The sequence below is a fragment of the Pseudocoprococcus catus genome, assembly GCF_019734885.1.
Taxonomy (GTDB): Bacteria; Bacillota; Clostridia; order Lachnospirales; family Lachnospiraceae; genus Coprococcus_A; species Coprococcus_A catus.
This window is the reverse complement of record NZ_JAAXCM010000023.1, coordinates 128586-186256: the sequence shown is the minus strand read 5'-3', so window position 1 is coordinate 186256 and position 57671 is coordinate 128586. Positions and strand designations below refer to the sequence as shown.

At 37.8% G+C, this 57671-nt stretch carries 56 protein-coding genes; 54 read left to right on the top strand and 2 right to left on the bottom strand.

Features of this window, described 5'->3' with window-relative positions; genetic code table 11:
- The first annotated feature begins 14 nt into the window (after nucleotides 1–14).
- Entirely contained in the window at nucleotides 15–545 is a 531-nt protein-coding gene (locus HED67_RS06345; RefSeq protein WP_021739074.1) for a hypothetical protein, read from the top strand.
- 268 nt (nucleotides 546–813) lie between these two features.
- Here the strand turns inward: HED67_RS06345 and HED67_RS06340 are convergent, their stop codons facing one another.
- Nucleotides 814–1260 (bottom strand): hypothetical protein, encoded by a 447-nt coding sequence (locus HED67_RS06340; RefSeq protein ID WP_021739075.1) that lies wholly within the window; start codon nucleotides 1258–1260, stop codon nucleotides 814–816.
- A 371-nt stretch (nucleotides 1261–1631) separates the two neighbouring features.
- Between HED67_RS06340 and HED67_RS06335 the strand changes: the two genes are divergently transcribed.
- The 48 genes from HED67_RS06335 to tnpA all read left to right on the top strand — a co-directional run bounded on the left by HED67_RS06335 (nucleotide 1632) and on the right by tnpA (nucleotide 52875).
- A complete protein-coding gene (locus tag HED67_RS06335; RefSeq protein ID WP_021739076.1) occupies nucleotides 1632–2033 on the top strand; it encodes a hypothetical protein in 402 nt (133 codons plus the stop codon).
- A gap of 51 nt (nucleotides 2034–2084) precedes the next feature.
- Complete coding sequence (locus HED67_RS06330; RefSeq protein WP_049946821.1) at nucleotides 2085–4022, top strand: hypothetical protein; 1938 nt, start codon at nucleotides 2085–2087, stop codon at nucleotides 4020–4022.
- Nucleotides 4023–4033: 11 nt separating this feature from the next.
- Nucleotides 4034–6166: a transglycosylase SLT domain-containing protein gene (locus HED67_RS06325; RefSeq protein ID WP_021739078.1), complete on the top strand. Its 2133-nt coding sequence runs from the start codon at nucleotides 4034–4036 to the stop codon at nucleotides 6164–6166.
- 7 nt (nucleotides 6167–6173) lie between these two features.
- Nucleotides 6174–6920: a hypothetical protein gene (locus tag HED67_RS06320; protein ID WP_044963395.1), complete on the top strand. Its 747-nt coding sequence runs from the start codon at nucleotides 6174–6176 to the stop codon at nucleotides 6918–6920.
- Between the two features lie 10 nt (nucleotides 6921–6930).
- Nucleotides 6931–7419 carry a hypothetical protein gene (locus HED67_RS06315; protein WP_021739080.1) on the top strand — a complete coding sequence of 163 codons (489 nt, stop codon included), beginning with the start codon at nucleotides 6931–6933 and terminating at the stop codon, nucleotides 7417–7419.
- A complete protein-coding gene (locus tag HED67_RS06310) occupies nucleotides 7394–10060 on the top strand; it encodes a TraG/VirB4 family ATPase (protein ID WP_021739081.1) in 2667 nt (888 codons plus the stop codon). The genes HED67_RS06315 and HED67_RS06310 overlap by 26 nt, the downstream gene beginning before the upstream one ends.
- Before the next feature lie 108 nt (nucleotides 10061–10168).
- Complete coding sequence (locus tag HED67_RS06305; protein ID WP_081695236.1) at nucleotides 10169–10717, top strand: DUF5697 family protein; 549 nt, start codon at nucleotides 10169–10171, stop codon at nucleotides 10715–10717.
- Between the two features lie 34 nt (nucleotides 10718–10751).
- Entirely contained in the window at nucleotides 10752–11420 is a 669-nt protein-coding gene (locus tag HED67_RS06300) for a DUF6100 family protein (RefSeq protein WP_021739083.1), read from the top strand.
- Between the two features lie 121 nt (nucleotides 11421–11541).
- Nucleotides 11542–12639, top strand: a complete 1098-nt coding sequence (locus tag HED67_RS06295) for a hypothetical protein (protein ID WP_021739084.1) — start codon at nucleotides 11542–11544, stop codon at nucleotides 12637–12639.
- Nucleotides 12640–12684: 45 nt separating this feature from the next.
- Nucleotides 12685–13662, top strand: coding sequence for a DUF6017 domain-containing protein (locus HED67_RS06290; RefSeq protein WP_021739085.1), 978 nt, complete (start codon nucleotides 12685–12687; stop codon nucleotides 13660–13662).
- Nucleotides 13663–13762: 100 nt separating this feature from the next.
- A complete protein-coding gene (locus HED67_RS06285; RefSeq protein ID WP_318248172.1) occupies nucleotides 13763–15589 on the top strand; it encodes a VirD4-like conjugal transfer protein, CD1115 family in 1827 nt (608 codons plus the stop codon).
- 6 nt (nucleotides 15590–15595) lie between these two features.
- A complete protein-coding gene (locus tag HED67_RS06280; RefSeq protein ID WP_021739087.1) occupies nucleotides 15596–15892 on the top strand; it encodes a hypothetical protein in 297 nt (98 codons plus the stop codon).
- A 162-nt stretch (nucleotides 15893–16054) separates the two neighbouring features.
- Nucleotides 16055–17020, top strand: coding sequence for a S1 RNA-binding domain-containing protein (locus HED67_RS06275; RefSeq protein WP_081695237.1), 966 nt, complete (start codon nucleotides 16055–16057; stop codon nucleotides 17018–17020).
- Nucleotides 17021–17110: 90 nt separating this feature from the next.
- Nucleotides 17111–17629 carry a zinc-finger-containing protein gene (locus HED67_RS06270; RefSeq protein ID WP_021739089.1) on the top strand — a complete coding sequence of 173 codons (519 nt, stop codon included), beginning with the start codon at nucleotides 17111–17113 and terminating at the stop codon, nucleotides 17627–17629.
- Complete coding sequence (locus HED67_RS06265; protein ID WP_044963403.1) at nucleotides 17580–18236, top strand: hypothetical protein; 657 nt, start codon at nucleotides 17580–17582, stop codon at nucleotides 18234–18236. The genes HED67_RS06270 and HED67_RS06265 overlap by 50 nt, the downstream gene beginning before the upstream one ends.
- 33 nt (nucleotides 18237–18269) lie before the next feature.
- A complete protein-coding gene (locus tag HED67_RS06260) occupies nucleotides 18270–18785 on the top strand; it encodes a hypothetical protein (protein WP_147337239.1) in 516 nt (171 codons plus the stop codon).
- A 76-nt stretch (nucleotides 18786–18861) separates the two neighbouring features.
- The gene (locus tag HED67_RS06255) at nucleotides 18862–19101 is read left to right on the top strand and encodes a cold shock domain-containing protein (RefSeq protein ID WP_199797990.1); all 240 of its coding nucleotides are present in this window, start codon (nucleotides 18862–18864) and stop codon (nucleotides 19099–19101) included.
- Nucleotides 19102–19537: 436 nt separating this feature from the next.
- Nucleotides 19538–20056: a hypothetical protein gene (locus HED67_RS06250; protein WP_147597880.1), complete on the top strand. Its 519-nt coding sequence runs from the start codon at nucleotides 19538–19540 to the stop codon at nucleotides 20054–20056.
- On the top strand, nucleotides 20016–21278 hold the full coding sequence (locus HED67_RS06245; RefSeq protein ID WP_021739094.1) for a hypothetical protein: 1263 nt from the start codon (nucleotides 20016–20018) through the stop codon (nucleotides 21276–21278). Before HED67_RS06250 ends, HED67_RS06245 begins: the two co-directional genes overlap by 41 nt.
- A 55-nt stretch (nucleotides 21279–21333) precedes the next feature.
- Nucleotides 21334–21879, top strand: coding sequence for a hypothetical protein (locus HED67_RS06240; protein ID WP_044963409.1), 546 nt, complete (start codon nucleotides 21334–21336; stop codon nucleotides 21877–21879).
- 27 nt (nucleotides 21880–21906) lie between these two features.
- Nucleotides 21907–22887: a hypothetical protein gene (locus tag HED67_RS06235; RefSeq protein WP_021739096.1), complete on the top strand. Its 981-nt coding sequence runs from the start codon at nucleotides 21907–21909 to the stop codon at nucleotides 22885–22887.
- Between the two features lie 23 nt (nucleotides 22888–22910).
- Complete coding sequence (locus HED67_RS06230; protein ID WP_021739097.1) at nucleotides 22911–24314, top strand: ERF family protein; 1404 nt, start codon at nucleotides 22911–22913, stop codon at nucleotides 24312–24314.
- Between the two features lie 83 nt (nucleotides 24315–24397).
- On the top strand, nucleotides 24398–25720 hold the full coding sequence (locus HED67_RS06225; protein WP_081695242.1) for a hypothetical protein: 1323 nt from the start codon (nucleotides 24398–24400) through the stop codon (nucleotides 25718–25720).
- Nucleotides 25721–25926: 206 nt separating this feature from the next.
- On the top strand, nucleotides 25927–31236 hold the full coding sequence (locus HED67_RS06220) for a SpaA isopeptide-forming pilin-related protein (protein ID WP_021739100.1): 5310 nt from the start codon (nucleotides 25927–25929) through the stop codon (nucleotides 31234–31236).
- A gap of 201 nt (nucleotides 31237–31437) precedes the next feature.
- Nucleotides 31438–32196: an SPL family radical SAM protein gene (locus HED67_RS06215; protein WP_242831195.1), complete on the top strand. Its 759-nt coding sequence runs from the start codon at nucleotides 31438–31440 to the stop codon at nucleotides 32194–32196.
- Between the two features lie 70 nt (nucleotides 32197–32266).
- Nucleotides 32267–32980: a class B sortase gene (locus tag HED67_RS06210; protein ID WP_049946823.1), complete on the top strand. Its 714-nt coding sequence runs from the start codon at nucleotides 32267–32269 to the stop codon at nucleotides 32978–32980.
- A 52-nt stretch (nucleotides 32981–33032) separates the two neighbouring features.
- Nucleotides 33033–33212: a hypothetical protein gene (locus HED67_RS06205; RefSeq protein ID WP_021739102.1), complete on the top strand. Its 180-nt coding sequence runs from the start codon at nucleotides 33033–33035 to the stop codon at nucleotides 33210–33212.
- A gap of 236 nt (nucleotides 33213–33448) precedes the next feature.
- Nucleotides 33449–35845, top strand: a complete 2397-nt coding sequence (locus HED67_RS06200; RefSeq protein WP_021739103.1) for a hypothetical protein — start codon at nucleotides 33449–33451, stop codon at nucleotides 35843–35845.
- 55 nt (nucleotides 35846–35900) lie between these two features.
- Nucleotides 35901–36203, top strand: coding sequence for a WXG100 family type VII secretion target (locus HED67_RS06195; RefSeq protein ID WP_004612715.1), 303 nt, complete (start codon nucleotides 35901–35903; stop codon nucleotides 36201–36203).
- A gap of 58 nt (nucleotides 36204–36261) precedes the next feature.
- A complete protein-coding gene (locus HED67_RS06190; protein WP_021739104.1) occupies nucleotides 36262–36717 on the top strand; it encodes a type VII secretion EssA family protein in 456 nt (151 codons plus the stop codon).
- A complete protein-coding gene (locus HED67_RS06185; RefSeq protein ID WP_021739105.1) occupies nucleotides 36686–36922 on the top strand; it encodes a hypothetical protein in 237 nt (78 codons plus the stop codon). Before HED67_RS06190 ends, HED67_RS06185 begins: the two co-directional genes overlap by 32 nt.
- Nucleotides 36923–36950: 28 nt before the next feature.
- Nucleotides 36951–37235, top strand: a complete 285-nt coding sequence (locus tag HED67_RS06180) for a TIGR04197 family type VII secretion effector (RefSeq protein WP_021739106.1) — start codon at nucleotides 36951–36953, stop codon at nucleotides 37233–37235.
- A 1-nt stretch (nucleotide 37236) separates the two neighbouring features.
- Nucleotides 37237–37536, top strand: a complete 300-nt coding sequence (locus HED67_RS06175; RefSeq protein ID WP_044963412.1) for a hypothetical protein — start codon at nucleotides 37237–37239, stop codon at nucleotides 37534–37536.
- Between the two features lie 4 nt (nucleotides 37537–37540).
- Nucleotides 37541–38962: a hypothetical protein gene (locus HED67_RS06170; RefSeq protein WP_021739107.1), complete on the top strand. Its 1422-nt coding sequence runs from the start codon at nucleotides 37541–37543 to the stop codon at nucleotides 38960–38962.
- Nucleotides 38963–38976: 14 nt separating this feature from the next.
- Nucleotides 38977–39519, top strand: coding sequence for a hypothetical protein (locus HED67_RS06165; protein ID WP_022250354.1), 543 nt, complete (start codon nucleotides 38977–38979; stop codon nucleotides 39517–39519).
- Nucleotides 39520–39545: 26 nt separating this feature from the next.
- A complete protein-coding gene (locus HED67_RS06160) occupies nucleotides 39546–39842 on the top strand; it encodes a DUF4176 domain-containing protein (RefSeq protein WP_021739109.1) in 297 nt (98 codons plus the stop codon).
- A gap of 29 nt (nucleotides 39843–39871) precedes the next feature.
- The gene (locus HED67_RS06155) at nucleotides 39872–41023 is read left to right on the top strand and encodes a type VII secretion protein EssB/YukC (RefSeq protein WP_021739110.1); all 1152 of its coding nucleotides are present in this window, start codon (nucleotides 39872–39874) and stop codon (nucleotides 41021–41023) included.
- Nucleotides 41020–45186 carry a type VII secretion protein EssC gene (gene essC, locus HED67_RS06150; protein WP_021739111.1) on the top strand — a complete coding sequence of 1389 codons (4167 nt, stop codon included), beginning with the start codon at nucleotides 41020–41022 and terminating at the stop codon, nucleotides 45184–45186. Before HED67_RS06155 ends, essC begins: the two co-directional genes overlap by 4 nt.
- 10 nt (nucleotides 45187–45196) lie before the next feature.
- Complete coding sequence (locus HED67_RS06145) at nucleotides 45197–45631, top strand: DUF5082 domain-containing protein (RefSeq protein ID WP_044963414.1); 435 nt, start codon at nucleotides 45197–45199, stop codon at nucleotides 45629–45631.
- 54 nt (nucleotides 45632–45685) lie between these two features.
- The gene (locus HED67_RS06140; protein ID WP_226972154.1) at nucleotides 45686–46522 is read left to right on the top strand and encodes a DUF5037 domain-containing protein; all 837 of its coding nucleotides are present in this window, start codon (nucleotides 45686–45688) and stop codon (nucleotides 46520–46522) included.
- A 16-nt stretch (nucleotides 46523–46538) separates the two neighbouring features.
- Complete coding sequence (locus tag HED67_RS06135; RefSeq protein ID WP_021739114.1) at nucleotides 46539–47948, top strand: Mbeg1-like protein; 1410 nt, start codon at nucleotides 46539–46541, stop codon at nucleotides 47946–47948.
- A gap of 15 nt (nucleotides 47949–47963) precedes the next feature.
- A complete protein-coding gene (locus HED67_RS06130) occupies nucleotides 47964–48524 on the top strand; it encodes a T7SS effector LXG polymorphic toxin (protein WP_022250348.1) in 561 nt (186 codons plus the stop codon).
- Between the two features lie 46 nt (nucleotides 48525–48570).
- The gene (locus HED67_RS06125; RefSeq protein ID WP_022250347.1) at nucleotides 48571–48867 is read left to right on the top strand and encodes a DUF4176 domain-containing protein; all 297 of its coding nucleotides are present in this window, start codon (nucleotides 48571–48573) and stop codon (nucleotides 48865–48867) included.
- Between the two features lie 33 nt (nucleotides 48868–48900).
- Nucleotides 48901–49326, top strand: a complete 426-nt coding sequence (locus tag HED67_RS06120) for a DUF5082 domain-containing protein (protein WP_021739116.1) — start codon at nucleotides 48901–48903, stop codon at nucleotides 49324–49326.
- Between the two features lie 16 nt (nucleotides 49327–49342).
- Complete coding sequence (locus HED67_RS06115) at nucleotides 49343–49597, top strand: hypothetical protein (RefSeq protein WP_004612655.1); 255 nt, start codon at nucleotides 49343–49345, stop codon at nucleotides 49595–49597.
- A gap of 59 nt (nucleotides 49598–49656) precedes the next feature.
- Nucleotides 49657–51489 (top strand): DNA/RNA non-specific endonuclease, encoded by a 1833-nt coding sequence (locus HED67_RS06110; RefSeq protein ID WP_021739117.1) that lies wholly within the window; start codon nucleotides 49657–49659, stop codon nucleotides 51487–51489.
- 13 nt (nucleotides 51490–51502) lie between these two features.
- Nucleotides 51503–51955: a hypothetical protein gene (locus tag HED67_RS06105; RefSeq protein WP_044963416.1), complete on the top strand. Its 453-nt coding sequence runs from the start codon at nucleotides 51503–51505 to the stop codon at nucleotides 51953–51955.
- A 506-nt stretch (nucleotides 51956–52461) separates the two neighbouring features.
- Nucleotides 52462–52875 carry an IS66 family insertion sequence element accessory protein TnpA gene (tnpA, locus tag HED67_RS06100; protein ID WP_173867549.1) on the top strand — a complete coding sequence of 138 codons (414 nt, stop codon included), beginning with the start codon at nucleotides 52462–52464 and terminating at the stop codon, nucleotides 52873–52875.
- Between the two features lie 126 nt (nucleotides 52876–53001).
- Here the strand turns inward: tnpA and HED67_RS06095 are convergent, their stop codons facing one another.
- Nucleotides 53002–53490, bottom strand: coding sequence for a tyrosine-type recombinase/integrase (locus HED67_RS06095; protein ID WP_226972159.1), 489 nt, complete (start codon nucleotides 53488–53490; stop codon nucleotides 53002–53004).
- On the opposite strand from HED67_RS06095, the gene HED67_RS06090 reads away from it, so the two are divergent.
- The 5 genes from HED67_RS06090 to HED67_RS06070 form a co-directional block, all read left to right on the top strand.
- Nucleotides 53481–54326: a tyrosine-type recombinase/integrase gene (locus tag HED67_RS06090; protein ID WP_049946824.1), complete on the top strand. Its 846-nt coding sequence runs from the start codon at nucleotides 53481–53483 to the stop codon at nucleotides 54324–54326. The genes HED67_RS06095 and HED67_RS06090 overlap by 10 nt on opposite strands.
- Nucleotides 54259–54420, top strand: a complete 162-nt coding sequence (locus tag HED67_RS17520; protein ID WP_226972153.1) for a transposase domain-containing protein — start codon at nucleotides 54259–54261, stop codon at nucleotides 54418–54420. The genes HED67_RS06090 and HED67_RS17520 overlap by 68 nt, the downstream gene beginning before the upstream one ends.
- A gap of 397 nt (nucleotides 54421–54817) precedes the next feature.
- Entirely contained in the window at nucleotides 54818–55495 is a 678-nt protein-coding gene (locus tag HED67_RS06080) for a response regulator transcription factor (protein ID WP_021739122.1), read from the top strand.
- Nucleotides 55479–56882 carry a sensor histidine kinase gene (locus HED67_RS06075; RefSeq protein WP_021739123.1) on the top strand — a complete coding sequence of 468 codons (1404 nt, stop codon included), beginning with the start codon at nucleotides 55479–55481 and terminating at the stop codon, nucleotides 56880–56882. The genes HED67_RS06080 and HED67_RS06075 overlap by 17 nt, the downstream gene beginning before the upstream one ends.
- A gap of 200 nt (nucleotides 56883–57082) precedes the next feature.
- Nucleotides 57083–57671: radical SAM protein (locus tag HED67_RS06070; RefSeq protein ID WP_221717782.1), on the top strand; the 589-nt coding region annotated here is incomplete at its 3' end.

The following is a 57671-nucleotide window of genomic DNA, read 5'->3' as shown; positions in this document are numbered from 1 at the left end:
AAGAGGTGAATAGAATGAGTTGGATATGTTTTCATATAGAAAATGAAAGATTATTAAAAGCTGCAGTTTCAGAAGAAATAAGAGTAGAGTGTGATAAACTTTTCAGACAAAGGGGATACGAAGAAAGAGGAAGATGGATACCGGAGAAAGAAGTAATTTTGTCTTATATTGTAGAAGAGGTATATTATGCTGCAGTCAGGACAACGGACCGATTTGGTAAAAGTTTTGTATACGCAGCAGTTTTGCCACTTTGCATTCAGAAAGGAATGTATTACAATCTGTTATGCAATGAGCAATATGAAGGGGAACTACCGCAGGAATGTCAGTGCCCAATGGAAATTTTATTACTGCTAAGTTCTACGGATTCTGTTCTCGCTCAAAAATGGAGAAATAACTGTTGGAATTATCATAAGAAAGAACATTATCAGGAATATAAAGCGAATGTAAGGAAACAATCATCAGGATATAGAAAAAAAGAAAATTATAAAAGGGATTTTAGGAGAAAGATAACAACGCAGTCATGGTATAAAGCGGCAAATGTATAAGTACCTTATAGAAATAGAAGACTAATCAATTTATTAAAAAAGGGGTACACAGAGTCGGAGCAATGAGGAAATGCTCTCGAATTTCTGGTACTCCTTTTTTTGTGTGTTACATTTTGAACTGGAAATGTAATTACCATAATTATACTATTTCATAGTTCAAAATTAGAGTTCACAAATACACTGGATTTTATATTTATTAAATAGTTGATACAATCTAAATGAACCACTCTTTTTCTATGTAAAATTATTGAGATCCTATAAAATTTGTTTATTGTAAGCCAGGTTCATTGCCAGGTTCATCACCACTTATATCTGCACTTGGACACCAGACAAGTGTATATTTATCATCATGACCGGTTGTGTTGCAATTTGTGCATCTCCAATAGGTTGTTGTTTTTACCTGGCAATATCCAGGGTGTGTTTTTCCGTGGATGCGTGTAGTGTCTGGTGTTCCATTGTTGACGATATTGGTGTGATGGCCAGATGAACATCCTCCTGCTTTTAAGTCAGATGAGCTTGGCTGATATTCAAATGTTACTAATCCAGCCTGTGTAATTGTGCCGTCTGGATTTTTCTCATTAATAATTTTTTGATTTGTAATCACTTCGTTGCATTCATTCTCTTTGGCAGTGTCGGTGTCACTAGCATAAACTGAAAAAGGAATTACACCTAAAGCTGTGACTGTTAATAATAATGTGAGTATTTTTTTCTTCATTATGATACCTCCTAAATAGTTTATTTTAGATTTCAGTATTAAAATATCATAGGTTTGTAAAAACTAGATTCTTTATTCTATTAAAATATTGTTAAATGGATTTTTTGGAATAGATTTTTCAAAAATGTCATTACGATACTTACTGTGTATATGTTTTTATAAGTGATACAAAAATAAGACTGGTTTCCTATAACATTGCGACCTCTCTGAAATTGACATCGGATTCTTAAAGTTTTACAATGATAACGTAAAGTTTTGTGCATGTGAGTATCTACATGGAGGGCCGCAAAACTGAATAATCAGGGAAAAAAGCAATCAGAAATGGTTGCTTTTTTTGTTGCCCTGAAATAAAGAGGAAGGGAGGATGATGTTTGTTTCATAAAAAATTACAAGTGCATATCGTAGAGAAATTGAGGAAACCACAGTTTAAAATGAAGACTGCCTGGATTCCTCAATTTATGTTTATGGGATTTTTCATGATTACCATGCTGGCGTGGTTTACACAGCCAGTATATGCTGCGGACATCTTTTCTATGGCAAAAGACGCTATGCAGAAAGTGTATAACGATGTAGTAGGAATTGCTACTGTTGCAGCAGTTGTGTGTTCAGCAGTGTGTTTGTTTTTGATGAATTTTTCAAAAAGCGGAAAAACAGTGGATGAGTCAAGAACGTGGCTGAAACGCATTGTCATTTGTTGGGCAGTGTTAATGGTACTTGGAGCGATTGTAAACTACATGGAAGTTCTCGTTCCACAGCAGAACTTTACTGGTTAAAAAACATAATATACCGGAGCCCTCCCGGGAAAAGGAGGTTGATGAAGTTAGTTGGGCTGGTTATTAGAATTATTGATTGAAGGAATCCGGGAAATTTGTTCACAGTTTTTAGTAGACATGATGGACCTCATTACCGGAATGTTCACAGATTTACTATCCTGCAATTTGAGTTTGTTTGAAGACTTATTTACAGTAGTAAAAGATTTGTATAAAAATGCTATTCTTCCTATGGGGATTGCAATCCTATTGCTGATTTTAATCTGGCAGTTATTCAAAACCATGTTTGGAAGAGGCGGTGTTGCAGCGGAAGATCCGGTGGAGTTGGTCTGCAGGAGCTTTTTATGTTTATTTATGTTGCTCTTTGCCAGACCAGTAGCAAATTATATTTTGGAAGTGGCTGGTACTCCTTATCAGTGGGTAGCAGGAACAGAAATTGAAGTAAAAAGTTTTTCTGATTTTGTATCTTCTCTGGATCAGGCATCGGCAAGTCTTGGAATTGATGGATTGAGCATTTCCATACTATTACTGATTATGCAGTTTGTCGTTGCATGGAATTACTTTAAAATGCTGTTTATCATTGCAGAACGGTATGTTCTGTTGGGTGTTTTTTCCTATACTGCACCTTTGGCATTTTCGACAGGTGGCTCTAAGGCAACGAATAATGTATTAGCATCCTGGAGCAAGATGTTTGGTGGACAAGTTGTTTTAATCATTATGAATGCGTGGTGTATGAAAATGTTTTTAAGCGGGTATGGAAATTTGACCGCAAGCCACTATGGTTTTACAAAGTTTTTTATTGCAACCTTATGTTTGATTGGATTTTCAAAAGTGTGCTTTAAAATGGATTCTTATATGGCTTCACTTGGAATTAATCTTGGAAGAATGTCGAATGGAATGGGCGCTTTTGGGTTAATGATGGCAGCCAGCAGATTATTCTCATTCGGACATAGCAGTCATAGTACAACTGAGAGTATGGAAAATGGAGAACATACAGGAAATAGTGAAGCAATGGGAACTTCTTCCGGAATGGGAGATGGTGCAGGTCCAATACCAATGAGTACTGGAAATCCTATGGATATGGAAGAAATGGGAGAAGATTACGTATCAGGAAATCCGTTGGAAGAGGGGTATGCGGACAATGCAGATGATGGTAAAACAGCAGACACAGTTTCAGATCAGGAAAATATTCTGGACGAAATGGGAATTACTTCACAGCAAGAAGAAATGAAAAATCCAGAAGCTAGTACAGAAAATTATGGACTTGGAGAAGGCGGTGAATTGGTAAAAGGAGAAGAAATTGAACCTACACAGGAACAAGGAAATCTTTCTGACCTGAAGGAAAATTCGGTATCAGAAGTTCCTGCTATGGAAGCAGAAAATACTGGAAGCAGTTATGCAGAAGGTATGTTGGATACAGATAGTATTCCAGTAGAATCTGAAAATGGACAAGAGGTACTGACAGAAGCAGATGGAGCTTTAGATTATCCAAGGGAAGAGGAAACAGCTACATCCGTTGGTATGGATCTGGATGGTGGAACCATTGGTGAAAGTGAAATGGATTTGGAAGGGGTCACAAGCGGCAGTGCTGGAAGGGAATATTCTGCACAGGAAGTTTCAGGCGGAATGGAGACTTCCGGATCTGGTATTTTAAACGAAATTGGAGAAAGTGGTGTTTCGACTTCTAAAGGAGAGTCCGTAATTCCAAAGTTTTCAGAGGAAACAAGGGAACATCCAACAGGTGATTGTCTCTCCAGTCAAAATGAGTTTGGACAAGGGGCAGAAAGAAGAATTTCAGATGTTCCGACAACAGGGGAAATGGAAACTAGCGATGTTTTAGGACGAGAGATGCTGATACAAGGACAGAATTTAAGAGAAAGTGTTCTCCCAAACGAGGCAGAAAGAAGTTTGAAACTAGAAGATGGGATTCCAGAAATTCCAAAATCCAGACGTGAATTGCGACAGGGATATGATGAGCGTAAAGACTGGTAGGGAGGTGTAAAATGGCAGAAGAAAGGCATGATACATCACCTCTTGACAATACAGCCAATGCTGCTATCCAGACAGCAAAAACAGCAAAGCAGGCAAAACAGGTTGCAGATGGCATAAAAAATGCAAAAAATGCAGCAAAAGGTGCTCAGGCAGCTTACTCTACGGCAACAGCGGCAGGAGGCAGTGTGGCTGGAAGTACCATTGGAACAGCAATTGCAGGACCTCTTGGAACGGTTGTTGGATTTTTAGTGACAAATAAGACGTTCCAAAAAGTAGTTGCAGCAATTATGGCGGCAATTTTACTGTTCCTATTCATCATTGTGAATTTCATTGGTATTCTGTTTTCCTATCTTGGATTTATGGATGCTAATTCTTTTGCAAATGAAGCGCAGTCAAAAGAACTTGCAGCAATAAGAAGCAGGATTGAACAGGTGCTGGAAGTAGAAGCATACCAAACAGAGCTGCTATCTATTATTTCTCAGGAACATGATATGAAGCTGCAGGAAATACAGGCAGATTATCAGGCAAATTATAGAGAACATAAACTGACAATCGTAGATGAATATGAGACAAGATTAAAAGATAACCTATCTTATTATGTGGGGATTTTACTGATGCAAAAGTGGGACAGCACCACGCGAAAATCTTTTCTCGGATATTCTGGTGGTCTGGACATGAACTTGGATACAGATTTGAGCAGTCCATATGATGCCTTTTTTGAGGAAGCGGCAAATACCTATAATGTACCGGTAGCACTTTTGATTGCAATGGGGAAAGTAGAGTCAAACTTTGATCCTAATGTAGTATCTGGTGCAGGTGCAATTGGCATTATGCAGTTAATGCCTGGAACTGCTGCTTCACTGGGAGTAACAGATCCGTATGATCCTAGACAGAATATCATGGGGGGAGCCAAATACGTTGCAGAGCTTATGGAAATGTTTCAGGGATATGAAAATGCTTTGGAATTGGTTATTGCTGGATATAATGCAGGTCCGCAGGCAGTCATCAATGCCGGATATCAAATTCCACCGTATACAGAAACCCAGAACCATGTAAAAAAGGTAATGGGATATATTCAAATACTGGAACAGCCCAGTGGAACGGGAAGTTCCTCTGATACCGAATGGAGTCCAGAGGAATTGGAAAAGTCATACCAACTGTTAAAAAATGCGGTGACAGAATATGTGCCGCAATTCTTTTCATGGTCTGTAAGCAATACGGGAGAGCAGTCATCTGTAAAAACAGTCTATTATGTGATAACAGAAGCTGGAAAGACAGAGATTACAAAAGAAACTTATCTGACTTTAAAGGAAAGTGGACAGAATGTGCAGATGGAAGAGCAAGAAGTAGGTGAAAAAACGGTGGAATATACATTGGCTTTACTATTGAGTTCACAGTTATCTCAAAACGGAAACAAGTATGAGTATAAGTATGTACTGGATCAGGGGACATTTGAGTTGGTTTTACGGGTTCTTCAGATTATGCAGGATGGAGTTGATGCGCTAAAGGAAGCAATATTTTCCCTATTTTCATGGACGGATTTTGTGACAGGAGGTGGGGTTGATGATTCATTGATTGGAAATATTGATGTTACCGGAGATAAAATCCGATATGATACGGTTGAAAACTGTGTGAAAGAAGTCACTTATTTTAATCAGACAGAAGAACCGTGGGCAAGCCTTCCTTATGGAACAAGCAATGTTGGTGCTGCCGGGTGCGGACCAACTTCTCTGGCGATTGTAATTTCCACTTTTACTGGCCAGAATGTAACACCGGAAATCACGAAAACTTTTGCAGAGCAAAATGGAGAATATGTACCCAATGTAGGCACCAGTCATTCTTTTGTGAAAAATGCGGCAACTCACTGGGGATTGACTTGTGAACGGGTAGGAAAAGACCGTATGGATTATGTGGTGGAATCCTTAAAAGAAGGAAAACTGGTTGTTGAAATCTGTGAAGCTTATACGATTACCGGAGGAAGTAGTGGACACTTTATTGTATTTACCGGAGTGACCACAGATGGACATATCACGATTGCTGATTGTGCAAGCAGAGAAAGAACTGGAAAACTTTATAGCGTAGAAACCATAAAAAGTTATGGAAGGGATTTGTCGGAAGGAGCTTTTTGGATTATTGGAAAGTAGGAACAAAATGAGTAAAAGAATTGTTTTTGTGCTTATATGTACAATTTTTTGGATGATGTTTTCTGTTCCGGTCATGGCGGTATCTATAGTGGAACTTCCCGTTATCACCAAATGGGAAAATGGAAACGGTTATGATGAAAAAGGAAATCGTCTGGAAGATACATGGGCGTATGATTCTGTCCATGAAGCCGGAAGATATGTCCTGTTTGGGAAGAATGGAGAAGTGTTAAAAAAATCAGAGGATTGGAAAAAGAAAGAGCAAATAAGTGAAAACTTTACAGTGACAAACCAAAATACGGGAATCTTGGCAATACGTGCGGAAGTATATGAGGAATTTTCAGGAACCGTGAAGGGGAGTGTAAAGGAGAAAAGCGGAATAGAATATTTGTTTGAACTGTGTGAAGCCAATCAGTATAGTACAAACTTAGAACTGGCACCTGGAGATTATCACTTATCTGTAGATGCAGTGGAGAAGGAGCGTCTGTATAGAGTACTATATGACGAAGCGAAATTTAGTATGCAAGAAGCAGAAGTAAAAATTGAAAACCTTCAGGTAACAGGGGAATGTATTGGAATGGCAACAGACACAGAAGATATGCGATCATCTGCAAATGCGCCACAGACAGAAAAAATGGAAACCGATGGGGTTTCAGAAGAGCTGTTAAAGACTATAGGAAAACTTATTATTCCTGTAGTGATTATTTCCCTTGGGGGATATCTGTTTGTGCGGAAGAAAAAGCAACCATATACATAGGAGGCAGAAAATGTCAGAACGAGAAAAAGTAGATACATATACCATACCGCCTAATTTTGCGGAATCAGGAAAATGGTTTTCCGGAAGAGTAAGTGCGGGGAATGTAGTTGAAGCGGCAGTGATGTCGCTTATTTTATTAAAAATTTTGCTGCAAGTACCGGTGGATGGCAGAACCAAAATTTATCTGGGAATTATATTTATTCTTCCAGTTGTCATTTTTGCTGTGATAGGTGTGCAGGGAGAACGATTGACAGCCTATTTGTTTCATATTTTATGTTTTTTAAAAAATAGAAGAGTTCTTACAACACCAAGCGGGAGATATCAGTTGGAGAGAAAACGGCGGATAGAAAGAAGAGAGCATAAACGCCGTAAGAAAGGAGGAGATAATCATCAGTCAGGAAATAAAGGAACTGGAAGAACGGTTAAAAGAGGCAAAAAAGGAAGAAAAACGTCAGCAAAAAGAAAAGAAAATTTTGGAGTCGGAACAAAAGAAAGCTGAAAGGCGGCAGTTATTGGAAGAGGAAAGGATACGAAAACAGCAGAAGAAAGAAGAACATCAACTGCAAAAGCAGCTTAATCAAGCAGAGTATCCGAGAAAACCAGTAAGAGAAAATACGCAGTCAGAGATACGGAGAAAGAAAAAATCAGAAGAGTTAGAAGAAAAACAGGATTTTCTTCCAGTTACATGGGCATCCTCTTATCTTCCGATTGAGAAAATAAAAGATGGGATTATTTATACAGCAGATCACCGGTATGTGAAAATTGTAGAAGTCTTGCCGATTAACTTTCTGCTCCGTTCTCCAAGCGAACAGAGAAACGTTGTATTTTCTTTTTTGAGTTATTTAAAGATTGCACCAGTCAAGCTGCAGTTTAAAGTTATTTCCAAAAAGGCCGATATTTCGGAATATTTGGAAAAAATACAGCAGGAGATTGAGGCAGAAGAAGACGAACAGTGCAGGGTTCTTCAAGAAGATTATGCACGTCTCATCCGTTCTATAGGTACCAAAGAAGCGATTACAAGACGATTCTTTCTGATTTTTGAGTTTCAGTCTTATGATGGGAACCGTAAACCAAAAGAAAAAGAAGTGTACCAGTATATGCGGACAACAGTGCAGACTGCAAAAAAATATCTGGCGATATGTGGCAATGTAGTATTAGAACACGAAAACGAGTCCCGCTTTTGTGTAGAATTGTTTTATCAGTTGCTGAATAGAAGGACAAGTGTAACCGTTCCTTTTTCAGAACGGATAAAATTGGTTACCCAGTGGTATCAGGAGGAGAATGGAAAAGAGAGTCTTCACCATATTCCGGTAACCGAATTATTTGCCCCAAAGACATTGAATTTTAAGCACAGGAACTGTGTGGTATTTGATGGGGTATATCATACCTATTTGTATATTCCTTCTGGAAAATACCGGATGCGAGTTCCGGCAGGCTGGATTTCTCTGATTATCAATGCGGGCGAAGGAATTGATGTTGATGTGTTTTTCTTTAAGCAGGATAAAGGAAAAAGTGTGGAGCGTATTGGACGAAGGATACGTCTGAATCGCTCAAGATTAAAAGAAACTTATGACACCAATAGCGATTTTGATGATCTGTCAGAGTCTATACGTGCCGGTTTTTACCTAAAAAAAGGGCTAAGTGGAAATGAAGAACTATATTATATGTCTATGCTGATTACCATTACCGGTTATACAGAAAAGGAAGTGGAGTGGCGTGCGAGGGAAATGGCAAAACTGTTAAATTCACAGGATATCGGAACTGCAAAATGTACATTCTCTGAAGAAAAGGCATTTTTATCGTCCCTTCCACTTTTGAATCTGGACAAAAACTTATACCAGAAATCAAAACGAAATGTTCTGACTTCCGGTGTTGCAGCGTGTTATCCTTTTGTAAGTTATGAAATGTCAGATCGGGACGGGATATTAATGGGAGTGAATAAAGCCAACAATTCCCTTGTAATCGTTGATATTTTTAACAGTGAAATTTACAAAAATGCGAATATTGCGATTCTGGGAACCAGTGGTGCCGGAAAAACATTTTGCCTGCAGCTTATGGCTTTGAGAATGCGAAGGAAAAATATTCAGGTATTTATTATTGCACCGGAAAAAGGACATGAACTAGCAAGGGCATGTAAAAATATAGGTGGGGCATATTTGAAGATTGCCCCAGGTTCCCAATATGGAATCAATATCATGGAGATACGGCCAAGTGATCAAAGTGCAAGGGTAATTTTAGACGGACAGGCTTCAGAGCGTTCAGAACTTGCTATGAAGATTCAGAGCCTGCATATTTTCTTTACTATTTTAATTCCGGATATTACCCATGAAGAGCGTCAGCTCTTGGATGAGGCGTTTATCATTACATATCAGAAGAAAGGGATTACTCATGATAATGCAAGCTTGTGGAATCAGGAACAACCAGGGAAGTATAAAGAAATGCCAATTTTGGGAGATCTTTATCAGGTGCTTTTGGAAAAAGAAGAAACCAGACGTATGGCAAATATTTTAAACCGGCTGGTAAATGGTTCTTCTTCGAACTTTAATCATCAGACAAATATAGATTCTGATAACAAATATATGATACTGGATATTTCAGAAATGCAGAGCGACTTGGGACTTGCTACCTTTACGGCCTTGGATTTTGTATGGTCAAAAGCAAAAGAAGACCGTACAAAAGAAAAGGCTATTTTTATTGATGAATGTTGGGCACTTTTATCAACAAACGAATTGACGGCAAATTATATTCTTGAAATTTTTAAGACGATACGTGGGTATGGAGGCGCTGCGGTATGTGCCAGTCAGGATTTGGAAGACTTTTTCTCTTTAAAAGGCGGAAAGTATGGAAAAGGTGTCTTAAATAACACAAAGACAAAGATTATTCTGAATCTGGAGCATAAGGAGGCAGAAGTCGTAAAAAAGGAATTGGATTTGTCTGAAGCAGAGATGCTTGCTATTACCCGATTTGAGAGAGGAAATGCACTGATTTCCACTAATAATAACAACTTGTTAGTAGAATTTAAGGCAAGCCGGTTAGAAAAAGATTTGATTACAACAGACCGGAAAGACTTAAAGGAACTTAAGGAACGGTTGGAGAAGTACGGGGAAACAGCCTATGAGAAAGGGGGAATGTCCAAATGATTGTAGAGGTATCGTAACCATAAAATGCGTATAGATTACGCAATCAGAAATTCAGGTTGATAGAATACGTAATTTATACGCAATCCTAAAATGGAAAGGAGAAAAATTTTGGAACATGTAACAAATCAAAAACAGGTAGAACGTCAGATACTGGAACTTGTTAAAACTTATAATGTCTTATATAAAAGGCAGATTTATGCTTTTTTTGCAGTAGATGGAAAAGAGAAATTTGTAGGAAAAGCACTGCACACGTTATTGAAAGAACATTTGATTTATATAAACGAAGTCACAAAAACGGTATCCCAACATGAAGATGCCTATCAGTTGCGGGAAAAAGGCACATTAAAAGCATTCTGGGTTCTTCTTTCTTTGATGGAACAGAAAAAAATCGAACGACATTTCTTGGCAGAAAAGGAAGAGTATCCAATTCGTATTGTATTTGTGGGGAATGCGGAAATTTACGATATTCTTTATATATCGGAAGCTGAGATCCAACTGGTAAATCAGTTGTTTTCCAGACAGAAACTGGACGGGTGTGGACATGTTGTTATTGTGGAAAATCCGGAGGAAATCCCACAGATAGAAATCCCAAATGTGATAGGTTTTTGTACGGTGCAGGAAGAAGAAGGAGGGGTGGAATATTATAGGAGGGAATAGCGAAAAAGAAGGAATACAAAGACTAAAAGAACAATTGGACGAGGGACAGAAAACGGCAGGATATGTGGAATCCATGCTTGCAGAAGCACGCAATCTATTACAGGCGTATGCCAGGAAGTGCGTCAATATTCATTTTGAGAACTTGAATGATATGGTGCTGGAAGCCGCAAAGAGCTCTGAAATCCTGACAGAAAAGATGCGCAATCTTGTTCTCCAGATGACACTTGATAAGAGAAAATATGAGCAATACCAATCGGATCTGGTATTGATACATGGGATTGAGATTGCGTATGAAGAGAATATTCTAAGTATTTCCCTTCCAGCACTGATACCGCACCGGAAAACAGAGTATACAAATTACATTTATAAACCGTTGTATACAGCTTTTCAACACTGGTGTATCGAACGGGCAGAACAGAATAAAGAGATACCGGAATACAGAGCATGTACCGTCTGCTTTTCTCATATTTATGATTGTAAACGCCCGATATATAGGGTACGAGATCATGACAATATTGAAGAGAAGCATGTGTTAGATGTGATATCTAATTTCTTCCTGACATCGGATAGTGGATGCTATACAAATGTGTATCACGAAACACGGTTGGAAGATGTGGAACGCACAATGATTTATCTGTTGACACCGGAAAAATTTCCGTTGTGGCTTTACGAAAAACAGCAAAATTTGGTATCGAAAAATTGACAGAGAACACATACTGAAATTTCGATAAGATAATATGACGGGTTTTTCCGTAAATTAAAGCAAAAGGAAGTGGAAAAGGCAGGTGGGAAATACCCAGGTATGAGAAGGATAGGGTACAGAGATGGATAAATGGGAGACATTGGAAAGAAAGGAAAAAAAGGGCGATATACTCCTGAAAATGATTGCGATTTCAGGAGAGATGCCGGCGAATTTGCCGGAGAAAATTGTGGGTTCTAAATCCTATACAGCCAGTCTGATTACCGACTTAAAGAAAAAAGGATATCTTCTTTTACGGTATAGAGAAGGACTGCGTGGATATGTTCTGGGAAAGAAAGGGAAAAATTATCTTTTGCAGGATTATCGTCAAGAGGTTGGAAGTTATCTTATAGGGGCAAGCGAGACAAACCATGTGAAATCAGAACTGGAAAAGCGGTTACGCCTGCACCGCATGAGTCAGATATGGGGGTACTTTTTTATGCATGGGAACCTGATTTTTGCAACAGAGAAGCCTAAGATTTTTACACAGGATTGTTACGGGAAAACATCTTTGGGGACCTATTATGGGAGTCAGGAATTAAAGCAGGGGACGGATCAGGTTAAGGGTTCCAGAGCCTGTGGCCTCTACATGAAAAATGAGGAAGTTTTTGTGGTTTACAACAGTATGGGGAATCTGATGAAATGGTCAAAGAAAATGGAAACAGCTATGCGGTGTTGGGTAGAACGCAATTTGCTGAAGACAGGAATTACATGGCAAGGAAAAGCCATTTTGTTCGGAGACTCCATGAAATTATTGAGAAAGATACTCCTTAGCAGTGGTGGTGTGAAACAGGAGCTGTTCCAGACGGATGATGTGTATGAACAATATTATTTTGTGCCGCAAGACAAGGAGGGGGCTTATCTTCAAATAGAGCTACTTACAGATAAGGAGAGAAGTCATGCCTTTTCCACTTTTTTAGAGACCATACTAGACGAAGTGGAAAGAAACGAGTTCCCGATTTATGCGGGGCTGAAAAAGGGAATTCCTGTTTATTTTGTATATGAACTGGAACTGAGAAAACTTCAAATGGTCAAACAGGATATGGAAAGACGCGGAAGGGGTATGGCGGTATGCTTTGATTATCAACAGGAACTGCTAAAAGATTATTATGGAGAGGGGGTGGAGATAATGGTACTGGATTGTGAAAAGGTAAAGCAGTATCTGTTGGCTATGGAGGTGTAGGCAGGTATGGTTTCTATGGAAGCACTATAGGAGGTGACGGAGACCATGCAGGATCAATTTCGGACTGGAAGTGTGACTGTGGATAGAATGAGCCGCCTACATATTTCAGGAAATATCATACCGGTTACCTGGTATAAAACCATTCGAAAATCAACAGGAAAGCCCAACTTAAATGCAATCATCATTTTGGCGGATATTGTATATTGGTACCGTCCGACAGAAGTGCGTGATGAAATGACAGGAGAACTTGTAGGATTGAAAAAGAAATTCCATGCAGATCTTTTGCAGCGAAGTTATCAGCAGATTGCAGACCAGTTTGGGATTACGAAAAGAGATGCAACAAATGCGGTAGTAGAACTGGAAAAAATGAAAGTGATCAGACGTGTTTTTCGGACACTTCATGTAAATGGGCAGCAAGTGCCAAATGTATTGTTTCTAGATTTGAACGTGGACATATTGGAAGCCCTTACCTATCCGGATCACGAGCAGGGGTGTCACTTAAATGGGGGATACCCCTCCCTGAAAAAGGAGACAGGTATCACGGATACCGGGGGAATGGAGTCTCCATTTTGGGAGAGAGAGGTATCCTATATCGGTGAGACAAATACAGAGAATACAAACAGAAAATTCAGTACAGAGAGTTCCTCTTTGTTTCAAATCGAAAAGGAAGTCAGGGAACAGATTTCTTATGGGGCTTTAAAACATGATAATCCCTATAATATGCAGATAGATGAATTGGTAGGTATCCTGGTAGATGTGAAAACCTGTTCTGCAAAAACGATTCGGGTAAATCGGGAAGACAAGCCAGCTGAGATTGTAAAAGCACAATTTCAAAAAATCGGAATGGAGCATATACAGTTTGTTTTAAACTGTATGGAGAAAAACACAACAAAAGTTACGAATATGCGGGCTATGTTGATCACTGCTCTCTATAATTCTGTAAATACGATTTCCAGTTACTATAGCAGTCTCTATAACTACCACAGATCATACGGTGTATTAGAAAAAGGAGAGGAGGAATAGAACGAAAGAGAAAAAAGAACAGAGAGACAGATGCAAGAAAATCGGTTTTGGTGTTCTGCTTGCCACATTAACTGTCTATTTTGGAGGTTTTTTAGAAAGGTTGTCTCATTCAGTTGTAGTACTAAACCCGTTTGTATGCATTTGGAGAGGCTTTACAACAGCAACAGGACTTCAAAGTTCCGTAGTAGCATTTTTATGTATGCTGCTTTTGGGTATGCTCATTATCTGGAGAGGAAAGGAAAAGGATATTTCAGAAACAGATGAACGGAACTTTGATTATTCGGTAAAGGGAACCTATGGTACAGCCGGATATATGAAGCCGGAGGAACAAAAAGAAATTTTAAACGCAGACCAGAACTTACAAGACGTTCTGGGGATTATTTTTGGAAAGGATTTAGAAAATGGAGAATACGTAAGCCTTCCGATAGATTCCAGACTGAATAGGAATCTAGCAGTTTGTGGCAGCCAGGGAAGTATGAAATCAAGAGCATTTGCAAGAAATATGGCATTGCAGTGCGTGCGTCGTGGAGAGTCCATGTATCTTACCGATCCAAAATCAGAGTTGTATGAAGATTTAGCAGGATATTTGCGGGAAGAGGGCTATATTGTAAAACAGTTAAATCTGATAGACCTTGTAAACAGTGATGCCTGGGACTGTCTTGCGGAAATTGATGATGGAAGCCTGATAGATGTGTTTGTTGACGTCGTGATCCGGAACACAACTGATAAATTTGACCATTTTTATGATAACGTAGAAATGGATTTGCTGAAAGCGCTGTGCCTGTATGTATATGAAGAATATCCAGTGGGGAAAAAAACATTTCCAGAAGCATATAAACTGCTGCTGAATAAATCGGTAGAAATGCTAGATGCTATTTTTGAACGTCTGCCGACAACACACCCGGCAAGAGGACCATATCAGCTTTTTTCAAAGGCAGAAAAGGTAAAAGGAAATGCGGTATTGGGACTTGGAACCCGTTTGCAGATTATGCAGAATAAACTGGTACAGCAGATAACCAGTCATGGGGATTTTGACCTGACACTTCCGGGAAAACAAAAGTGTGCTTATTTTTGCATTACATCAGATCAGGATTCTACATATGATGTTTTGGCAACACTGTTTACCTCATTTCTTAGCATCAAATTGGTGAGACTGGCAGATCGAATGGAAGATCGGAAACTTCCGGTTCCCATGTGCTTTATCTTAGATGAATTTCCGAACATCGGAGTGATTCCGGATTTTAAAAAGAAATTGGCAACCGCACGAAGCAGGGGAATCGGCATGAGTATTATCTTTCAGAATATCCCACAGATGATGAACCGATATCCGGAAGGACAATGGGAAGAAATACTTGGCGGTTGTGATATGTCTTTATTTTTAGGGTGCAATGATATGACAACTGCTACTTATTACAGTTCCCGTTCTGGAGAGATTACGGTTTCCGTTGCATCTATGCGGAAAAGCTATTATACTATACGCATGACAGATTATGTGCCGGAATACGCAGAGACTTCTTCCGTAGGAAAAAGAATGCTGCTGCTTCCTGATGAAGTATTACGTTTTCCCATTGATCAGATGCTTTTGATTATCCGTGGACAGAAAGTGCTAAAACTTCGGAAAATGGATTATACGGAACATCCAGATGCAAAACATCTGAAGTTGGAAAAAACAAATGAACATATTCCGAAATGGTATCGGGAAATGGAAGCAGAAAAAAATCAGTTTCAGATATTGGAGCAGGAGAGGGAAGCGGTTGAGCGTTTTGAAAGAAAACAGGCAGAAGAAAGCAGGGAAGAACAGGAATCGGAACCTCTGACATTACAAGGGGAACCGCCGAAAAAGTCTGTAAGGAAAAATGAAAAGCAGACAACTGTATACAAAGTAGAAGATTTGTTTCAGAAAAGTACAGATGGAGGTGGAGATTAAGGCTGTATGAATATGGAGAAAAATGCACTGGTAAAATATACTTTTTTAAAATTGCTCTTAAGAGAATTTGGGATCTACATCAGGGAAACAGAAGTAGAAAAGGCTGACTTGGCAAAACAGTGTGTGGAGATTTATGATACACCGGAAGAATTCTATGAAAAGACAAACTGGGATAAAGACAATCCAGAGCAGAGCAGTTTCCAGTATTTGGAGGAGAATCAAATCTGCCGGAGAATCCAGGGAAAAATCTGGTATTTTTCCCGTATCCGGTGGGAAGAAGGTTTAAAAAAGTTGGAAAATTGAAAAGCGATTGCAAAAATAAGAAATTGCGATAACATTGCAACACAATCGGAATTGACAGGCAAAACGGAATGTTTTATGATGATAGTGTAAATAATCAGGCACAGAAAGCAGCCAGAGGGCTGTTTTTTTGTGCCTTTTTTGATGAAGAAAAGGAGGCTGTATATGGCAGAAACGAAAACAACAATCACAGAAGAAGTAAAAAATGAAATTCCAAGAGCAGTAACACAAAATTCAATCCTGACGATTGAAGTCGATGCTTCGATTGAAAGTACACAGGAAAAAGAAGAGGCAAAATGGCATCAGTTGTTAAATGCCCAGCGAACCCGGAAAATCCTGACTGGTCCGTTAAGTGGTATTGAGAAACTGGAAAGCGGCTGGACAGTAGCAGTCACTTATTTTAATGGTTACCGGATTTTAATCCCTATGTCTGAAATGATGATTAACTTAAAAGGAGACGGAAGGGAAAATGCGGATACATTGAACCGCCAGGTAAGGATTGCTAATAATATGCTTGGGGCAGATATTGATTTTATTATCAAAGATTTAGATGAGGCTTCCAGAAGCGTAGTGGCATCCCGAAAAGATGCGATGCTGCGGAAACGACAGATTTTCTATTTTACAGAAAATGAAGAGGAGCAGCCAATGGTTTATCCTGGAAGGATTGTGGAGGCCAGAGTCATTGCTGTAGCACCAAAGGCAGTCCGTCTGGAAGTGTTTGGTGTAGAGTGCTCTGTGCGTGCAAGAGACATGGCATGGGAATGGATGCCAGATGCAACAGAAAAATTTCAGGTGGGAGATTTAGTGCTGGTCTGCGTTAACAAAATAGAAATGCCGGATGCGGAGAGTATGACAGTAGCCGTAGATGCGAAGGGAGCAACGGAAAATACCAATAAGGACAACTTAAAGAAATGCCACCGCCAGGGAAAATATTCCGGTATCGTGGTTGATGTTTATAAGGGAACGTACTTTATCCGTTTAGATCTTGGAGTAAATGCTATTGCCCATGAGTGCAACATGGCTTCCCTTCCAGGAAAACGAGATAAAATTGGCTTTGTTGTAACACGAATCAATGAAACTTCTGAGGTGGCAGAGGGAATCATTACAAGGCTGATTAAAAAATATTCTTAAAAATAAAAAAAATTTGGAAAACCTATTGAACCGTGAAAGCCAAATTTTTTATAATGCATGATATAGACTAAAGCAGAAAGGGGAAATTCGATGAAGAAAAAGAAAAATAGAAAGCAACTTCCAGAGGTAATCTGCCCATATTGTGGGAAAAAGGCAGTTTTAAGACCAGCTTCCTATCTATATGGAGAAAAGAGAATTTTCACCCCGGAAACAATGTTTTATGTGTGTAGTGGTTATCCGGACTGCAATGCTTATGTTTCAGCGAACCAGAAAAACCACAGACCGCTTGGAATTATGGCGGATGGGGAACTTCGAAACCTTCGGATACAGACACATCGTGCATTAAGAGAAATTTGGACACAGGGATATATGACAAAAAACAGTACATATCATTGGCTGAGTGGAAAACTGGCACTTCCGGAAAAGGAGACACATGTTGCCATGTTTAGTACTTATCGTTGTAGGGAAACCATACGCTTAGCCAATGAATTGTTAGAAGAGAGAAAAGAGATGGAAAAAAAGAAACAAAAAGGAAAGCCGAAAGGAGAAACAAAATCGCATGATAATGAAAGCCACGGAACACGATATGTATCGGCTTCTGGATTATAAAGAGAAATGTCTGATAAGGGCGGGAAGCTGTTTTGGAATTTCCGGACTTCTGGGATTTTTCCTGCTTTTTAACCATTGCTTTTGGGAGAGTATCTGTGTATTCCTGATTTTAGCAAGTTGGGGATTCTATTTGGTAAAAGAAGCATTGAAAGCAAATGGAAGGATTATGCAGACGAAAGGCTGTTATATGAAATTAGAAGAGGATTGTCTGGTAATTCGTCAGCCATACAAAAATGAGCATTATGAAGTCTGCCGGATTTTTTACAGAGAAATGGAAAAAATCGTAGAGGGAAGCCGCAGGGGGATCCCGGAATTTTATATTGTAATCCGTAAAATGAAAGAGACAGAACAGACGAGTTTTATCCTGCTTGATAAGAAGGAAAGGGAAACACTTGTTTTTCAGGTGCGCTCTTTTGGGTATGACAAAGAAGCGTTCCGGAAATTCTATCTAAAGCTGCGGTGGCTGGTTCCTGGAAAAGTACGGATTATTGGAACAAAAAAACAGACTGTATGGAAACAGAAAGCAAAGAAACATTGGGTCGGGCCGGCATTTGCCGGCTTTCTTTTTTATCTTATACCAAAAGCAGTTCTGTGTCTGCTTTTGTAGTTCCAAAGGTAAGAAAGAGAAATGGAGATGGACATGAAAAAAAGGTGGAGGAAGCAGTGGGAAAGCATGACACAATATATGATCAAAAATTTAGATGGAACAGAAGAAATCCCATTTTTATTTAAAGATAAAATGCTGAAAGCAGGGCTTTTGTCTTTTTTTATTGCTGTAATCGGTACATATATGGGGGTGCAATTTGAGGAAGCGAGTTTTTTGATACTTACCTGGATATTGGCAGTGTTTTCGTTTTATCAGATTTTCAAGTTTCTGAAGATTGGGAAAACAGGAGAATATGAGATTATGGAAGCACAGGTTCTTGCAGTCAAGGGAAAACATTATCCGGGCAGAATGTATCAGATAGTTGTACAGGATAAAGACGGAAGCCGGATCCGCATTCGGATACAAAAAGAAAAAAACCTCATGGTTGGAAAAACATACCGGTTCTATTTTGGAAAAGTGGAACGGGTGGAGGGAAAAGCTGCAAAAATAGGGGAACTTATGTATGAGGTTTTTTACGGGGCAGAAGAAATCCCACAGGAAGAACGGTGAAAAAAGTGTGGTTCGAACCCACACTCTTCCTTTCGTGCCGACATGCACGAAATAATAATAAATAGGAGAGATGACTATGGCAGGAAAAGAAATGAAAGGAACTGTAAAATGGTTTAGTGCAAAGAGAGGATATGGCTTTCTTGTGGATGCAGATGGCATTGATTACTTTGTACATTACAGTGAGATCCAGTCGGAAGGATTTAAAACCTTGAGGAACAATATGGAAGTATCCTTTATGGTTGAAGAAGATGAAAAGGGACGAAGCATTGCAAAGTGTGTTGTTCCAATCTCAGAAGAAACATCGGAAGAAGAATAAACGACTGGAAGGGGGCAGATAAAAATGCTTCTGTCCCCGGTTAAAAAAATTCTGGTAAATATGTGTGGAATTGTGAAAAAACCGTATTTGCTACTAAATACATGGATAGAAAGATTGACATGTACTATATATTGTGTTAATCTTTAAGTGACTTTATTTTATATGGAAACAGCATATTGCTTTCCATAAGTCAAATTTAGTTCCGGCTATGTTTCCGGAAGAGAACTTTTAACAACCGTTTTAAACGCATAGATAGACAGACACAAAAAGACAATGGCTCTTTTTTGTGTCTTTTTTTGTGCGTGAAAGGAGGAAAACATGCAAAAAAACGGAAAGGAAGGAGAAAAGAATGTGCCAAAGGAAATATGTACAGAAGCTAAGCGAACAGCGAAAAACCAGAAAACTGTTTGAAACGCTCACTTTTTTAGAAAAGCAGATGGAAGATGAGTCTGCCGTTCGGGATGCTGACACGGTACTTGCAGATATTTTAGAGGGTGCCGATTTTGAAATTACCGGAATTGTAACTGACCTTTTAAAAACTTATCAGGGCAGTAAAGACCGTGAGTCAGTGGAAACCTGTTTCGAAGTATTAACAGGGGTAACGATACAAGCGTATCTAAAAAAGTGTATCATCACGATTCTCAGTCAGAAAAAAGGAGAGGTTTCAAATCGAAAAAAGTGCATGCTCTATCAGGGATTGCATTTTTTACCTGTGGGGAAAAGGGTGGAGCAAAAAGGAGAAATTTATCTTTTCCCTAGGAAGATTTCGAACCATGAGAAAGAAATAGACCAATTGCAAGAAGTCAAGGAACAAACAGGCCTTGATATATTTCTTTGTCTGGAAGATTACCGGCTGTACTTCCTACAGGAAAGGAAAGTTTTTGTATATCTGCCAAATGGAAGGAGGCGAACCTATGCAGACAAGTATTCTATGGGAAGGGAGTCTGCCAAGTAAGGAAGAGATGGAGAAAATGAAACAGGAAGGTTATCTGTTTCGTGCTGTAGAAGGTGGATGGAAGATTTGTTTAAAGCTGCATAATACACCTACGGGAACATGGTATGCAGATAACTTCTCAAAATCATTTTTAAAAGAAGTGGAATTGCATCAATATCTGGAAGAGGTTGAAAAACGGGCAACATGGTTTGAGGTTCCAAGTAAAGAATTACGAGTATACGAAGCAGGACAGATACTGGAAAAGCCTGAGAGTAAAGAAGAGCGTATCTGTATGGAAGTATTACGAGATACAAAGAACCATTCCCGTCTTTTATTGAAAACCAATCAGACAGAAGCATACCAACTGGGGAGTTCTGCAATCCCAACTTTAGAAAGCAGGGCCAGAATCAGCGGTGCGGCATTGTCCAGTGTAGAGCCTGCGGTACTTGCGGAAATCCTGAATCAGTGTTTGAAAGTCGCAAAAGGGAAAGCATTGCTCCGTGTTTCAGAAGGAAAGGTTCGGGCAGTGCATTCAGCAGAAAAAAACGGGTATCAGGTATATCCCTTACCGGAGGTTTTTATGCTTGCCAGTGTTTACATACGTGGAGAGTATAAAAAGAGTACCTTTTTAGAAGGGTATGCGGACCAGACTATGGTATCGGCAATCTGGCAGATTGAAGATCATCGGCTGGAAGAAGTGTATGGGGAAATCATGGAAAAGTATGGAAAGCAGGTAAAAGAGAAACTTACAGCTACCATACGCATCACATCTTCCGATGTGGCAGCATCAGGTGCCAATATTTTTTACAGCCTGATGGAGGGACAACGAAAGATTGCATTAGGAACGGATATGCGGATGCGGCACAATAATTCTGTGGAATTTCAACAGTTTACGGAAAATCTGCTTTCAACTTTTGAATGCTATAAAAATGCATTGAAAGGGACGGTGGAAAAACTGTGTGCTATTTCCATTGAGTATCCAGTCAATACCATGATTGGAATTATGACAAAACAAGGGTTTGGGAAAAAGAATGTTGCAGAGATCGTAGACCGCTTTAAAGCAACCTTTGGTGATGCACCCTGCACCGCATACGAAGTGTATTGTGGGATTGGGGAAATTCTTTTCCTGGCACAGAGCAAGGGAATATCCGGCAGAACTATGGTGGAGCTGGAAGAAAAAGTTGCCAAATGCACGAGTATGAAGTGGAGAGAATATGACATTCCCGGGGATCTTGTTTATTAGGGGAAGATCAGAAAAATTAAATTTGGGTTACCGTATATATAGGAGAGAAAAGAATATGGATTATAAAAAAGGAAAGAAAGAACTGGGAATTTATTACGCAAATATGCTGGTTTCCATTGCAGAAGAGATCTCTGCAAAGAACACAGGAAAAGGAAAGACGGGAATACAAGGAATCTTTTCCGCTTTACAAAAGCGTGGGACAGTCCGCAGAAATATGACATATCTGGTCACACACTGGGTTTACAGATTGTCACTGTTTACACCATGGGAAGAGGAAGAACTTTGGGCAGTAGATATGGCAAGAGAAGCGTTCTCCTGTCCTGTGATACTTCCAACATGCAGCAGAAAGAATATTTTCAGAATCCGGAAGATAGAAGGAGAACCAGAAAAACGGCTGGAAGCAATTTTAAGACAGCTAACAGATTCCGACAAAGATCAGTTTATGAAAGCATTTTGGCTGGAACTTGTAACTATGAAGAAAGAGAAACAGCAGGTACTTACAGAATTTTTATTGGAATGGCTGTGGGTAGCATGTGGGAAAGAACAGGCAATGGAAAGAATACGGTATTGGGCATCTTCATACTGTCTTCCATTTGCATAAAAATGAAAAGAAAAGGAGAAAAAGAATATGAGAAATGTACCAGAATGGACGAAAGGAAATGCATTTGCAAAACGTTTTTTTAAGTGGCTTAGGAGAAAGAACAAGCCAGCCCTTTTGACATGGGAGAATGTGTTTACCAAGACTTTCAACAGAGAATTTACCTTTGTGTATATGGGAACAAACCTTGAAAACAGAGCCAGTCATTTATATCAGGGGATGGAATTTGTCGGGATTTTCAACCAAAAGACGTTTGAATTTACAGATGTATCCTACGCCTTGCGTGCTTTGTTAAATATTCCGGAAGGAAAAAATTTCCGGTTCCAGCGTGGATGTATGCGCTGCCTGGAACAGAAGGTTCAGGAATATGCCCAAAAGAAACTGGAGAAAGGAAAAAAGGATATTGTGATCACCGCAGTTGAAAGAGCAGCAGTCGCATGGAAATATCGGGAATTGATTGAAAAGACAGCAGGAGATGTGATTTTTGAAAAAAATTCTGTAACAGACCGATTACTCCCACAACAGGACTTTGCTTTCGATGGAGAAACGTATGTATTTGACAATTGGCTGTACTTTTGCTATTTAAGAAACCGAAAAGCTGTCATCCGCAGGTTTGGAAGATACTGGGCAAAAGAACTGCAGAACAGGGAAGTCATGCGTCAGATTTTTGAAACAGAAGTAAACAACAAAGCAAAGTTTTTGATGAAGAAACAACCGGAGAGGATTGAAAAAATCAGAGCCCTTAGAAAATCGTTGGAGCAGGTGCATCATACCGTAATTGTAGTTGTAAGAGGGAGACAAGGTGTTTTTGAATATTTCCACATCGATGCAGAGGTATTAAAAAACACAACCGGAAAGTACCCACTCAGTCAGGTATCTGGACAAGAAAAGAAACGTCTGAAAGAAAAGTACGGGGCAAATAAGGTATGGGACGTAGAGGAAATCTATCAGGTAGGAGCAAGGGATATCTGGTATTACAATGTCATGGCAGAACAGAAACAGGCTGCTTAATTGAAAGAACAGGAGGACATAGGATGGAAAACAAAGAAACAATGAATTTACAGCAAAAACTAATTGCAATTTCAAACGAAATGCCAAAGCTGTTAAAGAAGCATTATTCAGACGAAGTGGATTATGATTTTGTAAAGATTGATGATATCTTTGAACTTCTAAATCCGGCGTTTACGAAGCACCATATCTGTTTGCAGGAATTAGAAGAGACAGATGCCGCTTACAGTAAAGTAGATGGCAGCTGGATTTATACAGCAAAACTTACATTTTTTATTGTCAATGCGGACTGTTTGGAGGAAAAAGAGCGAGTAAGTATTCAGCTGGTGGGAGACCATCTGGACTCTCCTGCAAAGGCGAAAGGAGCAGCATGGACGTATGGGTTTAAATACTTCTTCCTGTATAAATTCCGTATGAAACAGGAAACGGAAGATCCGGATATGAAGGGGACACCAAATGGACCTGATAAATCAAAGGAAAGGGTGGAATATAAAAAATCCGAAGTGCCGGTAAAGCCACAGAAACCGGAAAAAAAGGCTTCTGATGTAATTGCAGACAGTCCTTTAGCGCAACCGCCGCAGGAAGATAAGAAAAGAAACAAAGATACTATAATACAGGCAGATTTTTTCCCAGATCCTGCAGCTTTTTTAGAAGAAAGTGAAGAGGCAGAAACAGCGGAAGATATGAAAGTGCAAGAAACAAAGAGGTTGGAAAAACAATCTTCAGAAGCAGCAGAAGTAGTGCATCATCAGGAAACAGCAGAACAGGAAGTACTGTTAGAGGAAACTCAGCCAGATTCATTGACAAACGAGGGAAAAGACATTTTAGATTCTTCTTCCATAGAAGATTTAAAAGACGAAAAACCGGAGAGGGAACCAAACGAAAACAATCTGGAAGAAAAATCAAAAGAGGGGAAGAAAGGGCCGAAGGAGTCGGGCTTGCAATCTCATAAGAAAAAGGAAGAGGACGGTTTTGGACAGATGAACCTTTTGGATTTTTCAGCACAACAGACAAAGGAAGCAGAAGTTCAAGAGACAGAAAGCAGTGAAACAAAAGCAGCAGATACAGCTCAGGAGATTGCGGAAGAAAAGGAAATGAAAGAGAAATCTTCCGTTTCTGCTCCATCAGAAGATTTTGAAGAGGCGAAAGAAGAAGTTCCCTTTGAAGAAATAGATGAAGAAGACTTTTTCTTGCAGTTACAAAGAGATATGGAAAGTGAAGCGGAGAAGAAACCTCTGACAGTAGAAGCGGCAAAAAAGGTAATCTGTCCGTATGCGTTGTTTGAAGGAAAGTCATTTGGTGAAATGCTTGGGACAGAAGCGGGATATCGGCAGTTACAATGGTTTGCAAACGAATACAGAGGTTCTGATTTTAAAATGAAAGAAGCAGCTCAGCTTTTACTGGAAGATTGTGAACAGAAAGCTGCTTAAAAGATTAACTATTAGGAAGAGGTGTGCTGGCCATGCCTTTTCCGACTTTTGTAAGGGGATATTTCCAGAAAGGTAAAAAGGATATGAAAAAAAGAAAGCGTACAGATTCTTATCCAGTTGCCCCATTCACTATTTTTGATGTCGCAAACATGCTGGATATGGAATTTTTGGAAAACTGCAAAAATGGATATCAGGTAAAGGATGTCCAGAATGCAGCCAATGTTGTCTGTCCATTTTGTGGAGATGCAAGAGGGAAGGCAAGCATCTGTGTCTGTGCAGAAGGGAAAATCATTAATGTTTTCCATTGCTTTGATTGTGGAACTGGTCATAATATGCTGACACTTTATGCAGAACTTTGTCATCTGACGGGAAAGGACCGGTATAAAAAGGCATATCGGGAAATTTATAGAAGAAAGCAGGAGGAACCCGGCAGAAAGAAAAAGACAAGGGAAGCAATGCAGGAAGAAAGCCAGGGGATAAAAAAACAGGCAAGGAAACAGAAGGAACGCATGGCAGAACCTGTGGATGCAGAACAACGGCATCATGTTTATAAAAAAATGCTCTCTTATCTGAAACTGAAGGAATATCACCGCAAAGATTTGGAAAGAAGAGGTGTGAATGCAGAGATTATCCGGCGTATGGAAGAAAAAGGATATAAAAGTACCAGTAAGGAGGAATCTCAACAGATTGCCAGGAGACTGATAAAGCAGGGATTACGCTTGGAAGGCGTTCCCGGATTTTATATCAATCGGGAAGGAGACTGGGATCTGAATTTCTATGAAGGAAACAGCGGGTATCTTTGTCCTGTTTATACAGTAGACGGATATCTGGCAGGATTCCAGATACGATTGGACAACCCAAAGGGAAAAAATAAATATGTATGGCTTTCCAGTGCAAATCAAAAGAAAGGGTGTGGGATCAGCAGTATTGTAGGGATATCGGGAAAAGCAGAAGGAAATGAGATTTATGTGACCGAAGGAATTTTAAAAGCAGAGATTGCCCATCAGGTATCAGGAAAAACGTTCCTTGGGAATCCGGGAATTGGAAATTGGAGAGATTTGTATGAGGTTTTACAAGCATTAAAAAAGCGTGGTCTCTCCCATGTGGAAGAAGTCTATGACATGGATAAGCAGTTACGGCTTATATGTGACAAAAAGTATAGTGAAATCTGTGAGGAATGTGAAGAGAGAAAGAAAGAGGGCGATCCTTACTTTGAATGCCCGAAAAAAAGAGTAAAACGGGATACCATACGAAAAGGCTGTAATCATACATACCGTATCTGTGAGGAGCTTTCCTTATCCTGTAATCGGAACCAGTGGGATTTAGATCAGGACGGACTGTGGGCAGAACATGAAAAAGGGATTGATGACTGGCTGACAAAGGAAATCAGGAAAAACACAAGATAATTCATTTTTAAAATGTGCAAAAGAGGAATTGCGAAAGCAGTTCCTTTTTTGCATGGTTTAAAGTGCCATGGGAAAGGAGAACAATGTATGATTCGGGACAGACCTTAAGAAGAAATGGGAAACAGGGCAGTTTCCGGTGTGCAGCATATTCCCGAAAATGGAACTGCCCGTCTAAAAAACAATAAAGTGAAAGGAGAGAGCGTTTATTGAAAACAACATGGAAAAAACGATGTACAGCAGGATTTTTAGCTGTTTTATTAGGGTGTTCCTCTCTGCTTGCAGGTGGGAGCAGTGCTTTTGCAGCACCATTAGAACAGACAGATGTAAAAGAAGAAACACAGGCAGAAGACATTACGATTGAGCAGGGAGAAACTTTTGATCCGGCATTCGATTTCATCGGTATTACTGTAAAAGACGGAGAAAAGGTTTCTCTTGTTTTGTCAGCAGATAAAGAAGGAAAGCTGTTTGATGCAGACAGACCTGGAAGGTATGACTGTATTTACCAGGTCCAAAAACCTTCCGGAGATACTTATGAGATTACACGGAAAATCATTGTGAAAGAAGCGGGAAAGGAAGGAGAGAGTCCGCAAAAAGAGAAGAAACAGAAGAAAGAGATAAAAAGTGGGGAGGAAGACGCAGAGCCTGATGGTGCCAACATTGATACCAGTGCATTAAAGGAAGAAGAGGGTGTCTTGTTTTCCGTTGTCCCCTCTTCTATGGAACAGGCAAGGGAAAAAGCTTCTTTGGTGCAAGGGGAGAGGATTGTATACCCAAGTGATTTAGGTTCTTACAGTACCTGCTATTTTTACGTCAACGAACGGATTGCATACTGTCTGGAATCAAATCTGCAGTCACCGCCTTCGTCTGATTACGTGGCAGAAATTTATGAGAGCAACTTAAACTTACAGAAAGTTTTGTATTATGGATATGGAGGGCCGGGTGATTTAACCGGAGAATATCTAAAGAATTATAGCAATGATATCAAATATGTCCTGACACATTTAGCAGCAAGTTACTGTTATGGCGGAGAGGAAGTGGCATTTGTGGGCTGCACGCAGGACGGACTGAAACGCTATGGTGTCATGGAATACATCAATTATCTTTGCGGGCAGGAAGCACCGCCAAGTGCTGCCATCAGCCTTTCTTCCACAAACGAAACCGCTTTTTTGGAAGGAGATGTGCAGAAAACAAAAAATATCACATTAAATGGAGACCATAGAAATTATATTACCCTTTCTTTACCGGAAGGTGTGACTTACCATGATACTGCCGGAAAGGAGCAGAAAGGCGGTTCCATTAAGATTTATGGTGGTACAACTTTTTACTTTACCGCAGAAAAAACCGTACATGGTACCTGGAATAGCGGAGATTTAGGCGGACAGGTAGGGGCTCAGTGGAAAACTCTAGTGGTTTCTACCGGTTCCGGCAATCAGGATGTTGGTTATGGGGATTTTTATGAGGAACCAAGTACTAAGGTTTCATTTTCGATTCAATGGATGGATATTTCCTGGATTGAGGTCATCAAAGAAGATGCAAAAAGCAGTGTAAAACTTGCAGGGGCTGTTTTTTGGATTTATCGGGATCAGGCATGTACAGATTTGATTCTGGAGATGCCGCCAACAGATGAAAAAGGGGCAACTAAAGCGGAGCTGACAAAGACGCAGGATACAGTGTACATCAAGGAAATCACTGCACCGAAAGGGTATAAACTGAATACAACTGCTTACAATGTCAATCTGGAAGTAGCAAAAACACAAACACTGACTGTAAAAAATGAGGAACAAAAAGGGAAGATTATCATCCGAAAGCAGGGGGAAAAGCTGACAGGAGTATCTGGAGAGGCTGGAAATCTGCAATTTACCTATACCAATGCTGCATTTGCAGGGGCAAAGTATAAAATTTATGCAGCAGAAGACATCTACAGCCAGGATAAACAGACAAAAATCTATCAGGCAGGAGATTTGGCAGGAGAACTGGAGACAAAAGAAGATGGAAGTTGTTCTTCGGATATGCTTCATCTCGGAACCTATAAGGTGGTAGAACAGCAGGCTCCGGATTCCCTGACAATAGGGAAGACAGAGGAAGAACGTACCCATATGGTAACCCTTTCTTATGCAGGGCAGACAGTAGAAGTGGTTGAGGAAGAAACACAATATGAAAATGCCAGACCAAAGGTATCTGTGGAAGTGCTGAAGAAATCAAGTAATGATGATGCAGCATTGAAAGGGGCAATTTTTGGATTGTATGCAGATGAAGATGTTACCGGTGCAGACGGTTCCGTGCTGGTTACAAAGGGAACTATGATACAGAAAGCGGAGTCCAATGAAAACGGGAAGGCTGCATTTACTGCGGATATCCCAATTGGCTTCCATTATGTAGTAAAGGAAATTCAGGCACCACCTCTTTATGTTCAGAGCAGTGATAGTTATGAGTTCTTTTATGAATATAAAAATGATACGACCTACACGTATACCTTTGCACATACCTTTAAAAATAAAGAGGTACGGGGAGCAGTCCATATCAAGAAAATAGACAAAGATACACAGGACTCTGTAAGCCAGGGAGATGGAGATTTAAACGGGGCTGTCTATGGATTGTATGCGGCAGAAGATATCCAACACCCAAATGGAAAGACAGGACTGCTTTATAAAAAGGATCAGTTGGTCGTGCAGGGAACGATCGAAAAAGGTGTTCTGAATTTCAAAGATTTGTATCTTGGAAAATACTATGTACAGGAAATTTCTGCACCTCCTTCCAATGCATATTTGCTGGATCAAACCAAATACCCGGTAGATCTTGCATATGAAGGGCAAGATGTGGAAATTGTGCAGAAAAATGTGACTGTTTTGGAAACCATAAAAAAACAGGCATTCCAGTTAATTAAAATCAGTGATGATGGCAGCCAGACGGAAACAGAATTGCTGGAGGGTGCCGGATTTAAAGTGTACCTGATCAGTGAACTTTCTAAAGTAAAGGATGGTACCTTAAAACCATCGAATGGAACCGAATATGCACCGCAGGATTTTATCGGATATGATTTCAGTAAAGAGGAAACTGCATCTTATTATGAAAATGGAGAAAAGATACAGACAGAAGAAATGTTTACCGACAAAAAAGGGTATCTGTGTTCCCCGGAACTTCCATATGGAAAATATGTATGTATCGAAAGTACCGTTCCGGAAAATATGGAAGAGATTCAGCCGTTTTTGGTTACCATTGATGAGGACAGCAGAGAACCACAGGTATGGCGTGTCTTTAATGACCGTCCAATGCAATTCTATTTTAAAATCATCAAAAAGGATGCTCAGACTGATCTCCCGATTTTAAAGAATAGTGCCCATTATAAAATCTATGATGTGGAGAAAAAGAAATATGTCACGATGAAAGTACGGTATCCAAAACCGGAAACCATTGAGGTGTTTGAAACAAATGAGGAAGGCTATCTTCTGACACCAGAACCGTTAAAAATGGGTACCTACCGGATTGAAGAAGTAAAAAGCCCAGAACTGTTTGTGCAGACAGGATTTGAGCAGGTGTTAAAAAAGGGAGAGGAAATACTTCCTTTAAATGAGGTGACAAAAGAAGGAACTTATGAAAAAGCTCCAAGAAAATCCATTACCATCAAAGTAGACAGCAATACCGTACATGAGGTGGAAGAAGAAACTGGAAAGTATATTGTAGTCGTGGAAGTAAAAAACGATGAGGCAGTAGGAAGCCTGACAATCCAAAAAACAGGAGAGGTGCTTATAGGTGCCGAAAAAATAACAGACCAGATGCTGACAAAATTAAAAAATGGTCTGGCAAAAGTAGTCAATAAAGTGTCCAACCTGTTTACTGGAGAAGATGCTATGGAAACGGAAAAAGGATATGAGTTTGAGTATGAAGAACAGGGGCTTGCTGGGGCAGAATTTTCTATCCATGCAAGAGAAACCATTTATTCGCCAGATGGGCAGATGGACAGTGAGGGCAACCGGATCATACGTTTTGAAAAAGATGCATTGGTTGGAACAATTGTAACAGATGAAAAAGGAAAGGGAACTTTAAATAATCTTCCGATTGGCAAATTCTATATCAAAGAGACTAAAACAGGAGATTCTTTCGTGTTGGATCCAAAAGAACAGGATTTTGAGATTACCTATCAGGGACAAGAAGTGGCTGTTGATTATGTTACAAAGGAAATCAAGAACCAGCGGCAGAAGGTGGAAATTGAAGTGCTGAAAAGATCAGAAGCCACAAAAGAACCGCTTGCTGGGGTTTCGTTTGGATTGTATGCAGGAGAAGATATTGTAAATGCAGCAGGAAAAGTTGTGGTGAAAAAAGATGAACTGGTAGCAGTTGAAAAAACAGATCAAGAAGGAAAATTGAAGTACTTGGATACCATTCCACACGGGAAATATTATCTGAAGGAACTGGAAGGTCTGCCAGGATATCTACCATATGAAGAGAAGGTTGAAATTGATGCTTCTTATGCGGATCCAGAATTGGAAGTGATTTCTATACAAAAAGAAGTGGAGAACCAGCCGACGAAAGTTGAAGTTACAAAAACAGACATTACTGGAGAAAAGGAAGTGGAAGGTGCCAGACTACAGATTCAAGATGAAGAAGGCACTGTAGTGGAAGAGTGGACTTCTACAAAGGAATCGCATATCATTTATGCATTAAAACCGGGTAAGTACATACTTCACGAAGAACAGGCTCCAACAGAAAACGGATATGTGAAAGCAGAAGATGTGGAATTTACCGTAGAGGAAACCGGAGAAATCCAGAAAGTTTCCATGAAAGACGATCATACAAAGATTGACATCACAAAAACGGATATCACCGGAGAACAGGAAATTGAAGGAGCCAAGTTACAGGTACTGGACGAAGAGGGAAATATCATAGAAGAATGGATCTCTACCAAAGAACCTTACCGGATCGAGTATCTACAGCCGGGAAAAACATATATCCTTCATGAAGAAGCTGCACCGGAAGGATTTTTGATTGCAGAAGATGTAGAATTTACTGTAGAGGAAACCGGAGAAGTACAGAAAGTTTCCATGAAAGATGAAGTACCAATGGGGCAGTTAATTATTAAGAAAACAGATGCAGAAGATCAGACACCACTTGCGAATGTGGAATTTGAATTGAAAAACAAAGAGACTGAGGAAGTGGTTGGAAAACTTACTACAGATAAAGATGGAGTTGCAACCAGTGAACTGCTGCCGATTGCCACATACGAAGAAGGAAAAGCAGTAGGACCGATTACTTATGTATTATCGGAAACGAAACCGTTGGAAGGATATGAAGAGCATACGGAAACCTATGAAATCACATTTAGTTATGTAGACGCAAAAACAAAGGTTATTGAAGTGGTAAAAGAAATCCAGAATAAGAAACTTCCGCAGACACCGGAAAAACCAGAGGACGTAAAAACCGGGGATAATACCATGCTCCTGCTGCCAATCGGTATTGCAGTAGTAGCGGCCTTTGGTATTGGTATTGTCCTTTGGCGGATCAGACGCACAAAGAGATAAAAAGCATTTGGAGATGATGGAACACTAGACCTGCGGGGTGGTGTAAAGAACATTTCTGGATGCTTTACCAGAAGATTTCGGGGCGGTACCGGACCCCGCAAGTGAAAGGAAAGGTGATGCTGAAGCGAAAGAAAAGAATTTAAAAGTTTTTATAAAAGTGTAAGCGGCAACGAAGCAGAAAAATGCAGGTATCCGACCAGATTGGATACTTATGGCTGTGGCTGTATGCATAATTGTTCCTACTGCTATGCACGCAGCCTTTTGGATTTCCGCGGACTTTGGAATGCAGAAAATCCAAGAGTGGCAGATATCCAGAAAATCCGGAGAAAATTGGAAAAGGTGCCACCGGGAACCATGTTAAGACTTGGAGGCATGACAGATTGCTTTCAGCCGCTGGAAAGTCAGGAACAGATTACCTATCAAACCATAGAACAGTTAAATGAATATGGTATTGGGTATCTGATTGTGACAAAATCCCATCTGGCAGGAGAGGAACGATACCGGAAACTTTATGATCCGAAGCTGGCACATATCCAGATCACCATTACCTGTTTTGATGATAAAAAGGCTCTTGCCTATGAAAAGGCAAGTAGTCCGTCAAAGCGGTTAAGGGCATTGTTAAAATTACAGGAAGAGGGCTTTGATGTCACATTACGATTAAGCCCTCTGATTGAGGAGTATTTGGATTTTGATTACTTAAATAGGCTGCCGGTAGACAAAGTTTTGGTAGAATTTCTTCGGGTGAATGGATGGATTAAAAAGTGGTTTCCGGACTTGGATTACCAGAAATATGTTCTGCGTCAGAGTGGGTACTGGCATTTACCATTGGAAGAAAAAATCAGGATATTGGAAAAAATTCATCTTCCGTTGACGGTCTGTGAAGATGTCACAGAACATTATGAATATTGGAAACAGCATATCAATCCAAACCCACTGGATTGCTGTAATTTAAGAAAATAAGGGGCATAAGTGCAGGCGGTAGCATATCAGTTTTGGTATGCTGCCGCTTTTTTACGTTGGAGGTAAGCAGATGAAAAAAGAATACTTTTTACTTGGGATATTAAGCGTGATCTTGCTGGCAGCAGGAGTCTGGATTTATCAGATTATTAGTGAATATCAAAAAGCAGAACGGGAATATGAACAGTTACAAGAATATGTAAAAGTAGAGAAGAATACAAGGGATCCGGAAAATACGAAACCAAATGTTGCAGAAGATGATAAGGAAGGAGAAAAGCAGGAAGAAACTGTAACGGTCGATTTTGCAGCTTTACAGGAAATCAATCCAGATGTTGTAGCATGGATCAGAATTCCAGGGGTACTGGAATATCCAGTGGTAAGAGGGGGAGACAATTCCTATTATTTGAACCATACGGTGCAAAAAACTTACAATATTGCGGGCAGTATTTTTTTAGATTACCGGAATGAACGGGACTTTTCAGATAGTAAGAATATTATCTATGGCCATAATATGAAAGATGGAAGTATGTTTCATGTATTGAGAAATTATCAGGATATTGATTTTTTCCAGAAGCACACGGATATGGAGGTTTATTTACCGGATGGAAGAACTTTGAACTATCAGATTACAACTTGTGAACAGGTGTCGGCAGATAGTGAGATTTATCAGATAGAAAGAGGATATGTTGAGGATAATAAGGGAAATGAAATCATATTGTCTACCTGTAGTGCAAAAGCAAATGTCAGAATTATTATAAAAGCATATTTGAAAGAAAAAACATCATGAAGATACCAGAAACAAGATATTAAAAAAGCAGATTGGAAAAGGAGGATACTAGGTGTATTTAATTGAAATTGATACAAGAAAATTTGATTTTCAAGGAATATCACATGAAGAATATCTGGAGTTTTTTGGATATCGAGGCATTAAAAAAATAAGTAGTTGTATTTACGCAGTAACAAAAACAGGACTGACTTTACCAACAATTAGAATTATTTCGGATAATTATAAAGATTAAAACGATGAATCAAAATAGACAGGATGTGAGCAGAACCATTTTATCACTAAGTTTTTTTGATGATGTGCAGTTTTCTAGAAAAGTAAATGAATTCCTTCCTTTATTGTGAAAAAAATATCCATTCTGTCAAAAAAATATTGTGAGAAATGGAAGATTATGGTAAAATGGGCTAAATAAAAAATGCATTAAAAGCATTTGAAATGTAATTCCAAAGATAAGGAGGGGAATGATTTGTAATGAAATATAAAAAAGTCGTTGCAGTTCTGCTTGCTGTTGGATGTATCGGGCTTGTAGGAACTTTGGGATATTTCCTTGGACAAACAAATCAAAAAGGACCTGATGTAAAACAAGTAGTTGCCCCAGTTGCTGAAAGAGAAAACACGAAACAGGAGTCAAGAAAAATTGCGGTAGTCAATCTGGATGAGGGGACAACATCAGCAGAGGAAAAAATAAATTATGCAGATAAGATTGTTCAATTTCCCAGCTCTTCGTTTGAATATTCATCATTAGAGGAAGCAAGAACAGGATTAACAAACGGAAAATATGGTGCTTACATAATCATACCAGCCGGATTTTCACAAAATGTTGTTAGTCTTAATACAACACCACAAGCAGCTCAACTTGAATATGCTTTAAATAAAAATCTTTCAGGAGAGTCTCAGTATCATTTGTTATATGATGTGATGAGTTTTGGAAATTCTTTGAATGACAGTTTGAGCTATATGTATTTGAACAATATTCTTTCTGAGTTCCATAAGGCTCAAGATGGTGCTGCTACAGTTATGAATAATGATTTAAAAGATAAAGATGCCATTGAGAGTATACAGTCGCATGATTTGGTACAATTAGTTGAGATTCCGGAATTAAAAAGAGAAGAAAATACAACAGAACCATTAAATGTAGAAGAATATGTAGAGAAAAATACGGCTTTAGCAACTGATCTTGATTCACAGTACAAAAAGTGTGTAGAAGAGGCACAATCACAACTGCAGAATATGCAGACGGAAGGAGGAAGTCTTTCAGAACAGCTTACATCCTTGGCTGAATATACAAAACAGCTAGATGTATTTAAAGATGAAGAGGGAAATTCTGTAGTCGATACTGCAAATAATAAACTGGACGAAGTTTTGAATAAAAAACCAGGAAATACAGTTGGAAACATGCTTGAAGATTTGAAACGGCAGCCGGATATTATAGCAGGTGAATTAGGAAAATCGATAGAGACTTATAATCAGGGATTACCAAATCAGCTGACTGACCGCTTAGCTGAGTTTGCAAAGAAAATTGAAGCAGCAAATCCGGGATTGATTTTAGAGGAAAAAAGTGAAGGGGTTTTTGAATTACATTACGCTACTTCGGATTCACCAAAATTATCTATAACCCTTGCAGATGTTCCCGACTCCGAAGAAAATCAAAAGGCAGATACGACAAAACAGTTATGGAGTGCTATTACCAGTAAACTTGCAGCGGCAGCAAATGAGCAGGAAACTATTGAAATTATAGAGAAAGATCCTGATTTGGGTATAGAAATTCCGAAAGTATATACAACTGCAAAATCGGTGCAGACAGCACTTGCGGAATGTGAGCAAGATCCGAATATGATAGCTATGTGTAATAGTCTTGGGTATTCTTCTATAAGTGCTTTTGTGAGTGACGCAGGAAATGGAAGTTTGGCGCTTGACAAAACTCATGAAATTGTGTTTGATGGTGATTTGAATGCTTTTCAGCAGTACATTAATTCCGTGATTGAAAATGTACCGCGAGAGGTGACTGCATTGCAGGAATATAAAGATTATCGATATGATGAAGCAGGGAATATGATTATTGATCCAGGGACAAATCAACCTACTACAATTCAAGAGAGACTGGAGCATTATGGAAAGCAGGTGAAAGCCTTTGAAACAGAACTTGGGAATGAGCAGACAACAAATGGGCAGGAAATAAAAAATGTATTCCAGGATTTTTATGTAGATCCAATGCAGAAGAACCAAGAAAACTTCAATGGTATCCTGCAACAAAAATATGAGGCTGAATCAGTCTATATCCACGAGTTTAATGAAAAGCTGAAGTCATTTGCACCATCTGTACAAGATGAATATATTGCAGAAAATGTAAATGGAATAAAACAGAATAACGGACTGCTTCAGAAGAGTTTGATAGAAAATAATATGTCTTATGTGGATTATGCAAATAAAGTCTATACTACAACAGAAGAAAATATCAATACTCTTCAGAAAGGTATTCAGGATGCAAAAGACGCCTCAAATCAAGCGGTGGAAGACGGCTTGAGTGCAGCAAAAAATACCAAGACAACCACCAGTAAAGAAAATCAAAATATATTAGCTGACTTTTCAGCAAAGCTTCCATATACAAGATTGGGAAGTATGGAATATACACAGGCTTATCAATTTATCGCTAAGCCAGTAGCTTTAAATGATGTTTCAAAAGAAAAGGAAAAGATAGTGGGCGGAGAAGAAGTAAAAGAATCTTCGGCAAAAGCAGTTTCTGCGAATACAGAAAAGGAAAGTAATATAACATCGTATTTCATTTATATTGTTTTTGCAGTACTTTTAACAGCACTTATTATATTCTTGATTTTGAGATACTTTAGAAATAAAAAACCAGAGCAATAAGCTGTTTGGCAGCATTGCATATAAAAAAAGGAGAAGCATTCAAAGGAGGTACATTATGGCAGATGTAAACAACATTAAATTAAGCCCGGAACAGATGGAGGCAAAGGCAGCAGAATTTAATACCAGATGTGAGGAGTTCAACCAAGTGGTTTCTACGATGAGAAACATGGTAACATCCTTATGTGATGAATGGGCCGGTCACAGCAGCCAGGCATTTTATGACCAGTTCCAATCTTTAGAACCAAGTTTTACAGCTACATCAGATCTTATCACATCAATTGCACAGCAGTTACGTGATGTATCCGCAGCAATGCAGAGCATCGACCAGGAAATCGCAGGGAAAATTGGAGCGATGTAGTAGCAGAGAGCCGTCGGGATTTTCCCGACGGCTTTTTGAAAATATGAGGAACGTATGTATGGGAAAAATGGATGACACAGGAAAAGCACTTGAAAAAAATATTAATAGCAACATTGAGTTCGATACCTCTGTATTACAGGAAAAGAATGAAACCTATTCTTCCTTAACGGATACTTATGGAATAGATTTGTTTACAGATCAATATGAAGAGAAAATTGAAAAGGTGCATTTAAAAGAATATGATGCCTATCAGAAAATAGAAAAAAAGTTGTTTGAAACAGATTTAGAAAGTGGAAAAGATGAATACGAAAGAATACAGGATCAACTGTTTTTATATACAGGTTCAGAAGTAAAGAAAGAAGAAATTGAGAAAGAGGATAATGCGTTGGGCGTAAATATTGCCATAACAGGTATTATGCTCATACTTTTCTTTTTTATTTTCTTCCTGGTTTTTGACAAAAGAAGGAAAAGGAGACGTGAAGATGCAATTAACAATTACACTTACGAGTACTAAATATCAAATCAACAAAGATATTATGGTCAATTCTGAACAAAAGATTTGTGAAACCTTACAGATTTTAAAGGAAGCAGGTCAAATAAATATAGCTGTTGGTGATGAAGACAAATTAAGATCTATGCGTACAGGAATGTTTGTGTCGAAAGAATTTACTTATGAAGAAGCTGGGATATTCTATGGTGATATATTGCAAATATTATAAAATAAGAAATGGAAAGGGGAAATAGAATATGAGTAATATACAAAGCAATACGCAGGTTGCTTCAAGCAGTTCAGATACAATTTCAGCAAATGCAAATAGTTTACAGGAGAAAGAAATATCAAAAGATACAGAGTCAAATATTACTGCCAAAGGAAATTCTATTACGGCATATGAAACAAGCCAGACTCAAAAATCAGCTTATAGATATGCGTTAGAGCAAGATGCACAACATATAAAAACTTTAGGTAAGACATTTGAGCAAGTGGATCAGAGTATTGCTAATATATTAACTGCTGGTTTATTAGGTGATTAATATGGAAGATAATGAAAAAAGACAGTTACAGGATAAAATTGACGACTATAAAAAAGCGATAAGAACATTAGAAGAAAGTAAAGATGAAATCAATTATCAGGATAAAATAATAGAAAATATTTTTTCAGATATGTTTCTTCAATTTAAGCATGATACAGAATTTTGCAAGAGTATCTCTAAGCTTCAACAATCGGTATGGGAGGCAAAGACATTTAAAGATTCAAAATTTTCAGAAATAGAAAGTGATTTGAAAAGTAATCTGAAAAAACTAGAGAAAGAGCAGGAAAACGAGGAGTGGTAAAAGTATGGGATTAAAACTTTATCCAGGTTCTATAAAAGGACAGGCAGATAGTATTATTCAAAATCTGGAATTTGATAACAAAGATTTATTATCTGCATTGCAAACAATTTCACAATTTGTACAGAATACAGAACTTAAAGGAGCAGCCTGGGATAGCATGAAATACCAGTTAGGAAATCACGAAGCTGTTATTCAAGGCCTTATTTGTGCGAATGAGTCTGTAATTCAAGAACATGAAAATCTGAAAAGTACAGTTGGAGATGAAAATCTTGATGAGGAAGAATTAATAGCAAAAAGAGACGCTCTTATATCCACGAATACATTTTTAGAAAAAAATATTAGTTTAATGCAAAGCAATATGCAAAACGATGTAATGAAGATAAAGTATGGTTTTTGGTATCAAGAAATGATTTTTCAATATCAAATTTCTATTAATCAAAATCAAACGCTTATTGAAGAGTTGAATGAAAAAATACAGAAATTATATGATATAGAAAATACTACGGCCTCGTTGTTTTCAGAAAGCATTACTTTATATGATACTGTGAATGAAGGAATTGTGGCTATACAAAAAGGTTGGAATGGAACTGGTTTTTCTGTTTCATTAGACACTCCAGAATGGAAAAAAACTGTTCAATTACGATGGAATGATAGAACAAAAAAACTAGAAAAGGAAATGGAAGAATATGTTAAAAAATTAAAAAAGAAAGTTCCGAATATAACTTTAAAAGAGTGGTCAGAACTATATGAATTGTATCAAAAAAATCCAAATGCTGAAATACCAGCTGATTTATTAAAAGAAATGCTGAAAAATATTGGACAAATACCAAATGAAATTAAGGATAATATGCAAATGGATATAATATCAAAAGTTTTTGAATCAGGTGGTAAATCTGTAGTAAAATTGGGGGAAATATTTTTGTCTACAGGAATTCAGGGACCTGCAACAGAAAATAGTTTTGTTATATTAAGTAATTCATTTGCTCAACAAAGTGGAAAGTTAATTAATACAGGTACAAAATTACACTCTTTTGGAAAAGTCGGAATGCCTATTATAGGCGCAGCTATAGATTTTAGCGGTCAACTTATTTCAGGAGAAGAAGTTGGTGATGCAACGGTAAAAGCTGCTGGACACTTGGGCGTTGGTTTGATTGCCGGGGAATTGGGCACTATGGCAGGAACAGCTGCAGCAGCAACATTGGCAGTAGGACCTATCGGTGTTGCTGCTATTGGAATTGCAGCAGGTGCAGCAATCGCAGTATTTGGTAGTAGAGTTTTTGACCATGCGTATGAGAATAATTGGCTTGGGATAAAAGATATAGGGAAAGAAATAAATGAAGCGGTTGATGATGTAAAGAAAGGATTATCAAATGTAGGAAAAGCAGTATCTGGATTTTTTGATGGATTAGGTAATGCTTTTGCGTGATGGAGGATTTAAGAATGATGCTTTTATATTTTAATTCAGAAAAAGGGATGAATTATTATTATTCAAATGAAACACAACAGATTTATGCTATGAAAAATAAAGGAAGTGGTGGGCTGCAAGTGGGATTAGTTGCGGGTGCATCTATGATTATTTATTTTGTTTTAAATAAAATTGATGTCCAAATAAAAACGAATGTTAATATTTTATATTGGACAACATTGATACTGGGAATTATTGCTGGACAGATTTTGTTTTATCTAGGTAAAAAAAGATTGGACAGATTAATAAAAGAAACGGCAGTTGAATATACTTGCTCGAAACTTGAAATTGAACAATTCGTCAAAGAAGGGAAAAAACAGCTTGGAAGTAATACATGTTTAGTTATAATATTGTTAATAATTTGTTTTGCATATAGACCTTTAATGATGATTATTAGTCCGTATAGTGCAGTCGTAACAGTTTGTCATTTTATTATATGGACTCTAACAATCTTGTTGTTAGAAAGTTATCTATATACGAAGCCTATTGCTCGATATAAATATTATAAAAATATATAATATACTTATTGAAAAGGAGAAGAATTATGAATGTATTGCCACTTGGAAGTGTTATAAGATTAAAAGATGGAGAACAGAAAATTATGATTATATCAAGAGTTCCTTTATATAATAATGAAGGAACCATAGGTTATTTTGACTATGCAGGGTGCTTGTATCCGCAAGGACAAAATAGTCAGATGACATATTTTTTTAACCATGAAGATATAGAAGAAATCTATTTTACAGGGTATGTAGATGAAATGGAAAAAGAATTTTTGAAACAATATGAGTTACAAAAAGATAAAATAAAGTATCCAAAATTAAAAATTAAAGCAGATTAGAATTATTTTACTTGAAGGTGAGGAAGGTTATGGAAGATACAGTAATAAAAGAAGTTATTAAAAAATCAGAAGTTATAGCAAAAGATGCATTTGAATATCAATGGATCACCTATCCGGAACATGGATTTTTACAGTCGCATATAGAGGAAAAGAGCGAAGAATTAGAAATTACATATGATTTAGAAAACCGAAGACCGTTCATGGAGATTCGAAAAGAAGACCTTCCTGATATCCTTTTAGTTTTAGATGATATTGGAAATCTTAAAAAATACATAGAAAAATATTCTTTTTCTTTGCAGCCCCAAAATCTGTTTTATGATCTTCATGGAAGTGTGAAAGCGAAAAGCAGAGATGTTTTGTCTGCAAGTACAGACCGAGAGAAACAGTTCTTAAATGCCTATAAAGCAATTATTGGATATGCTTTACAGAATAAATATACATTTGAGGATTATCTGCAGGGAGGTATGCAGCTTTTAGGGAAAGAAGGGGTGTTAGGACAAGTACAGTCAGGAACCACGGTAGAAGACATACAAAAGATACTTTGTGAAGAGTATGAACGAATTAAGAAAGACCGTAGAGAGAAGAAAGTTCTGATACCAAAAAACAAGGTGACAACATTAAAAGTAACAGCAGCAGTTCTCGGGTTCGTATTGTTTGGGACAGTTGGATACATAGGATATGACCGCATAGCAAAAGAACCTTATCAAAGAGCCGTTATAGAGCTTAGTGATGCATATGTTCAGTCTGATTATGTTACATGTATAGACTGTATGAGAAATGTCAAGGTGCAGAACATGACAGCCCCACAGAAATTTATGCTTGCGAATGCATATGTCCGTAGCGAAAATCTTACACAAGAGCAAAAAGATAATATTTTAGCTAAAATGACATTGAATGATACAGAGTCGAAATTAGATTACTGGATTTATCTGGGAAGAAGCGATACAGAACAGGCTGCTGATATTGCACTACGACTTTCAGATGATCAATTACTTTTATATGCATATATGAAAGAAAAAGCAATAACAGAAGAAAATACAGAATTAACAGGTGCAGAAAAATCCGATAAGCTGAATGAAATTACAAAGAAAATGGAACCCCTGATGGAAAAATATGAAACGGAAGATCAAAATAACTATGAAGATATAACTACAGGGGATACTGAGGGGGATGGAGAATGAAAATGGAAACAGGAAGAATAAGATTATTTCGTCCCGATTACTTTACTATAGGTTCAAGGAAAACAGATATCGTTTTTCCACAGTGTAAGGTCGATATTATTGTAAAAGGAAAAGAAATTTCTATTCATAAAAAAACGGAAGATGTTTTGCTTATAAATGATAAGGTGATACAGCAAGACAAGGTGTTACTGGAAAATGGAGATGTTTTAACAATTGGAGATATTTCTGTTATTTTGTTGGAAAATGTAATTCTTATAGAAGGGAATATTTCTGAAATACATACGCAACTTCCTGTTATGAAAGATTCCAGAGTCCCGTTTGAAGGCTTTCCGAAGTATAAACGTTCTCCAAGAATTATCAAAAGAGTACAGGAAGAAAAAATTCAATTAGAGAAGCCAAAAGAATTGATGGATCGTAAAAAAGGCGGACTTGTTCAGCTAATATTGCCACCTGTGATTATGATTTGCATTACCATTGCAATTAGTGTGATTATGAAGCGTGGATTATTTGTAGTGATGGCGGTTGCCGGTACGGGGATGTCTTTAGTTGTTTCCATTATGCGTTTTTTCAGTGATAAGAAAGAATTAAAAGAAAACAAAATTCTGAGAGAAAAAACCTATAAGCAGTATCTATTGCGGAAACGAAAAGAAATCTATCATGCCTATTGTAAAGAAAAAGAAGCCTATGAATATAATTATCCGTCTGTATCTGAAATCCGGAATATGATTGAAGAATACAGCCCTAGAATTTATGAGCGAAATTATAATGACGAAGATTTTCTAAAAGTATCATTGGGAGTAGAAAAAACACATCCACAGCTTCAAATTCAGCTGAAACTTGATGAATTAAAAACGAAACCAGATATATTGGAAGATGAGGCAAAAGCGATTCAAAAAGAATTTTCTGTCATTGAAAAACCGGTAGTTATCGATTTGAAAAAGGCTCATCTTGGCCTGGTAGGAGAAAAAAGTGTAATACATGAGCAAATAAAGGCACTCATTTGCCAGCTCACGTTCTTTCACAGTTATCATGATTTGGAAATTATTGCAATCTATGATGAAGCTTATCAGGAAGATTTCCAGTGGATGCGCTGGTATCCGCATTTTAAAATCCATACGGTAAACAGCGTTGCAATGATCAATTCAGAAAACAAAAGAGATCAGATTTTAGGAAGTCTATATCAGATTTTAAAAGACAGGAAGCAAAAAGAAGAGGAAAGCAAAAAAGAGAGTACTTTTCTACCACACTTTCTCTTTCTGATTGATGAGCCAAAATGGATTATGGATCATTCCATCATGGAGTATTTGGAAAAGGAAGGGTATAATTTAGGATTTTCTATCATTTATACCTCTCATTTAAGGGCAAATCTGCCAGAAAATATAGGAACTATTGCAATGCTGAAAAACTCAGAAGATGGACTTCTGCTGATTGATGAACGGGAAGAAAAGCAGGAAAAGTTCAGGCTTCATAATATGCAGGAAATTCCTTTAGAGTGGCTTGGAAGAAATCTGGGTGTGCTAGAACACATGCAGGGGATTAGTGCACAGATACCGAACAGTATTACTTTCTTCCAAATGTATCAGGTGGAACGACCATCACAACTTCGGATTGAAGAAAGATGGAGAAAAAATAATTCTTCAAAATCATTGGCAGTACCGCTTGGTGCAAGAGCAGCCGGAGATTATGTGTATTTGAATCTTCATGAGAAAGCTCATGGACCGCATGGTCTGGTTGCAGGTACAACAGGTTCCGGAAAATCAGAAATCTTACAATCGTATATTCTTTCACTTGCTGTAAATTTCAATCCTTATGAGGTTGCCTTCCTTTTGATTGACTATAAGGGAGGCGGTATGTCTAAGATGTTTACAGCCCTTCCACATTTATTGGGGACGATTACGAACTTGGATGGTTCCCAGAGTATGCGTGCGTTGGCATCTATCAAAAGTGAACTAGCAAGAAGACAAAGTATCTTTAATCAATATGATGTGAACCATATCAATAACTATAATAAGTTATTTAAAAATGGAGAGGCAGAAGAACCTCTTCCACATTTATTCCTGATCAGTGATGAATTCGCTGAATTAAAAAAGGAACAGCCGGAATTCATGTCAGAGCTGGTATCTGCTGCCCGTATTGGACGAAGCCTTGGTGTACACTTGATTTTGGCAACTCAGAAACCTACAGGTGTAGTAGATGATCAGATTTGGTCAAACTCAAAATTTAAGTTGGCACTTAAAGTACAGAACGAAGCAGACAGTAAAGAAATTTTAAAAACGGCAGATGCAGCAAACATTACGCTGCCTGGACGTGCCTATCTGCAAGTGGGTAATAATGAAATCTATGAATTGTTCCAATCTGCGTGGAGTGGAGCTGCTTATAATGAAGAAGAACAGAAAGAAAAAGTCGATGACCGGGTTTATGTACTCAATGAAATCGGACAAGGGGAATTGGTAAATCAAGATTTAAGTGATACGAAAGAAAACAACAAAGTAGTAAAAACGCAGTTGGACGCAGTAGTACGCTATATTCACGAGTATTATGAAACACAAGATGTAAAAGAGGTGAAAAAACCTTGGCTTCCACCACTACCGGAACAACTTGTAAGCCCACAGGAACTGATTCGTGCAACCCCAAAAGAATTGAACATGAAAATTGCTATGGGACTCATTGATATTCCGGAAAAACAGGAACAGATTCCATATGATGTTGATTTTATCAAAGATGGGAATTTGCTGTATATTGCTTCAGCAGGATATGGGAAAACCGTCTTTTTGACAACTGCGGTTTTGTCCTTGGCTATGCAGAATAGCGTGCAGGATTTGAATTTTTATATTTTGGATTTCGGAAACAGTGGTCTGATGCCATTAAACAAACTTTCTCATGTGGCAGATTATATTGTATTTGATGACTCGGAAAGATTCCAGAAGTTAATGGGGATTTTGCAGAAAGAAATCAGAGAGAGAAAGAAAAAACTGGCAGATGAAGTAGTACAGAATTTTGAAGTTTACAATCAGGTTTCTGCAGAGAAAATGAAAGCAATTGTTCTTGTGATTGACAATTTTGATGTAGTAAAAGAACTTGGATATGAGGCTGAAGAATTTTTCCAAAAGATTTCCCGTGATGGTTATGGACTTGGGATTTTTGTGATTGCAACTGCTACCAGAAGCAATGGCATGAAATATTCTACCTACAACAATTTTAAAAACAAAGTGGCGGGATATCTGTTTGATGAGTCAGATGTAAATTTAATTGTTGGAAGAAGCACTTATAAACAATCAGAAACAAAAGGACGAGCTCTTTTGAAATATGACAATATGATAAGTGTAATGCAGCTTTACAGCATGGTCAAGTTTGAAACAGAATTGGAATATAAGGATAAAATTAAAGAATTGATACAGAATATTGATGCTCTGTATCCAGGTGAACAAGCTCCAAGAATTCCGGTTCTTCCAGAAAACTTGTTCTTTGCAGATATGAAAGAATATCCTCATACAGAGCAGGATATTTATGTTGGACTCGAAAAAGAAGCTGTGTGTGCCTGCGGATTCCAGCTTGGAAATACACCATTTACGATTCTTGGTGAAGCAGCAAGAGGTAAGACAAACGTATTGAAGGTCATTCTCGATCAGATGCTAGGAAAAGGAAAAATCTATCTGGTAGATTCCAAAGCTATGGAACTTTATTCCTATAAAACATCAGAAAAAGTTGTTTATATAGAAAATCAGGCAATGGTGCCACTGCTCATAGATGCACTCAAGGCAGAGATCACAGAAAGAAATCAAAAAGTCAAGGAATCATTAGAAATGGATCCGACGTTAAATCCAAAGGAAATCTGCCGGGAATTGCAGCCGTTTAGCTTGATTGTAGACGATTGGGATAATTTTGTGGAATTGACCAAAACACAGGCGATAACTTTGGCTCCTATTCTGAATGAGGCAGCAGGTGTTGGTATCAGTATCATTTTGACTGCACATTCCGGAAAGATGAAAGGATTTGACGAAGTGACGAAATTTGCGAAAAACACAACAGAAGGTTTACTTCTTGGAAATCAGGGAACAACAACAATGTTCCCGATTAATTCAGCCAAGGAACTTCCACAGTTTAAAGATGGTTTATTGTTCCATAATGGAGCTTATGTTAAAGTGCGGGTTCCAAAATATTAGGGAGAATTTTATGGATAAGGATAAAAATGGGGTAGAAATTGCTGAATGTAAGCAAAGAATATCAAAATGTAATGCGCAAATAGCAGATAACAGAATAACTATCGAAAGTTTAGAAGAAAAAATTGAAAGACTTAAAAGTGTAAGGGATGCAGTAAGTGCAAAAAAGGAAGAAATAGGTACGACAATCAGTAACATGGCGGGAACTATTGAATCTATGAATTATTTTACATGGTGTGGAAGCAATAGAGAGTCTTTTGATGGGGAAGTAATAAAAGTATTGGAAGATTGTGATGCTTTCAAACAGGATGTAGATAGCTTACAAGATGCATTGAATGATGAAATTACACAATTGGAGAACAAACGATATGAGCATGAAGGCATCATTGGACAATTGAAGATGGTACTTAATGATTTGGATAATTGGCTTACAAAACTACTAAATTAGCAAAAGCCGTGTAACTATTCATTAGAAAAGTGCCACAGATAGGAGGGAATCGGTTTGAAAAGAGGAGGATATAAATCAGCACTATTAGTGAGTCTTTTCTTAATCATGATGTTGGGAGGATGTGGAATGGATACGAAAAAAGAAGTTATAACAAAAGCGATAGAGAGTCATTTACAGGAAAAATACGGAGAAGAATTTGAAGTACTGTCTTGGAATCAACCTAAACTGTTACCATCAGATAATGGAGCAATTTATGCAACATGTATTGCAAAAAGTGATCCAAAACATCCATTTGAAGGAAGCTATTTTTATACAGAAGATTTTGGACTAGAAGTAGGCCCTCTTGGAGATGGGTATGTGGAACGTCTGTTAGCAAAGCAGATGGAGAAAAAAACAGAAAAAGTGATTTCACAAGTGGCGAAAAGATACTATATCCAAGGACGTATCTGGTCACAAGAAGATGAGTGGGAAAAATGGCAAAATATGCCTGTAGAAGAAGTCTCCAATTGGGAAAACTACGTTAATCTACGTAATTATGCAGGTAATCCGGATGAAAGAACCTTGGGGGCTATACGTATTTATATAGATGCTACGACAATGATGGATAAGACCGATGAAGAGGAGTATAAAATGTACGAGGAATTGTTTCGAGAGAAGCTGGGTGGGGAAGCACTACTTTATATTTATTACCTAGACAAAAAGAACTTTCGGCAGGCAGAAAAAGTATTGGAGACAAGTGCACCTAGAAATGGAGGAAGTCGTTTAGACAAAGCTATTGAAGAGCAGCCTTATTTTGGAACGATTATGCGGAGTGGTTCAAAGGTATTTGATGATTCTTTAGAGGTGTTCAAAGCAGCAAAACAGGGAAAAGAGCAGGAAAAATATAAATAAAAGGAAGGCGTTGTATATGGGTTCGACAACAGATAAAGATGCACTTGTGGCTTCACAGATAGCATATATGAATATTGAAAATGATGATATAAAGGACGCGGTAGATAGATACGGTTCAGCAACGTTGGAAAATATTTTTAGAGTGTCACCTAGTATAAAAAAACAATATATTAATCGAGTATATGGAAATAAAGATCCCAAAACGACAAAATTGAGTGAATACGAGCAGATGCGTTTCGAGGAAGCAAAGGCATTTATAGAGGAGATAAAAAATTCAGAATATGCACAGTGGGAGATCGTGGAAGTAAAAGATGATAATGCAAATTCGGGATTTTATGGATGTATGATTGATTGTGGAGAAGGTCAGTCGATATTCGGTTTCCGAGGAAGTGAAAGTGACACTACGCATCAGCTACGTCAAGACTGGATCAATGCAGATATCGCTTTATTCAATAATATTTTAACGGAACAGCAGAAAGCAGCACAGAACTTTGTGAAAGATATGAATAAAAAATATGGGGATAATTATACAACATTTGATTTTTCGGGGCATTCTCTAGGTGGAAATCTGTCACAGCATGCTGGAATTACAGTGCCTGCAAACATGCAGAACAAAGTGGGAACGATTTACAATTTGGACGGACCAGGATACTCCGATGAATATCTTTTGTCACATGCTTTAGAAATTGATAATATGGCTTCCCATGTGAAACACTATCAATGGTCTTTTATCGGAAATTTACTTAATCAAATGCCAGATGAAATGTTCCAATCTATACGAACAGACGATAGGGTTTATGAAATATATGATTTGGAAAAATTGACAGATGGCGCTCTGTTTCAAAAACATGATACCGGTTTTGTCTGGCGCTGGATGATGGAACACGATACAGAATTTTTCCAAAATGGTAAGATGGATGACTTTGCAAAAACGGTTGGTGTAGTCATAAGAAAAATAGAAAATGAAGCCCCTGGAGTAGTACGGAATTTGGCTGTAGATGGAATCTTCTTAATAAATCTTTTTCTTTTGGCAAAAGAATCCGAAAATACAAAGGAATTTGGAAAGAAAGTATGCAAGTACTTTATAGATACATTTCAAAATGGCGTCCATATAGGAATGGAAATTTGGGATTCCATTGAAAGAGGAATTTCTAAATGGGCGGCAGCAGGTGTGGATTTTATTGCACTATTTAAAAATCCATATTTTAGACAAGTAAATGATTTCAAAAAGAAAGCGGGGAGGATTACAAGTACTTATGGGCATTTGGATATGGAAAGTAAACTTATATCTCTTAACAATATGACAGAAACATATCAGAACCTGGATCATTTGATGAAAATGTATAAAACATTTCTTATAGCAAGTGCAGACTCTTATAGAGAAGCGGGAAAACTTATGCTTCTTAAAGAAAAAGATATATTATAAGAGAGGGGGAAGAATGTGGGATATTATCTTAGAATGGAAGAAATTTTAAGCTTACAGCTTAAATCGCAGGAACAAATTGAGCGTTGGAAAGAAGAGCTACAAGAGGTTGGAAAAACTCTGGAAGTTTTAGGAGATACAAACGAATTGCAAGGTGAAGCTGGTACAAAATTAAAAGATAACATAAAAAATATTCATATGCCAATAAAAACAGAGATAGAAGCTCTTCTAGATCTATTCCAAGAAAATTATTCTAAATACGTACTAGGATTTATGGAACTTGAGGAGTCAAATACAGCAATTATTAAACAAGATGTGTTAGAAAGACAGCAGAAACAATTAAACTTATATAAAGAAAGTTATACTGACATTTATGAGAATATCGTAGATGAACTTAGTAAAGTAGATGATTTATTCAGTTATTCCATCGAGTTTCAAGTTCCAGAGAAAATTGATACACTTATGGTTACATTGACAGACATTAACGAAAAAATTGGAGAATATGATGTGTCACATGCGAATGATATGAGTTTACTTGATGAAGGAATAACTTTAATGCGAATGAAATTTTCTAAATAATTAAGAAACGTTCTGTTTTATTTTAAATATGAGAGGTATGAATGCAATGAAAGAAGAAAAGTTTTTACCATTAGGTTCTGTAATTATTGTAAAAGGAAGTGTAAAAAAGCTTGTTTTGATTGGAAGAGGTGTTGTAGCAATTTTCAAGGGAGAGCAAAAATATTTTGATTATGTTGCTTGTACTTATCCAGAAGGCTTGATTGGAGAAAACGTGTTATATCTAAACCACGAGGATATTGAAGAAGTAATTCAAAAAGGGTTTCAAGATGAAGATGATTTCAGAATGCAAAAAAGTTTAAAAGAACATTTGGATGGATTATTAAAAATAGAAAATGAGTCATAAAACTTTTGCTTTCTGGACAGGGAGGTGTGATTCATGGCAAATAAAAATCAAGCTGCTATTTCATCTGCAAAATATGAAATTAATCAAGCAAACTATAGGATTTCAGAGTGTCAAAATGAAATTCAGGGATTAGAAAAGAAAATTGAGCGTTTGGAAGGTGCAAAACAGAAACTGCAGACTTATAAACTCAATATAGAGTCGGAGAAATTTGACATTACGCAAAAACTTTCATGTAGCAGTTGGAAAGGATCTAATAAAGAAGAGTATGAAGGAATTGCTGAGGAACAGCTTAAACCTTGTTATCAAACATATTATGATGAAACTGATCAAGCCGTAGATGCGATTATGGATGAAATCACAAGATTGGAAAATCAGATTTATGATCAAGAAGGAGTGATTGGCTGGCTAAAAAGTCAGATTAACTCTTTGGGAAATTATATTGAAACATTGCTTAATTAGGTAAGGGGGACTGTCAATGATTGAATTAAATAAATTAACTTATAATTCGAATGTGTCAGCGTTATCTGTAGCCAGCCAAGGTATTAAAAAAAGTAAAGAACAACCGGAAATTACAGGAAATATGAAATCTTTAGCAGCATTTTTAGAAACCTATCAGACTTTATCAGAACTGTTTGGAAGTTATAAAACTTTATTGCAGGAAGATGTGGGAAAACTACAAGATGTCAGTACCTGTATGACTTATGCAGAACAATCCTTAATAAAACGATAGACATTTAGCGGTTGGAACATATAGAATTTGAAAAGAAGCACCCAAGGAGGAGGTGTGTTATGGGATACCATGTGAAAATTGAAGAGTTGTTGGAAGTACAAAATCAGATGATTAGCCAGTTGAGTGAATGGGGAACACAATTAGAGACGGTTTATCAGGCATTAGAAACGATTGTAGTAACACCATGCATCCAAGGGGAAACCGGGAAAAGCATACAGAATTATATACAAGAAGTACATATTCCTGTGATTGGATCACTACAGCAACTCTTAACTGAGTTTCAGGTACGTCTTTCGGTATATGCAGAGGGATATTATGGAATTGATTCTTCTTATGAGGCTGAGATTCCACAAGAAATATTGGAGGAACAACAGAAAGCATTGGAGAATGGACGGGAAGACTTTGAAAATTTAAGGGAAGAAATCAATAGCGTCATTTCCAATGTTAGTGACATTGTTTCAGTTGTCCAACCTTCAGGTTTATCTTTAGTACTTTCTTATCAGTTGATGGAAAGTCGTGTTAAAACTTTAAACAGTGATATTGGTGATTATGAGGAAACGCATCAAAATGACACACAGAATATGGACTCCATGATGGAGTCTATAAGGTCTATTCTGATAGCAAGAACAGGAAGCTCTGCTGTATCAGTAACTAATTATCAGGCTGGTTCTATTGCAATGCTGCCGGCATATCAAAGGCTGCAGATGGGCTATGAAGAAAGTGGAAATTTTGTAGCTCAGAACATGGCTCAGTACGAAGAGGCAATGAAAAAGTTTGAAGATAAAATGAACGATAAACTTGCTGATGATAGGAAAGCAGAAGGATTGAAACAGCTTCTTGCAGGCATCGTATCCGCAACAGTGGGAACAGCATTGATTTTCGCAACAGCGGGTGCGGCTGCCCCTATTGTGCTTGGAGGGGCTATTGTAGGAGGAACATCTACCTTATATGGATTATCGAACGCAACAGAAGGAATGAATAATATATCCCTTGGCTTTTCCGGGGACGGATTTACAATGGCAGAAAACCCTATCCGTGATACACTGTTTGCAGGAAATCCGGATTTATATTATACTATAGGAAATGCCAGTACTATGATTTCGGCAATGGCATTACCGATGAGTGGTATTTTAAAAGGGGCAACAGGTGCTGCAAAATTTAAAACTATCGCCGTAGATGGTGGAAGGATATTGATTGGCAATGTGGCAGAAGATAAAGCTTATGATGCAATCTATCAAAGTACAGACAGCCGTATATTGGCAATGCTGGGAAGTAATGTGGTAGAAGGAGTCCTGTCAGGAAACCTAGCAAATAGTTCAGTATCGGAAATTGGAGATGTGGCGAGAAAGGTGGATATTGAAGAACTGGGAGATAGTATCACAATAAATTCTAATCAAGGTAGATTAGATGTATTGAAGAGTAATGTTCAAACTAGTCAGAAAATTTTTACAGAGATACCATTTGATAAAACTGGAAAATTAAAGTCTAGTATTAAATATCAGACAGGTGAATTCAACTATAACTATGAAACAGATGAATTGGGTAGGATATCTAATTGGAATACTGAAAACTTACAATTAACACAACGTGAAAAGAGATTAAACCATGTAGCAAAAACTCCTGGGAAATTAAAAGGAGATCATGCGGGACACTTGGCTGGAGATCGCTTTGGCGGTTCTCCCAAGTTAGATAATATGGTTTCTCAGTCTCAACATGTCAATTTAAGCGATTATCGAAAAATTGAAAATATATGGGCACAGGCAATAAAACAGGGAAAGGAAGTTGCTGTTAACGTTGAAGTTAGATATGATAAAAATGGTTTACGCCCAACGGAATTTATTGTAGAATATATAATTGATGGAGATGCTACTATTCAGAATATTTTTAATTAGATTGGAGGATATCATGGAAAAAATATTTGAGGATTATTTTTCAGAACTTCAAGCAGATATGGTTTCTATTTGCTTAGAATACGTAGAAGATAGAGCCGAAAAAGTATATATATATTGTTCTTTTGAAAATAATATACTGTCAAGTGGCTTTTTTTATAAGGTAAATGGGCAAGTAGTGAAAAAGAATAGACTAAATGATGTGATAAATGGCAACGAAGAAGAGTATGATGTGTCAGTAGATAGACAGAGAGCTACAATAGCTATTATTAATGACGATATTAAATCATTAATAACATTATGTCAGAAATATAAAAAAAAGATGCCAACACAAATTAAACTTACTTATGATGTGTTAAAGAATAGATTAAATGCAGATTATTGTTATGAAACAGTGTTTAGCAATGATAAAGATAAGACAGCATATGATATTTTAGAAGAATGGTATAATTCTGAAAAAAACATATAAACAATATAGACTTTTATTCCTTAAAAAATCCCACTAATTTTCTGCGTATTTTTTCATAAGTTGGTAAATACCGATATATTCCCTATTTTAGGGGCTTTATCGGTATTTTCTTTTTAGAGAAGATATCTTGCATAAAGCTGGATTTACCAGCATGAAAATACAACAAAAAGTAGTAAATAAATAGTAGGCGCCTAATTGGTTCTTTACATGTTTAGGTAAATTTAACGTGAAAGAGTTCTCTAAATAATACTTATTGGAAGAACAACAGCAAGTATTGAAGAATGGAAGGGAGGACTTTGAGAACTTATGGGAAGAAATCAACAATGTCATTTTCAGCGTTAGTGGCATTGGTTCAGTTGTAAGCGCAAAATAATTCGACGGATTGTGTTGCCCTAAAAATGAATCCATAATAATCATTAGAAAATGCAAGCATTTCACTTCATCTTCTCTTGCTAGAAATGATAGATGCGAGCATTTTACTCTATCCGATTTATGGAGGTGTGCTTATGAGAAGCAAAAGAATACCTGCCGAAGAACAATACCGTCTCATCATGGAATGCCGTCAAAGTGGATTGACAGATCATCAATGGTGTGTGGAACACGACATTAAACCGGGAACTTTTTACAACTGGGTAAAAAGGCTGCGTCAGAAAGGTTGTGTGGATTTGCCAGCGTCAACCGCACGCAGCTATCGTGCACCGGAAAGCCAGGAAGTTGTCAGAGTGGATTTTCATGATACTGACCCGCTCCCATATGAACAGCCATTAAATGTGATTCCGGTAGCTACGGAAAGAAATAACCTTTCCGTAGCAGAGCCAATGAAGCTGTCTGTAGGAAGTTTTCATCTAACAATACCAAATGGAACAGATCCTCAGCTTCTGGCTCAAACGCTTCGCATTGTGAAGGAGTTGGAATGTTAGGGGATATCACAGCCGCCGATGAAATCTATATCGTAACAGGCTTATAAACATGAAATTTTTATCCTCATCTTTTTACCAAAAGCTTTATTTTAGGCATTCTTATAACAAAAGATGAGGATAAAAAAGTTATCTCAGCCCACAGATGCGAGCAAGTTCATCCTCATTTTCTTCCCATTCCGGAGTCTCGTCTGGAATTGTAGAATTAGCAGTATTCATTGCTTCTCCAAGCATTTCAATGGATGGAGTCGCATAAATCCTGGTTGTTTCAGTAGATGAATGTCCAAGAATTACAGATATCATCTCCAGTTCAACCCCGTTTCGGTATAAACCAGTTGCCCTGGTACGCCGGAACATATGGCAATGCAGATGTTTCGGGAGATTTGGGTGTTCTGGTCTGATCGCATCCGCATACTTATTGATGATTCTTGAGACATTTCCAGGGGACATCGGAGCAATACTTCCTTTGATTTTCGTATAGAATAAGGGCTGATCAGGAAGCATTTCCGGATGAAACTGTCTTAAATACTTTTTTAAATGAGATACTGTTGCATCTGTAATGGATACGGAACGTTCCTTATCGCCTTTCTTCTGGAAGGAGGGGCTGTATGATGTCAGGACACTATAGTTTCACCAGCTGTTTTGCACCATTTATCGAAAGCATGATCACAGAAAAAAGAAACGCAGGCTTCCAGTATGAGCATGCAGAATGGATTCTTCACAAATTTGATGAATTCTGTAATCAGGAACAGGTTGAAACTCCTGTGATAACTCAGGAACTGGCGGGAAAATGGGGGACTCTGCGTAAAACAGAAACAAAAGTTACTCTTGCAGGAAGGATCTCCGTTCTCCGACAGTTAAGTCTGTACATGCAGGCATATGGAATTAAGTGCTATGTCCCGAGAAACTTCACCCGTAAAAGCAACCGTAGCGCATATGTTTTAAGCATTGAAGAAATACAGTCCTTGTTTCTGGAGATTGACAGTTACCAGCCAACCATAAATGCCGAGGTCTTTCATAGGCTGGCTCTGGAATACAGGATCCTGTTTCGCATGCTTTTCTGCTGTGGACTCAGGGTATCAGAAGCCAGAAAACTGCGACTGGACACGGTCGACCTGGAAAATGGTGTACTAAAAATCTATCAGTCAAAAGGCAGCAATGACCGTCTTGTCTATCTGCCGGACGATCTGCGACAGTTATGCTGTGAGTATCTAAAGATCATGACAGTTAAATATAAAATAAAATCGGAATGGTTCTTTCCTGCATCCGATCCAGCAAAAGTACTGCAGGTTGCTTCCGTCGGGAAACGTTTCCACCGGGCATGGGAGCAAACACCTTATGCCAGAGAAGGGGCTCTCCAGCCAACAGTGCAATACGACGGTAGAGATGGCCACGGCAAATGGAGTAAATGTCTATCACTATTTAACCTATCTTCTGGAAAAGCTGCCAGATGATAGTATGAGTGACAATGAATTAGATCAACTTGCTCCATGGAATGAAAAGGTAAAAGCTGAGATAGAGCGTCGAGCAGAAAACTCAAATCAATAATAAATCATATGTGAATTGTCAAGGTATTCCGTTTACTGAAAAGTAGCCGGATATTTTTCTATCAACGGCTGAAATTTAAGCGCTTACAGATTTTAAGTAAGAGTAATGTACTGTACAAGAAAGCCGGTGAAACGCCTTGAATTGATATTGAGAATATTACGGGGTGGCGGAATAATCAGATATTGGATCCATAGGCTTTGTAAATGCTATAATAAAAGATTCTATTCTATGTATTTAATATGTTCTATATAGAATGGAAAAAATGAAAAGGATGTACAGATGAAATATAATAGTGTATTGACAGAAAAAATAAGTTCTTGTTATTCTAAATATTATTGAAACTACACACAAATTACAAAATAAGATGATAAAATGAAATTATTTAGGAGATGACAGTATGCAGAAAATTTTGATTGTGGAAGATGATTTAGATATACAAGAAATGATACAATTTTTTTTGGAAGACCAAAACTATCAAGTATGTGTTGCTGATGATGGTGTAGAGGGGGTGGCGATTTTCAATAAAGAACATCCGGATATGGTACTTTTGGATATTATGTTGCCTAAGATGGACGGATATGCCGTTTGTGAAATCATCAGGCAAAGTTCAAATGTGCCAATTATTATGATTAGTGCATTAAGCAGTGAAACAGATCAGATTAAAGGATTTGAATTACAAATAGATGATTATATTCCAAAGCCAATTTCGTTACCGCTGATGATTAAAAAAATAGAAGCTGTATTTAGAAGATATAATAAAAAAGAGGAAACAGAAAATAATCAGATGTGGTATCGTGAAATCTGTCTTATTATTGGTAATTATCGGGTAATTATAAATGGAGAAAGTATTGATCTGACACAAAAGGAGTATGAAATATTAAAGGAGCTAATGGAGCATCCTGGAGCTGTGATCTCAAGAGAGAGCTTCCTGAATCGATTGTGGAAATATGAATTTTATGGTGATGAACGTGCTGTAGATAATCATATTAAAAATTTAAGAAAGAAATTAGGCAGTCTGGGAAATTATATTGAAACAGTAAGAGGAGTGGGATATCGCCTTGAGAAAGTACATTAAAGAACACTTAACTGTCAAGGTATTTTTAGTAACTATAATGCTATTATTGACATTGAGTGCGGCAATCTACGGAATGGTCACATTTGGCATGTCGAACTTTTATTTAACAGAATTAAATAAAAGTCTTGAGAAAGAATTAGACACTACGATTTCACAAATAAAGGATATGACTAATGATGAAACTCAGAAGATATTGGAACGGTTTGCGATAGAGTATGGAGTCTCTATCATTGTGAAAAATCAAGAAGGAGAGGAGATAGGAAATTATGGAGAGATATCTTATTTTTTAGCTCCAGATGCAGATAGTTCAAAAGCACAAAATAGCAAGGGCATTACAAAAAATTATATCGTGAAATCTAATGAAGGCACGATTTATAAACTTCAGATATTTGGAACGAAAGAGTCTGTAAATATAGGGTTAAAAGTGTTAAACCGAATTTTGCCAGTTCTCGGAGTAATTACTTTTGCTGTATCTATTTTAATTGCTATTTTTTTCGCTCAATATATCACTCGACCAATTTTAAAGGTGAATGAAGCATCTAAAAGAATGGTGAAATTAGATTTTCGTAGACCGTATCCCGAAACACGAAGCGATGAGATTGGTATTTTGGGAGAAAATTTGAATCGATTGGCGGAACATTTGGAAGAGACATTACAAGAGTTAAAAGAAAAAAATAAAATATTGCAAGATGAAATCCAAAGAGAGCAGGAAATGGAACAGAAGCAATTGTCATTTTTTGCAGCAGTTTCGCATGAATTGAAAACCCCAGTTACTATATTAAAAGGGCAAATTCAAGGGATGATTTCAGGAATTGGTGGATATAAAGATAGGGATAAATATCTGAAAAGATCATACGAAGTAGTCTTTGCAATGGAAGGACTGATTCAGGAGATACTTGATGTTTCGCGTATAAAGTCAGCTGGATTCTTAGTCAATTTTTCTAATGTATCCTTGGATAACATTGTAAGAAATTGTATACAAGAATGGGAAGATGTTGCGACAGATAGAGGGGTGACTTTCCACATAGAAATAGAAGAGCACACAGATATTCATGCGGACAGAGTTCTTTTTCAGAAAGTAATTGGCAATTTAATTAGCAATGCGGTAAAGTATACGCCGGATAATGGAAATATTTGGTGTAAGGTGTATAAAAAAGGAGGAGATGTAATATTTTCCGTTGAGAATAATGCTGAGCATATTTCGGAACAGGAAATTCCAAAATTATTTGATGCATTTTATAGACGAGAAAAATCTAGAAATAGAAAGGCTGGAGGAAGTGGTTTAGGTCTCTATATTGTAAAAATGATTGTAGAGTTACATCACTATGAGTGTGAATTAAAAAATACTGATCAAGGTATAGAAGTGAAAATAATATGTAAAGACTAGAAAAACATCCGTTTGTTGTGATTACAGGCGGATGTTCTTTTTTTGAATAAATGTAGGAGATGCTATCTACACAAAAAACATACAATAAAAACAAAGAAATCATAAAAAAACAATTTAAACTATGTATTACAAAGAACAACAGAAAAAGGTATGAAGTGGATAGACATATGATAGAAAATGTTTTTGAAAGGAGAAGAAAAATGAACGAACACCTGAAAAAGATCAAAGGGACCATTGATGTAGAGAGAGGATACAGTCTGGGGACTGTTTTCACTACCAGAAACAAACAGTATATGTATGATACAGGAACCGGAAAAGTGTTTGAGTGCGGGGCAAATGAATACCAGATATTAAAAAGCCTGTTTGAACAGACAAGCCTTCCGGAGAAGGTGGAAGGATTTTCTGAAGAAGAACTGGAGGCTGCATACAGAAATATCTGGGAGATGATAGAAACAGAGCATATCCTGCAGATTTCACCGGATTTAAAGTTTGTAAAGGAAACAGACGAAACATTAAGGGATTTGCTACGGTATGATCTGCAGCAGGTTATCCTGGAGCTGACAGAACAGTGTAATATGAGATGCCGGTATTGTATTTATAATGAACATAATGAAGGATACCGGAATTTTTCGCCAAAAGCTATGACCTGGGAAGTGGCCAAACGTGCTGTGGAGTATGCAAGGGATAACAGCGGAGATAAAGTGGCAGTATCCTTTTATGGCGGAGAACCGCTGGTGCAGTTTGAACTGATGAAAAAGACAATAGATTACAGCCGACAGATCATAAAAG

What these genes read in the sequence shown, in the direction of transcription:
- HED67_RS06345 (WP_021739074.1), top strand. Translation starts at nt 15, where the DNA reads ATGAGTTGGATATGTTTTCATATAGAAAATGAAAGATTATTAAAAGCT.
- HED67_RS06260 (WP_147337239.1), top strand. Translation starts at nt 18,270, where the DNA reads ATGAAAAAAAGGTGGAGGAAGCAGTGGGAAAGCATGACACAATATATG.
- HED67_RS06125 (WP_022250347.1), top strand. Translation starts at nt 48,571, where the DNA reads ATGAAAGAAGAAAAGTTTTTACCATTAGGTTCTGTAATTATTGTAAAA.
- HED67_RS06280 (WP_021739087.1), top strand. Translation starts at nt 15,596, where the DNA reads ATGAATATGGAGAAAAATGCACTGGTAAAATATACTTTTTTAAAATTG.
- HED67_RS06325 (WP_021739078.1), top strand. Translation starts at nt 4,034, where the DNA reads ATGGCAGAAGAAAGGCATGATACATCACCTCTTGACAATACAGCCAAT.
- HED67_RS06255 (WP_199797990.1), top strand. Translation starts at nt 18,862, where the DNA reads ATGGCAGGAAAAGAAATGAAAGGAACTGTAAAATGGTTTAGTGCAAAG.
- HED67_RS06090 (WP_049946824.1), top strand. Translation starts at nt 53,481, where the DNA reads ATGATGTCAGGACACTATAGTTTCACCAGCTGTTTTGCACCATTTATC.
- HED67_RS06235 (WP_021739096.1), top strand. Translation starts at nt 21,907, where the DNA reads ATGAGAAATGTACCAGAATGGACGAAAGGAAATGCATTTGCAAAACGT.
- HED67_RS06135 (WP_021739114.1), top strand. Translation starts at nt 46,539, where the DNA reads ATGGGTTCGACAACAGATAAAGATGCACTTGTGGCTTCACAGATAGCA.
- HED67_RS06270 (WP_021739089.1), top strand. Translation starts at nt 17,111, where the DNA reads ATGAAGAAAAAGAAAAATAGAAAGCAACTTCCAGAGGTAATCTGCCCA.
- HED67_RS06110 (WP_021739117.1), top strand. Translation starts at nt 49,657, where the DNA reads ATGGGATACCATGTGAAAATTGAAGAGTTGTTGGAAGTACAAAATCAG.
- HED67_RS06290 (WP_021739085.1), top strand. Translation starts at nt 12,685, where the DNA reads ATGCAGGATCAATTTCGGACTGGAAGTGTGACTGTGGATAGAATGAGC.
- HED67_RS06155 (WP_021739110.1), top strand. Translation starts at nt 39,872, where the DNA reads ATGGAAGATACAGTAATAAAAGAAGTTATTAAAAAATCAGAAGTTATA.
- HED67_RS06165 (WP_022250354.1), top strand. Translation starts at nt 38,977, where the DNA reads ATGATGCTTTTATATTTTAATTCAGAAAAAGGGATGAATTATTATTAT.
- HED67_RS06240 (WP_044963409.1), top strand. Translation starts at nt 21,334, where the DNA reads ATGGATTATAAAAAAGGAAAGAAAGAACTGGGAATTTATTACGCAAAT.
- HED67_RS06275 (WP_081695237.1), top strand. Translation starts at nt 16,055, where the DNA reads ATGGCAGAAACGAAAACAACAATCACAGAAGAAGTAAAAAATGAAATT.
- essC (WP_021739111.1), top strand. Translation starts at nt 41,020, where the DNA reads ATGAAAATGGAAACAGGAAGAATAAGATTATTTCGTCCCGATTACTTT.
- HED67_RS06225 (WP_081695242.1), top strand. Translation starts at nt 24,398, where the DNA reads ATGAAAAAAAGAAAGCGTACAGATTCTTATCCAGTTGCCCCATTCACT.
- HED67_RS06115 (WP_004612655.1), top strand. Translation starts at nt 49,343, where the DNA reads ATGATTGAATTAAATAAATTAACTTATAATTCGAATGTGTCAGCGTTA.
- HED67_RS06195 (WP_004612715.1), top strand. Translation starts at nt 35,901, where the DNA reads ATGGCAGATGTAAACAACATTAAATTAAGCCCGGAACAGATGGAGGCA.
- HED67_RS06230 (WP_021739097.1), top strand. Translation starts at nt 22,911, where the DNA reads ATGGAAAACAAAGAAACAATGAATTTACAGCAAAAACTAATTGCAATT.
- tnpA (WP_173867549.1), top strand. Translation starts at nt 52,462, where the DNA reads ATGAGAAGCAAAAGAATACCTGCCGAAGAACAATACCGTCTCATCATG.
- HED67_RS06160 (WP_021739109.1), top strand. Translation starts at nt 39,546, where the DNA reads ATGAATGTATTGCCACTTGGAAGTGTTATAAGATTAAAAGATGGAGAA.
- HED67_RS06245 (WP_021739094.1), top strand. Translation starts at nt 20,016, where the DNA reads ATGCAGACAAGTATTCTATGGGAAGGGAGTCTGCCAAGTAAGGAAGAG.
- HED67_RS06250 (WP_147597880.1), top strand. Translation starts at nt 19,538, where the DNA reads ATGGAAGATGAGTCTGCCGTTCGGGATGCTGACACGGTACTTGCAGAT.
- HED67_RS06210 (WP_049946823.1), top strand. Translation starts at nt 32,267, where the DNA reads ATGAAAAAAGAATACTTTTTACTTGGGATATTAAGCGTGATCTTGCTG.
- HED67_RS06340 (WP_021739075.1), bottom strand. Translation starts at nt 1,260, where the DNA reads ATGAAGAAAAAAATACTCACATTATTATTAACAGTCACAGCTTTAGGT.
- HED67_RS06190 (WP_021739104.1), top strand. Translation starts at nt 36,262, where the DNA reads ATGGGAAAAATGGATGACACAGGAAAAGCACTTGAAAAAAATATTAAT.
- HED67_RS06145 (WP_044963414.1), top strand. Translation starts at nt 45,197, where the DNA reads ATGGATAAGGATAAAAATGGGGTAGAAATTGCTGAATGTAAGCAAAGA.
- HED67_RS06295 (WP_021739084.1), top strand. Translation starts at nt 11,542, where the DNA reads ATGGATAAATGGGAGACATTGGAAAGAAAGGAAAAAAAGGGCGATATA.
- HED67_RS06120 (WP_021739116.1), top strand. Translation starts at nt 48,901, where the DNA reads ATGGCAAATAAAAATCAAGCTGCTATTTCATCTGCAAAATATGAAATT.
- HED67_RS06185 (WP_021739105.1), top strand. Translation starts at nt 36,686, where the DNA reads ATGCAATTAACAATTACACTTACGAGTACTAAATATCAAATCAACAAA.
- HED67_RS06315 (WP_021739080.1), top strand. Translation starts at nt 6,931, where the DNA reads ATGTCAGAACGAGAAAAAGTAGATACATATACCATACCGCCTAATTTT.
- HED67_RS06180 (WP_021739106.1), top strand. Translation starts at nt 36,951, where the DNA reads ATGAGTAATATACAAAGCAATACGCAGGTTGCTTCAAGCAGTTCAGAT.
- HED67_RS06200 (WP_021739103.1), top strand. Translation starts at nt 33,449, where the DNA reads ATGAAATATAAAAAAGTCGTTGCAGTTCTGCTTGCTGTTGGATGTATC.
- HED67_RS06320 (WP_044963395.1), top strand. Translation starts at nt 6,174, where the DNA reads ATGAGTAAAAGAATTGTTTTTGTGCTTATATGTACAATTTTTTGGATG.
- HED67_RS06265 (WP_044963403.1), top strand. Translation starts at nt 17,580, where the DNA reads ATGATAATGAAAGCCACGGAACACGATATGTATCGGCTTCTGGATTAT.
- HED67_RS06170 (WP_021739107.1), top strand. Translation starts at nt 37,541, where the DNA reads ATGGGATTAAAACTTTATCCAGGTTCTATAAAAGGACAGGCAGATAGT.
- HED67_RS06080 (WP_021739122.1), top strand. Translation starts at nt 54,818, where the DNA reads ATGCAGAAAATTTTGATTGTGGAAGATGATTTAGATATACAAGAAATG.
- HED67_RS17520 (WP_226972153.1), top strand. Translation starts at nt 54,259, where the DNA reads ATGGCCACGGCAAATGGAGTAAATGTCTATCACTATTTAACCTATCTT.
- HED67_RS06175 (WP_044963412.1), top strand. Translation starts at nt 37,237, where the DNA reads ATGGAAGATAATGAAAAAAGACAGTTACAGGATAAAATTGACGACTAT.
- HED67_RS06105 (WP_044963416.1), top strand. Translation starts at nt 51,503, where the DNA reads ATGGAAAAAATATTTGAGGATTATTTTTCAGAACTTCAAGCAGATATG.